Annotated in this window: 52 protein-coding genes (2 of these 52 running past the window's edge); 13 read left to right on the top strand and 39 right to left on the bottom strand. The window is 43.0% G+C overall.

Going from position 1 to position 57,671, the window contains the following annotated elements:
* Together thrB and A3KS_RS0101950 are read left to right on the top strand one after the other, a co-directional pair.
* On the top strand, positions 1–437 hold the end of the coding sequence (gene thrB, locus A3KS_RS0101955) for a homoserine kinase (RefSeq protein ID WP_026393466.1). It extends 454 nt beyond the left edge of the window; only the last 437 of its 891 coding nucleotides appear in the window; the start codon falls outside the window, past its left edge; the stop codon is at positions 435–437.
* Positions 438–441: 4 nt separating this feature from the next.
* Positions 442–876 carry an ACT domain-containing protein gene (locus A3KS_RS0101950; RefSeq protein WP_026393465.1) on the top strand — a complete coding sequence of 145 codons (435 nt, stop codon included), beginning with the start codon at positions 442–444 and terminating at the stop codon, positions 874–876.
* 63 nt (positions 877–939) lie between these two features.
* On the opposite strand, the gene A3KS_RS0101945 is transcribed toward A3KS_RS0101950, so the two are convergent.
* Positions 940–2,085 (bottom strand): transglutaminase domain-containing protein, encoded by a 1,146-nt coding sequence (locus A3KS_RS0101945; protein WP_026393464.1) that lies wholly within the window; start codon positions 2,083–2,085, stop codon positions 940–942.
* 175 nt (positions 2,086–2,260) lie between these two features.
* Between A3KS_RS0101945 and A3KS_RS0101940 the strand changes: the two genes are divergently transcribed.
* From A3KS_RS0101940 to trmB, 3 genes are all read left to right on the top strand, one after another.
* Entirely contained in the window at positions 2,261–3,166 is a 906-nt protein-coding gene (locus tag A3KS_RS0101940) for an SPL family radical SAM protein (RefSeq protein WP_026393463.1), read from the top strand.
* 331 nt (positions 3,167–3,497) lie between these two features.
* Positions 3,498–4,976 (top strand): ribosomal protection-like ABC-F family protein, encoded by a 1,479-nt coding sequence (gene abc-f / locus A3KS_RS0101935; RefSeq protein WP_026393462.1) that lies wholly within the window; start codon positions 3,498–3,500, stop codon positions 4,974–4,976.
* A gap of 29 nt (positions 4,977–5,005) precedes the next feature.
* Positions 5,006–5,662, top strand: coding sequence for a tRNA (guanosine(46)-N7)-methyltransferase TrmB (gene trmB, locus A3KS_RS0101930; RefSeq protein ID WP_026393461.1), 657 nt, complete (start codon positions 5,006–5,008; stop codon positions 5,660–5,662).
* 9 nt (positions 5,663–5,671) lie between these two features.
* Here trmB and tsaA read toward each other — a convergent pair whose 3' ends face one another.
* Together tsaA and A3KS_RS0101920 are read right to left on the bottom strand one after the other, a co-directional pair.
* Positions 5,672–6,148 (bottom strand): tRNA (N6-threonylcarbamoyladenosine(37)-N6)-methyltransferase TrmO, encoded by a 477-nt coding sequence (tsaA, locus tag A3KS_RS0101925; RefSeq protein ID WP_026393460.1) that lies wholly within the window; start codon positions 6,146–6,148, stop codon positions 5,672–5,674.
* 264 nt (positions 6,149–6,412) lie between these two features.
* The gene (locus A3KS_RS0101920; protein WP_026393459.1) at positions 6,413–6,721 is read right to left on the bottom strand and encodes a pyridoxamine 5'-phosphate oxidase family protein; all 309 of its coding nucleotides are present in this window, start codon (positions 6,719–6,721) and stop codon (positions 6,413–6,415) included.
* Between the two features lie 137 nt (positions 6,722–6,858).
* Here A3KS_RS0101920 and A3KS_RS0101915 point away from each other — a divergent pair, with 137 nt between their 5' ends.
* Positions 6,859–7,215, top strand: coding sequence for a winged helix-turn-helix transcriptional regulator (locus A3KS_RS0101915; RefSeq protein WP_026393458.1), 357 nt, complete (start codon positions 6,859–6,861; stop codon positions 7,213–7,215).
* A gap of 28 nt (positions 7,216–7,243) precedes the next feature.
* Here A3KS_RS0101915 and A3KS_RS24190 read toward each other — a convergent pair whose 3' ends face one another.
* Genes A3KS_RS24190 through A3KS_RS0101895 form a run of 5 tightly spaced genes read right to left on the bottom strand, consistent with a single transcriptional unit; the run spans position 7,244 to position 10,005 of the window.
* A complete protein-coding gene (locus tag A3KS_RS24190) occupies positions 7,244–7,492 on the bottom strand; it encodes a GyrI-like domain-containing protein (protein WP_341349821.1) in 249 nt (82 codons plus the stop codon).
* A gap of 3 nt (positions 7,493–7,495) precedes the next feature.
* Positions 7,496–8,077 (bottom strand): MerR family transcriptional regulator, encoded by a 582-nt coding sequence (locus A3KS_RS19750; RefSeq protein WP_341349820.1) that lies wholly within the window; start codon positions 8,075–8,077, stop codon positions 7,496–7,498.
* A 38-nt stretch (positions 8,078–8,115) separates the two neighbouring features.
* Positions 8,116–8,451, bottom strand: a complete 336-nt coding sequence (locus tag A3KS_RS0101905; protein ID WP_026393457.1) for a branched-chain amino acid transporter permease — start codon at positions 8,449–8,451, stop codon at positions 8,116–8,118.
* Positions 8,448–9,152 (bottom strand): AzlC family ABC transporter permease, encoded by a 705-nt coding sequence (locus tag A3KS_RS0101900; RefSeq protein ID WP_026393456.1) that lies wholly within the window; start codon positions 9,150–9,152, stop codon positions 8,448–8,450. The genes A3KS_RS0101905 and A3KS_RS0101900 overlap by 4 nt, the downstream gene beginning before the upstream one ends.
* A 10-nt stretch (positions 9,153–9,162) precedes the next feature.
* Positions 9,163–10,005: a Cof-type HAD-IIB family hydrolase gene (locus A3KS_RS0101895; protein ID WP_026393455.1), complete on the bottom strand. Its 843-nt coding sequence runs from the start codon at positions 10,003–10,005 to the stop codon at positions 9,163–9,165.
* 186 nt (positions 10,006–10,191) lie between these two features.
* On the opposite strand from A3KS_RS0101895, the gene A3KS_RS19745 reads away from it, so the two are divergent.
* The 3 genes from A3KS_RS19745 to A3KS_RS0101880 are packed head-to-tail and all read left to right on the top strand — an operon-like array spanning position 10,192 to position 14,869.
* Positions 10,192–10,719, top strand: a complete 528-nt coding sequence (locus A3KS_RS19745) for a MarR family winged helix-turn-helix transcriptional regulator (RefSeq protein WP_051355594.1) — start codon at positions 10,192–10,194, stop codon at positions 10,717–10,719.
* Positions 10,716–12,950 (top strand): ABC transporter ATP-binding protein, encoded by a 2,235-nt coding sequence (locus tag A3KS_RS0101885; protein WP_026393454.1) that lies wholly within the window; start codon positions 10,716–10,718, stop codon positions 12,948–12,950. The genes A3KS_RS19745 and A3KS_RS0101885 overlap by 4 nt, the downstream gene beginning before the upstream one ends.
* On the top strand, positions 12,947–14,869 hold the full coding sequence (locus A3KS_RS0101880) for an ABC transporter ATP-binding protein (RefSeq protein ID WP_026393453.1): 1,923 nt from the start codon (positions 12,947–12,949) through the stop codon (positions 14,867–14,869). Before A3KS_RS0101885 ends, A3KS_RS0101880 begins: the two co-directional genes overlap by 4 nt.
* A gap of 96 nt (positions 14,870–14,965) precedes the next feature.
* Here A3KS_RS0101880 and A3KS_RS22240 read toward each other — a convergent pair whose 3' ends face one another.
* The 6 genes from A3KS_RS22240 to A3KS_RS0101850 all read right to left on the bottom strand — a co-directional run bounded on the left by A3KS_RS22240 (position 14,966) and on the right by A3KS_RS0101850 (position 21,644).
* Entirely contained in the window at positions 14,966–16,654 is a 1,689-nt protein-coding gene (locus A3KS_RS22240) for an HD domain-containing phosphohydrolase (protein ID WP_169727684.1), read from the bottom strand.
* A 235-nt stretch (positions 16,655–16,889) separates the two neighbouring features.
* On the bottom strand, positions 16,890–18,203 hold the full coding sequence (locus A3KS_RS0101870) for a HAMP domain-containing sensor histidine kinase (RefSeq protein WP_051355592.1): 1,314 nt from the start codon (positions 18,201–18,203) through the stop codon (positions 16,890–16,892).
* An 18-nt stretch (positions 18,204–18,221) separates the two neighbouring features.
* Positions 18,222–18,893, bottom strand: a complete 672-nt coding sequence (locus A3KS_RS0101865) for a response regulator transcription factor (protein ID WP_026393451.1) — start codon at positions 18,891–18,893, stop codon at positions 18,222–18,224.
* Between the two features lie 21 nt (positions 18,894–18,914).
* A complete protein-coding gene (locus A3KS_RS0101860; protein WP_026393450.1) occupies positions 18,915–20,087 on the bottom strand; it encodes an ABC transporter permease in 1,173 nt (390 codons plus the stop codon).
* On the bottom strand, positions 20,080–20,769 hold the full coding sequence (locus A3KS_RS0101855) for an ABC transporter ATP-binding protein (protein WP_026393449.1): 690 nt from the start codon (positions 20,767–20,769) through the stop codon (positions 20,080–20,082). Before A3KS_RS0101855 ends, A3KS_RS0101860 begins: the two co-directional genes overlap by 8 nt.
* Positions 20,769–21,644 (bottom strand): efflux RND transporter periplasmic adaptor subunit, encoded by an 876-nt coding sequence (locus A3KS_RS0101850; RefSeq protein WP_026393448.1) that lies wholly within the window; start codon positions 21,642–21,644, stop codon positions 20,769–20,771. The genes A3KS_RS0101855 and A3KS_RS0101850 overlap by 1 nt, the downstream gene beginning before the upstream one ends.
* Before the next feature lie 159 nt (positions 21,645–21,803).
* On the opposite strand from A3KS_RS0101850, the gene A3KS_RS0101845 reads away from it, so the two are divergent.
* Both A3KS_RS0101845 and A3KS_RS0101840 read left to right on the top strand, forming a co-directional pair.
* The gene (locus A3KS_RS0101845; RefSeq protein WP_026393447.1) at positions 21,804–22,016 is read left to right on the top strand and encodes a hypothetical protein; all 213 of its coding nucleotides are present in this window, start codon (positions 21,804–21,806) and stop codon (positions 22,014–22,016) included.
* Between the two features lie 290 nt (positions 22,017–22,306).
* Positions 22,307–23,545: a glycosyltransferase family 2 protein gene (locus A3KS_RS0101840; RefSeq protein WP_035354904.1), complete on the top strand. Its 1,239-nt coding sequence runs from the start codon at positions 22,307–22,309 to the stop codon at positions 23,543–23,545.
* A 61-nt stretch (positions 23,546–23,606) separates the two neighbouring features.
* Here A3KS_RS0101840 and A3KS_RS0101835 read toward each other — a convergent pair whose 3' ends face one another.
* The 6 genes from A3KS_RS0101835 to A3KS_RS0101810 all read right to left on the bottom strand — a co-directional run bounded on the left by A3KS_RS0101835 (position 23,607) and on the right by A3KS_RS0101810 (position 29,642).
* Complete coding sequence (locus A3KS_RS0101835) at positions 23,607–24,773, bottom strand: hypothetical protein (RefSeq protein WP_026393445.1); 1,167 nt, start codon at positions 24,771–24,773, stop codon at positions 23,607–23,609.
* Positions 24,774–24,924: 151 nt separating this feature from the next.
* On the bottom strand, positions 24,925–25,653 hold the full coding sequence (locus A3KS_RS0101830; RefSeq protein ID WP_026393444.1) for an amino acid ABC transporter ATP-binding protein: 729 nt from the start codon (positions 25,651–25,653) through the stop codon (positions 24,925–24,927).
* On the bottom strand, positions 25,634–26,299 hold the full coding sequence (locus A3KS_RS0101825; RefSeq protein ID WP_026393443.1) for an amino acid ABC transporter permease: 666 nt from the start codon (positions 26,297–26,299) through the stop codon (positions 25,634–25,636). Before A3KS_RS0101825 ends, A3KS_RS0101830 begins: the two co-directional genes overlap by 20 nt.
* 163 nt (positions 26,300–26,462) lie before the next feature.
* On the bottom strand, positions 26,463–27,236 hold the full coding sequence (locus A3KS_RS0101820) for a transporter substrate-binding domain-containing protein (RefSeq protein ID WP_026393442.1): 774 nt from the start codon (positions 27,234–27,236) through the stop codon (positions 26,463–26,465).
* Positions 27,237–27,490: 254 nt separating this feature from the next.
* The gene (locus A3KS_RS0101815) at positions 27,491–29,068 is read right to left on the bottom strand and encodes an APC family permease (protein ID WP_026393441.1); all 1,578 of its coding nucleotides are present in this window, start codon (positions 29,066–29,068) and stop codon (positions 27,491–27,493) included.
* A 4-nt stretch (positions 29,069–29,072) separates the two neighbouring features.
* A complete protein-coding gene (locus A3KS_RS0101810) occupies positions 29,073–29,642 on the bottom strand; it encodes a hypothetical protein (protein WP_026393440.1) in 570 nt (189 codons plus the stop codon).
* A 283-nt stretch (positions 29,643–29,925) separates the two neighbouring features.
* Here A3KS_RS0101810 and A3KS_RS19735 point away from each other — a divergent pair, with 283 nt between their 5' ends.
* On the top strand, positions 29,926–31,185 hold the full coding sequence (locus A3KS_RS19735; protein WP_051355591.1) for an LCP family protein: 1,260 nt from the start codon (positions 29,926–29,928) through the stop codon (positions 31,183–31,185).
* Positions 31,186–31,288: 103 nt separating this feature from the next.
* On the opposite strand, the gene A3KS_RS0101800 is transcribed toward A3KS_RS19735, so the two are convergent.
* The 19 genes from A3KS_RS0101800 to rfbD all read right to left on the bottom strand — a co-directional run bounded on the left by A3KS_RS0101800 (position 31,289) and on the right by rfbD (position 56,052).
* Positions 31,289–32,668: a DUF3329 domain-containing protein gene (locus A3KS_RS0101800; protein WP_026393439.1), complete on the bottom strand. Its 1,380-nt coding sequence runs from the start codon at positions 32,666–32,668 to the stop codon at positions 31,289–31,291.
* A gap of 79 nt (positions 32,669–32,747) precedes the next feature.
* The gene (locus A3KS_RS0101795) at positions 32,748–33,098 is read right to left on the bottom strand and encodes an EamA family transporter (RefSeq protein WP_026393438.1); all 351 of its coding nucleotides are present in this window, start codon (positions 33,096–33,098) and stop codon (positions 32,748–32,750) included.
* Complete coding sequence (locus A3KS_RS0101790) at positions 33,088–33,426, bottom strand: EamA family transporter (protein WP_035354901.1); 339 nt, start codon at positions 33,424–33,426, stop codon at positions 33,088–33,090. Before A3KS_RS0101790 ends, A3KS_RS0101795 begins: the two co-directional genes overlap by 11 nt.
* On the bottom strand, positions 33,423–35,159 hold the full coding sequence (locus tag A3KS_RS0101785) for a hypothetical protein (RefSeq protein WP_026393436.1): 1,737 nt from the start codon (positions 35,157–35,159) through the stop codon (positions 33,423–33,425). The genes A3KS_RS0101790 and A3KS_RS0101785 overlap by 4 nt, the downstream gene beginning before the upstream one ends.
* An 83-nt stretch (positions 35,160–35,242) precedes the next feature.
* Positions 35,243–36,403 carry a glycosyltransferase family 2 protein gene (locus tag A3KS_RS0101780; protein ID WP_026393435.1) on the bottom strand — a complete coding sequence of 387 codons (1,161 nt, stop codon included), beginning with the start codon at positions 36,401–36,403 and terminating at the stop codon, positions 35,243–35,245.
* 85 nt (positions 36,404–36,488) lie between these two features.
* The gene (locus A3KS_RS0101775) at positions 36,489–37,433 is read right to left on the bottom strand and encodes a glycosyltransferase family 2 protein (RefSeq protein WP_026393434.1); all 945 of its coding nucleotides are present in this window, start codon (positions 37,431–37,433) and stop codon (positions 36,489–36,491) included.
* Positions 37,434–37,443: 10 nt separating this feature from the next.
* The gene (locus A3KS_RS0101770; protein WP_423219223.1) at positions 37,444–39,375 is read right to left on the bottom strand and encodes a DUF7657 domain-containing protein; all 1,932 of its coding nucleotides are present in this window, start codon (positions 39,373–39,375) and stop codon (positions 37,444–37,446) included.
* 236 nt (positions 39,376–39,611) lie between these two features.
* A complete protein-coding gene (locus A3KS_RS0101765) occupies positions 39,612–41,009 on the bottom strand; it encodes an undecaprenyl-phosphate glucose phosphotransferase (protein WP_026393432.1) in 1,398 nt (465 codons plus the stop codon).
* Between the two features lie 30 nt (positions 41,010–41,039).
* Positions 41,040–41,906, bottom strand: a complete 867-nt coding sequence (locus A3KS_RS19730) for a glycosyltransferase family 2 protein (protein ID WP_035354898.1) — start codon at positions 41,904–41,906, stop codon at positions 41,040–41,042.
* Between the two features lie 93 nt (positions 41,907–41,999).
* A complete protein-coding gene (locus tag A3KS_RS0101755) occupies positions 42,000–42,983 on the bottom strand; it encodes a glycosyltransferase family 2 protein (RefSeq protein WP_026393431.1) in 984 nt (327 codons plus the stop codon).
* 111 nt (positions 42,984–43,094) lie between these two features.
* Positions 43,095–45,101, bottom strand: a complete 2,007-nt coding sequence (locus A3KS_RS0101750; protein ID WP_026393430.1) for a GBS Bsp-like repeat-containing protein — start codon at positions 45,099–45,101, stop codon at positions 43,095–43,097.
* Positions 45,102–45,218: 117 nt separating this feature from the next.
* Entirely contained in the window at positions 45,219–48,044 is a 2,826-nt protein-coding gene (locus A3KS_RS0101745; protein WP_026393429.1) for a GBS Bsp-like repeat-containing protein, read from the bottom strand.
* Positions 48,045–48,161: 117 nt separating this feature from the next.
* Positions 48,162–50,411, bottom strand: coding sequence for a glycosyltransferase family 2 protein (locus A3KS_RS0101740; protein ID WP_156913181.1), 2,250 nt, complete (start codon positions 50,409–50,411; stop codon positions 48,162–48,164).
* Positions 50,396–51,592, bottom strand: coding sequence for an ABC transporter ATP-binding protein (locus A3KS_RS0101735; RefSeq protein WP_026393427.1), 1,197 nt, complete (start codon positions 51,590–51,592; stop codon positions 50,396–50,398). Before A3KS_RS0101735 ends, A3KS_RS0101740 begins: the two co-directional genes overlap by 16 nt.
* 32 nt (positions 51,593–51,624) lie before the next feature.
* Positions 51,625–52,434: an ABC transporter permease gene (locus A3KS_RS0101730; RefSeq protein WP_156913180.1), complete on the bottom strand. Its 810-nt coding sequence runs from the start codon at positions 52,432–52,434 to the stop codon at positions 51,625–51,627.
* Positions 52,435–52,510: 76 nt separating this feature from the next.
* Positions 52,511–53,614, bottom strand: a complete 1,104-nt coding sequence (gene rfbB / locus A3KS_RS0101725; RefSeq protein WP_026393425.1) for a dTDP-glucose 4,6-dehydratase — start codon at positions 53,612–53,614, stop codon at positions 52,511–52,513.
* Positions 53,615–53,644: 30 nt separating this feature from the next.
* Positions 53,645–54,211 (bottom strand): dTDP-4-dehydrorhamnose 3,5-epimerase, encoded by a 567-nt coding sequence (gene rfbC / locus A3KS_RS0101720; RefSeq protein WP_026393424.1) that lies wholly within the window; start codon positions 54,209–54,211, stop codon positions 53,645–53,647.
* Positions 54,212–54,219: 8 nt separating this feature from the next.
* Positions 54,220–55,089: a glucose-1-phosphate thymidylyltransferase RfbA gene (gene rfbA, locus A3KS_RS0101715; RefSeq protein ID WP_026393423.1), complete on the bottom strand. Its 870-nt coding sequence runs from the start codon at positions 55,087–55,089 to the stop codon at positions 54,220–54,222.
* A 105-nt stretch (positions 55,090–55,194) separates the two neighbouring features.
* A complete protein-coding gene (gene rfbD, locus A3KS_RS0101710; RefSeq protein WP_026393422.1) occupies positions 55,195–56,052 on the bottom strand; it encodes a dTDP-4-dehydrorhamnose reductase in 858 nt (285 codons plus the stop codon).
* A gap of 281 nt (positions 56,053–56,333) precedes the next feature.
* On the opposite strand from rfbD, the gene A3KS_RS22235 reads away from it, so the two are divergent.
* Positions 56,334–57,671: the 5' portion of an LCP family protein gene (locus A3KS_RS22235; protein WP_051355590.1), read on the top strand. 174 nt of this gene lie beyond the right edge of the window; 1,338 of the gene's 1,512 nt are visible here — the first part of the coding sequence; the start codon lies at positions 56,334–56,336; its stop codon lies beyond the right edge, outside the window.

Raw genomic sequence — 57,671 nt, 5'->3', positions numbered from 1 at the left:
GCCAGGTTCATCCCGGTTATGAGTTCTACGCCCTGGTGCCGGACTTTCCCTTATCGACATCCGATGCCCGCCAGGTTTTGCCTAAAAAAATCAGCTTCAGCGATGCCACCCATAATCTGCCCCGGGCCACCATGACCTATCTGGCCCTGGCCAACGGTTCTGAGGACATTTTAAAGCTGTGCATGAAGGACCGCCTGCACCAGCCCTATCGTAAAAAACTGATTGCCCACTATGATGTCATTACCAAAAAAGCCCGGGAAATGGGCTGCCTTAACACCTGTATCAGCGGTGCCGGGCCGACGATTCTGGCTATAAATTCAGTGTCTAACCATGGTTTCGAGCCGGATATGCAGGCCTATTTAGCAGAAAAAGCACCTGGCTGGCAGATCATTCCCCTGGCACCTGATCATACTGGTGTTCAGATTTTGGGAGGTTAAGCCGATGATTAAAGATTATCTGATTGTTAATAAAAAAATACTGCCCGATTATTATTCCAAGGTGGTGGAAGCCCGGATCTTAATGGAGTCCTCTCAGTGTAAATCAGTGAGTGACGCCGTCAAAAAGGTGGGTATCAGCCGCAGCACCTATTATAAGTATAAGGACTATATTTTTACCCCTTCAGAAAACTATGGCCGGAAGTTCACCCTTTCATTTAAGCTGGATGACCAGCCCGGAATCCTTTCCAATATTTTGAATATTCTCCGGGATCACCAGACTAGCATTATCACTATTCATCAGGATATCCCCATCAACCAGGCCGCAATTGTGATTGTGACCCTGGACGGAAAAGATCTGGTCTTAACTATCGATGAATTGATGGCGATGCTAGAAGCCCTGGATGGCGTTCACGGCGTTCACCTGATTGCGATGGAATAAACAAAAGCCCCATTCTGAAAAATCAGAATGGGGCTTTTGATAACTTTGAATTTTGTTCCCATTTTAATAAAGCTCGATCGTATTCGACAAACTGTCCTCACTGGAAAACCAGTAGTAGGACCCCAGAATTTCATCCATCAGGTCTTCGGCGACGCTGATAGTATTGGCATCGATAATCGCATAATGAAAATATTTTTCTCCCGAATTCAGCGCTGTTTCCAGATCACCCACAAAGCGATTCGCCTCACTTTGTTTGTTCAGATCATAGAGTTTGTTTTCTTTGACAAAATAATTGGCCGCTGTGGCGGTGAATTCCGGATATTCAATCAAGCTCTGATCCGGTTGATGTGATTTCAAAAGTTCCGCTGTGGTGACACAAAAATAGTCATAGAAGATGCTCTTTTCCGGCTCGCTGTTATCTTCGATGTTAAATTCTCCCCAGGTCGCATCCAGATAATAATACTCCCCGTCAACCCGGACAATATTCCAGGCATGGGCACCCTGGCCGATGGCCTCACCCGCTACATAGGAACACTCAATTCCGGTTCGTTTCAGCAGATATTGAATGGCTTTTGAATATCCAGCACAGACCGAGCCTTTTTTCCCAAAGACACTGTAAATGTTCTGATCATCCTCGAGATCTTCCTGATAAACGGTGTTTTTAATTACATATTCATAGGCATATCTGACTTTGTCATAATCGCTCATGCCATTTTTCAGACCCCCACTATATTCCTGAAAGGCTGCCTCAATTTCGGCCTGTCGGCGCTCTTTTTCGGCTTCGTCGTAAGGATACTCGACCATTACCTTGCTGACTTTCTGATCGCCTTCGTCAAAATAATAAGAAAATTCGCCGGCCCAGAATATTTCCGGATAGTCGTAATCAATGGCCGCCAGGACCCGCTCAATTTCTTCCGTGTTGACCCCATTTACCTTTACTTCGGTATCAAAATCCGTCAGCATTCCAACCACTCTGGCATAGGCCTGCTTTTCATTATCCTCGAGAAAAGAATAACCATCAAAGGCCTGCTGTTGACTTGCCGCGATTTCTTCATTCTGCTGGGCTTCGGTATCATCGAAAAACGACTGGATATCCATACTCCCGACCAGATCTTCCAATGCCAGATATGCCCCGGCTGCTACCAGTAAAATAATGAGCATCGAAATAATGATGACAGCGACTACTTTTCTTCCCTTATGATTGCTCACGTCTGTTGCCCCCTTGTGTGGTCTCTTTTATTTATTACCCTTTATTTTAAACATCTGTATTTTTTTCAGAGATTTAATGCCAAACAGTAAATAATTTTACCACAAATTCTTATGGACACCCTAAACTTTTATGACATATACTTAATAAGGATAAAGAAATCTTAAGGAGGCCGATATGTCAACGTATCACGAGATCACCTGCTCAACTGCCCTGCATGAATTAAAGCGAAAAATCCCTTATGGCTGGGATTTAAATATTTACCGCGGTTGCAGCCATGGCTGCCGGTACTGCTATGCCATGGGAACCCATGGTTTTACCGGTCTTGCTGATTTCTCGACTAATATCTCGGTCAAGACCAATGTCGTTGAAGTTCTGGAAAAACAGCTAGCTTCATCAACCTGGAAACGGGAAATCGTCAATATTGGTGGTGTCACCGACAGCTATCAACCGGCGGAAGCCCAGTATCAGCTGATGCCGGAAATATTAAAGCTGCTGATCAAATATAAGACGCCGGCGATTATCTCAACCAAATCGGACCTGGTGCTCCGGGATTATGACCTGATTGATGAGTTGTCCCGGATTACCTACATCAATGTGGCGGCCACGGTCACGACTTTAGATGAAACGATTCGAAAAAAAATCGAGCCCGGCGCGGTATCGGGCCGGGCCCGCTTTGCGATGCTTAAACAGTTCAGAAAAACCAATGCCTCCGTCGGTCACCATCTGATGCCGATTATTCCCACCCTCACCGATGATTCCGAAACCCTGACTGCCTTATTTGAAGCCGGCCAGGATGCCGGTATCGATTATGTGCTGCCCGGCGCCCTTTACCTGCGCGGGGCCACCAAACCAGCATTTTTCGACTTCATTAAAACCAGCTATCCCGAAAAATATGACACCCTGTGGAACCTGTACAAAAAAGGCGGTGCTCCCAAAGAATATAAGGACGAGCTCTACGGCAGACTCAATCCCCTGCGCCAGTCCTTTGGCCTGTCCAACAGCTACAGCAAGCCGATTAAGGCGAAACTAAAAGTCTATCCCCCGTCAGAAGAACAGGTTTCGTTTTTAACACCTTCATAAGATTCTACATTAAATACTAATTACACGGTTTGGGATTGAATTCTTTTGAAAAAAATGTTAGACTGTAATCAAAATACGAAAAGGAGTAAAGAGGATGCGTAATTTATCTTGCTAACCAACAATTGGAAAGTGTTTTCAAAGCCCGAGGTTAAACCTCTTGTTTTGGTGCGCTTAAGCAAGAAAATTACAAGAAAAGCACTGCCTCTTTAGCATCATTAACTCCTTTTATATGGATTTTTTGGGCTGTCCATCATTGAGCCGCAGGATAATTTTCTTGCGGTTTTTTAGTGTCCAAGTCGCTCTCATCAGGCTTGGCAACGGAGGTACAATGATGTCACAAATTTCCATATCACACCTAAGCTTTAATTACGAAAGCAGTTACGAAAACATTTTTGAAGATGTTTCTTTTACCATTGACAGCAACTGGAAACTGGGCTTTATCGGCCGAAATGGCCGCGGCAAAACAACCTTTCTAAAACTTCTGATGGGTCTTTATGACTATGCCGGGGTGATCGCTGCATCGGTCGATTTTGAGTATTTCCCCTTTGCGATTCAGGATCCTTCCCAACTAACTCAGACCATTGTCGATGCGATTTATGATGATTATCCGCTGTGGGAATTGCAACGGGAACTGTCACTGCTGAACCTGGATCCGGAATTGCTGGAGCGGCCCTTTGAAACCCTGAGCCGGGGCGAGCAAACCAAGGTATTACTGGCGGTCTTGTTTTTAAAACCGAATCAATTTTTGTTAATCGATGAGCCCACCAATCATCTGGATCTGGAAGGCCGTCAAATCGTCAGTGCGTATTTGAATAAAAAGCAGGGTTTTATTCTGGTTTCCCACGACCGCACCTTTCTGGATAACTGCGTGGATCACGTCTTGTCGATTAATAAAATGAACATTGATATCCAGAAAGGCAACTATTCCACCTGGCTCTTTAACAAACAGCGGCAGGATCAGTTTGAACTCAATCAGAATAAGAAACTCAAACAAGAAATTGGACAATTAAAAACCGCCGCCAAGCGCACTGAAAATTGGTCTAATGCCGTTGAGAAGTCAAAAAACGGCCAACGGGTTTCGGGTCTTCGTCCCGACCGCGGCCACATCGGCCATCAGTCGGCCAAAATGATGAAACGATCGAAGTCGCTGGAAAAACGCCAGCAAATAAGTGTTGAGTCAAAAGAAAAACTGCTGAAGAACATTGACTGGGCAGATGCGCTCCAGATCCGACCCCGATCTTATCAAAAAAACCGGCTGATTTCAGCCAATAATCTGTCCCTTTACTATGGTGATCAACCGATTCTTGAAAATTTAAATTTCGAGATCAACCAGGGCGACCGGATTGCCATTGTCGGTCCGAACGGCTCGGGAAAATCCAGTCTGCTTAAACTGCTACTGGGCGAACCGATCCGCTACTCCGGCAGTCTGGAGCTGGGCAGCCAGTTGCAGCTTTCGCAAATTCCGCAGGACACCGACTTGCTGACCGGGGATCTCCGTGATTTTTCCCACGGTGAAAGGATTGACGAAAGTCGGTTTAAAACCATTTTGCGAAAGCTGGGATTCAACCGGGAGCAATTTGAAAAAAGTCTGGGCAGCTTCAGTGAGGGACAGAAAAAGAAGGTCTATTTAGCCCGCAGCCTTTGTCAATCAGCCCATTTATACTTGTGGGATGAACCGCTGAATTATATCGACGTGCTCTCCCGGATACAGATTGAAGAACTTTTGTTACAGACCCCGCCAACCATGATTTTTGTCGAGCATGACCGGTCCTTTATTGACCATGTGGCGACAAAAATTATAGAACTCTAAAAACAACGATTTATCAAAGGAGCAACACCATGCATATACGACCAAAACCCTGGGCCCGTCCGGAACTGGAGGCCTGCGGATTTTTTCAGGCCTATCCCCCGGATCATCGCGGGCAATGGCAACCGTTATTTAAAAAAAAGCAGCCCCTTCATATTGAATTGGGCTGCGGTAAAGGAACCTTTATTGCGGCGTTGGGCAGCCGCCATCCAGAGATCAACTATCTGGCCATTGACCTGATTGACGCGGTGCTGGGTTTGACCAAACGCAATATTGAATCGGCCTATACTAACAAGAACCGAGCCATTGACAATGTCCAGATCATGTCCTGGGATATTGAACGCATTGATATGATTCTCGCTCCGGATGATGGTGTCGAACGGATATACATTAATTTCTGTAATCCCTGGCCCCGGCGCCGTTACCAGAAAAAACGCCTGACTCATAGCAAACAGCTGGAAAAATATAAAAAACTCTTATCAGAAAACGGCGAAATCTATTTTAAGACCGACAATGATGACCTATTTGGCGACTCCATCAACTATTTTGAAGCAGCAGGATTTGCCGTCACAACCCTGATCCCCGATCTTCACGCCGCCGACTACCCGGGCAATATTGAAACCGAGCACGAAAAAATGTATGCCGAACAGGGGATTAAGATTAAATTTTTAATTGCCACAATCGGTTAGTCTTAACTTTTAGAAATTAAACTCATCTTCCCAATTAAAATTTCCGGACCCTTCAACACTTTTAGGCCAATGATCGCACCAGCTCGGCACCTTGGGATTTTCTACCCGATCCAAACTGGGGGTATAGGGTTTGATATCCAGCACCGGGGTACCATCATTGGCATCAATGTATGGAATTCGGATGATTCCCTTCTGATAGTTAATCTCCAGCACAGAAACCGGGGTTAAGGCAATGGGATTGGGTCGAAGCGGTGATCGGGTGGCAAATACCCCCATCACCTCCGGGGACTGCTTATAGGGTTGGTGTCCAGAGAGAACCTTCCTGGCCTCTTCGTTGTCAAACTCACTAAACCACCAGAATACATTGATGTGCGAAAATCCAGCCAGTCCTTCCAGCCCTTCACGATAGGCTTCTTCCAGTTCAATAAAGACGTTCCCACCCTGAACATGAATTGTGCCAATTGATTTTACGTAACCTTGTTCCATTCGCTTACCTCCATAGTTATATTATCAATTTTTTATATTTTTATCATAGACCCTGACACCATGTGAGAGTCAATAAAAATCATAACTATAAAAAAATCATAATTATAATTGGAAGAAAGCACCTCTGCAAAACTAAATCAAAATCTTTTTCATCCTGAAAATCGCATTAACATATTGGTGCCCAATTAAAAACCACTGATTACAAAGACTATCAAGGTCTCACATAATCAGCGGTTTTTTTTATAACGGTCTTATCCTCATTATTTAAATAAGGGATTCTGCCTTTGTTGCCGTAAATACAAATTTCCCGTCAATAACTTTTGCGTTGCCGGTAAAACGACAACCTTTGGCTCCACCCTCAAATTTTTGAGCTGCCAACAACATCGCACAGTCGTTTTTCTTAATATTTTCCTGTGTAACCTTCATTGCATAGACTCCGACCGAAACATTGTCCCCTTCAACTGTGCCACCACCAACAATAATTGGATGTGGGCTGCCATCGGGACACATTGTTACAATTGTCAGGAACGCCGAGTTTTCGATAACACTTTTCATTTCCTCATTAATTACCATTTTAATTCCTCCAAAGTTTAGTATAGCAATTGACTCCGTAATTACTACCTGATACAATTATAGTACCAACATAAATACCTGTAAACTACGCAAAAAAATATGATCAAATACGAAAATAGAAAGTAGATAAGAAAAAAATGACTACCTCTGAAAACACAACTTCCTTATGTTCCGGGAATGTCTGCCCGTGCCAAGAAAAATGCCCACTTTCAGCTGCCCTTGAAATCATTGGCGGCAAATGGAAGATTCCCATCCTATGTTCACTGTATAACGACGGGCCGACACGTTATAATGCGTTAAGAAAAAAAATTAAGGGCGTAACCAACACCATGCTCGCTTCCTCATTGAAGGAACTCGAAGCGGATGGTCTCATCCTCCGCACGCAATACAACGAAATGCCCTTAAGAGTCGAGTATGAATTAACCAAAAACACGAATCGTCTTATTCCAATTCTGGGAAGTCTTTCTGCATGGGGCAAGGAAATAAAAAACTGATTAATACTCTAAAAACTATCCCCATGTTTCAATTTACTTTTTCCAGTTCAATCTGAATTTCAGTCAGATAGTGAGCCGGGTTTTCCTCATTCCAGGGCCCCCGATGGCAGATCTGCCGGTCTTTTCCTTTCATTCTATATCTGACATGTTCAGTCAGCCAATAGGCCAAGGCGCGAAAAGTCCCAGAGATATTTTCGTAGGGGCCATAAACCATCGTGCAGGCCATCATCGCCACCGCCTCTGTCCTTCGAAAACACAGCGGTTCAGCCACCGCCACAGCCTATGTAACCACCACACAGACCTCCACATCCACATCGGCTTCCTTAAATTCATTGTCGTGATAAACAGCAAAACACTGGTCAGTTACTGCTAGTTCAATTTTACTTTTGTTTGATAATTCTATACGTTCAGTCAATTCTTGCCAAAGCTTATCCTCACAAAAATAATTTGGTATCACCCGTCGCAATGAAATAACCGGGTATGAAGGAATCTGCTTAATGGTAAAGTTGTAGCGAATACCGATTTCATCTTTTTTAATACTGTCCAAAGCTGTTTCGATTTTGATTAGCTTTTCCTGTTCTTGTTCGAGCGATCGCTGTACTTCGATTTGTTTGTTTTTTAATTGATCGGCCATAAAATCGCCGCTCCAATTTTCCAGCGCACCTTTGATCTCCGCAACGGTATAGCCGATATCTCTTAAGAAGATAATCTTTTGCAGCCGCGGAATTTGCTCCACCGAATAAAGACGATAACCGCTAAAAGGATCTGTCTGAGCCGGTTTGAGTAAATCATTTTCATCATAATAGCGAAGCATCCGAATCGATACCTGGGTTAATTTAGAAAACTCACCGATTTTAAACATCACGACCTCTTTTCATCTGTCTCCTCTTTTATTTCCGACTAGATAAATACCATTTGGATCAGTACCATATATAGCAGTGTTCCCCCGCCAATACTCAACAGGTTGTTGCGCTTCCAGATGTGGAGCAAGGCCACAATTCCCACCGAAATAAACTCCGGGAAACCATGCGGCGGTACCATAAAGCTAACTCCTTTTAAGCAATAAACCACCAGAATGGCAATGACTGCCGGTGGCAGCAGGTCGCCCAGGTTTTTAACCAGAGCCGGAACTTCCTTGCCACCGCCAAAAAGGGCAAAGGGTAGAAAGCGGGTCAGAAAGGTACAGGCGGCAACCACTAGGATCACTAAAAAAGGTGTTAAAAAATCCGAACTCATTGACACACCTCCTGATTTTCCCCTTGTTTAATGCTGTTCTTAAAAACCAGCAGCAAACATACCGAAGCGATCAGGGCTGGTAAGATAAAAGCACCGGCGCCAAAGATGACCAGTGACGCCACCCCGCAAACCATTCCCACCAGAGCCGGCAAATGGGATTGATAGCTATACCACTGCTCAATGAAAATAACCACAAACAGGGCGGTCATGGCAAAATCGATGCCAGTGGTATCAAAACCGATGAAGCTGCCAATGACAGCACCCAGGGTACAGCCGATAATCCAGTAGCTTTGATCCAGCGCCGCCACGGCAAGAAACACCTGCTTCTGATTGAGTTCTTTGGGGATATTCATCCCGCACAGCAACGAATAGGTCTCATCGGTTAGTGAAAAAATCATATACCAGCCCCATTTCCCCATCGCCTTAAATTTCTCAATAAAGGATAAGCCATAAAAAATATGACGGCTCTGGACCGACAGAGTTAGGACAATCATCGATAACAAACCCATGCCGCCACCCAGCATACTAATCAGCACAAATTGCATCGAACCGGCATATATAATCAGACTGATGAAAAATGCCCAGATAAAATTGTAGCCCGCTTTTTCCAGCAGAATACCAAAGGCCATGCCCATGAAAACATAGCCGAAAAGAACCGGTAGAGTTTGAATAAATGCATATTTTAAAGTTTCTCTTTTCATACCAACCTGCTTACGCTTCTCTATTATCAAGAACAAACTCATAAATGGCTTCAGCCACGCCATCCTCTTCATTGCTAGCAACAATGTGGGTGGCAAGTTCTTTAATTGAATCCCGCGCATTTCCCATGGCTATTTTTAATGGTCCCTGAACCTCAAACATTTCCTTATCGTTGTCGCTATCTCCGATCACCATCACCGTTTCCAGATCAATCCCTAAATATTCACACAGTTTGATTAAACCAAAGCCTTTATCCACCCCAGCCGGGATACACTCCACACAATAGTCCATCGGCCGAACCACTTCTACTCCAAAAATCATAGCTACTTTTTCCATTAGTTCATCAAGCAAAGCATAATTCTTTGAGGATAGGACAAATTTACTAATACCCAGTTTTTTTTGAGCGATATAGGCATGCACATCCGTTACCACAATCTGCTTTTCCTTGAACTCGTCCACATGGGCTTTTGCCCACCCTGATCGATCCATCCATGAAAAAGACTTCTCTGTACAAACACAGCCTTGGATGGTATACGCCTGAGCAAATATTTCGTCGTAGGGTTCAATAATTTTTAGAAACGCTTGTATTTTATCATTATCTAACTCAACTCTATGAATGATCGTTTCATTTTTATAATCCTTAATCATACCGCCACTACCTGAAATGAGATAATCCGTTGCTCCAATAGTCCGAGCGAAAAAGAAGGCTTCACTGTCAATACGCCCTGTGGCCACCACCGGAATAATTCCCAAATTAATTGCTTTTCTAAATGCCTGAATATTCTTATCAGAAATCGTGTTACGATTGTTTAACAGGGTCCCATCCAAATCAGTTACGATCATTTTTATTGACATCGTCTTAAAATTACTCCATTTCCTTTATTTTTCTTAATTTAAGCATTTATTATAACATATTTTTTTAGCTAAACCTTTTCAATTTGAATTTTTTCTTGCAACTTCATATTTTTGAGTTATACTAACAATACTTAATTAGATTAAATATTATTCTACTTAAACATTAACCTATGAAAGGAGCTATCATTGAATATCAACGGACACGAACTATTTAAGGCTTTTCATCGTATTAAAAAATCAAGCATGGGACGCATTCATAAATGCCTGATGAAAGATCTTAAACCTCATGAATTTTTTATGTTAAAAACCCTTAAAAAAATGTACGAACAAGAACAGCAAGAAGCCCAGACAAACAATCTCCCGCTGGCTCCCGGCGTGAAAATTTCTCAGCTGAGCCGGGAAACCGCCATTTCCATGCCCGGCGTTTCTCAAACGATCTCAACTTTGGAAAAGCATGGTTATGTCGAACGGATTGCATCCAGTAAGGATCGCCGCCTGGTTTACGTTAACCTCACCGAGGCCGGTCGACATCTGGAAACCGATGTATCTAAGTCCTGCTTCCAAATCTATGATGAAGCGGCCACCCTGCTGGGTGAAGAAGATGCCCAGGCACTGGTACGCTTATTGGACAAATTAGCGTTCGCCTTTGATCAGATTGATCGAAACCACTGCGACCCGGAACAACCAGAAAAAACAGAAAGGAAAACCACATGATCAAGCTCTCACGTTATTTAAAACCCTATCTCGGGGTCCTCTTCATCACCCTGGTACTGCTATTTGTCCAGGCCATTTCTGACCTGAACCTGCCCAACTACATGTCTGACATTGTCAATGTCGGAATCCAGCAGAACGGGATCGAACACGCCACTCCCGAAGCCATCAGCGAAGACGGCTATGCCCTGATGACGACCTTTATGAACCCCGCCGATCAACAAACCGTAGCCGATAACTATCTGCTGATGAGTCCGGATGACACCACCAATCCCGACTATCAAGCCACCCTGGAAAAATTCCCGGCGCTGGAAACCGAGCCGATTCATGTCCTGACCGATGCCAGTACCGAAACCTTTGATACCCTGGATCCGATCTTCGGCGCCGCCACCTGGACCTTTATCAATTACATGCGTTCACTGGATACCGGTGCCAGCGATACCAGCACTACCGAAAGCATGACTGACCTCGATTTTAGCCAGGTTTATGCGATCCTGCCAATGCTGACGCAGCTGCCGCCGACCACCTTTGACGAGGCCCGGGAGCAGGCCGTCCAGACCCCGGAATCGATGCAGGTTCAGACAGCCGTCCAATTCACCAAACAATTCTATAATGAACTGGGAGTTGACGTTGGTGCGATTCAAAATCTTTACATTTTAAAAATTGGCGCGATGATGCTGCTGCTTTCGTTAATCGCTATTTTAGCGGCCATCGGCGTTGGCTTTTTTTCGGCCCGAATTGCCGCCGGGGTTTCGCAAAGTCTGCGCCGGGATGTTTTTCGCAAAGTGCAATGCTTCTCCAATACCGAGTTTGATAAGTTTTCAACCGCTTCACTGATTACCCGTAACACCAATGATATTACCCAAATCCAGACAATACTGATTATGGGAATTCGGATTCTGATTTATTCTCCGATTCTGGCCATTGGTGGGATTATTATGGCGCTCCGACGGACGACCTCGATGGGTTGGATTATCCTCGTCGCAGTGATCGCGGTGATGCTGATTATTGGTGTCGTTTTTGCTGTTGCCATGCCCCGCTTCAAGCTGATCCAAAAACTGGTTGATAAACTGAACCTGGTTACCCGGGAAAGCCTGACCGGTCTGATGGTCGTCCGGGCTTTCGGCAATCAGAACTTTGAAGAAAATCGTTTTGATCAGGTCAACCAGGACACCACCGCCAACAACCTCTTTGTTAACCGGGTCATGGTCTTTATGATGCCAACCATGATGTTTATCATGAATGGGATGACCCTGCTGGTTGTTTGGGTCGGAGCCCAGCAAATTGCCGCTTCGGCCATGCAGGTTGGTGATATGATGGCCTTTATGCAATATGCCATGCAGATTATTTTCTCCTTCCTGATGATGTCGATGATGTTTATCATGATTCCCCGGGCCGCTGTTTCCGGTGATCGGATTCAGGAAGTGCTGGCAGTCAAACCCAGCATTGTCGATCCCGCCGCACCAAAAAAACTGCCGATGAACGCCCAGACCACCCTAACTTTCGACCATGTCTCCTTCCGTTACGAAGGGGCTGAGGAGGATGTCCTTCATGATATCAACTTCGTGGCTAAGCCCGGCGAAACGACCGCTTTCATCGGTTCCACCGGTTCGGGTAAGTCAACCCTGATTAATCTGATTCCGCGGTTTTTCGATGTCACCTCCGGTGCCGTTAAAATCGATGGCATCGACATCCGCGAGGTCACCCAACACGATCTGCGGGAAAAAATTGGTTATATTCCCCAAAAGGGAGTCCTGTTTTCCGGCACTGTCGCTTCCAATCTTAAATATGGCGATCCCCTGGCCAATGAAGCTGACCTGGCCATTGCCGCCCAGGTCGCCCAGGCCAATGACTTTATCGAAAGCAGTCCGGACGGCTTTGAGCGGGAAATCGCCCAAGGCGGCAGCAATGTTTCCGGCGGCCAGAAACAACGGCTGTCGATTGCCCGGGCCCTGGTGCGAAAACCGGATATCTACATTTTTGATGACAGCTTTTCGGCTTTGGATTACAAAACCGATGTGGCGCTGCGACGGGCTTTAAAAGAATACACCGGTAACAGTACGGTGCTCATCGTCGCCCAGCGGATCAACACGATTATGCATGCTGAACAGATCATCGTTCTGGATCACGGCCGGGTGGTTGGTAAAGGAACCCATCATGAATTGTTAAAAAGCTGTGCCACCTACCAGGAAATTGCATCCTCACAATTATCAGAGGAGGAACTGAACATATGAGCGAAAAAAATAATATCAAAACACCAAAACGCGGCAATATGGGCGGCGGCGGAATGGGCCGGGGCCCCGGCGGCATGATGCCTGGCGAAAAACCCAAAGATTTTAAGGGCAGCCTTAAAAAACTGGCCCGTTATCTATCGGCCTATAAAATCAGTCTCTTTTTTGTGCTGATCTTTGCGGTTGCCTCCACCGTCTTTATGATTGTTGGTCCCAAAATCCTCGGAAATGCCACTACGGCATTATTTGAAGGGGTTATGAATATGATTGCCGATAATGGCAAAGGCATCGATTTTGACTATATTGGTCAGATCCTGCTCCTGCTCCTTGGCCTCTACGTCATCGCCGCACTGTTTTCTTATATTCAGGGCTATATTATGACCGGTATTTCGATGAAGGTAACCTATCAACTACGACGAAATATTTTTGCCAAAATTAATCGTCTACCCTTTAAATATTTTGACAAAACCAGCTATGGCGAGGTTCTTTCCTTTTTGACCAATGATATTGAAACAGTCAATCAGACCCTGAACCAGAGTGTTACTCAGATCATTACCTCGGTGGCCACCCTGGTCGGGATACTGATTATGATGTTCTCAATCAGTTGGCAAATGACGATTGTGGCGCTGTTAATTGTCCCCATCTCATTTGTGATTGTGGTGAATATTGTGAAAAAGTCCCAGCCCCATTTCAGCGAACAACAAACCTATCTGGGCCATATTAACGGTCATGTGGAAGAAATGTATAGCGGTCACAACGTGGTTAAAGCCTTTAATGGCGAAGCCTCTTCTTTTGAAACCTTTGACCACTATAACACCACCCTTTACAGCTCAGCCTGGAAATCACAATTCCTGTCCGGACTGATGATGCCAATGATGAACTTTATTGGCAACCTTGGCTATGTGGCGGTTTGTATTCTCGGAGGTTATCTGGCCGTCAATGGTCGCTTAAGCGTTGGGGATATTCAGGCCTTTATCCAATATGTCCGCCAGTTTACCCAGCCGATTACGCAGATTGCCAATATCTCCAATATCCTGCAGCAGACCACGGCCGCCGCTGAACGGGTCTTTACCTTTCTCGATGAAGAGGAAGAAGTGGAAGAAAGCGCCACCGCTTTTGATCTCACCAAGATTTCCGGCAGTGTTGATTTTGACCACGTGAACTTTGGTTATCATCCTGACAAAACGGTTATTAAAGATTTTTCCGCCCACATCAAAGAAGGGCAGAAAATTGCCATTGTTGGTCCCACTGGAGCCGGCAAAACGACCATCGTCAAGCTGTTGATGCGTTTTTATGACGTGGAATCCGGGGCGATCCTGGTGGATGGTCATAATATCAAAGATTTCAGCCGCGGCGATCTGCGCAGCCTCTTTGGGATGGTGCTCCAGGACACCTGGCTTTACAATGCCAGCATCCGCGACAATATCAAATATGGCCGTCTCGATGCCACTGATGCCGAGGTGGAAGCAGCGGCTATTGCCGCCCAGGTGGACTATTTTGTCCACACCCTGCCAGATGGCTACAACATGTTCTTAAATGAAGAAGCCAGTAATGTCTCCCAGGGACAAAAACAGCTGCTGACGATTGCCCGAGCCATTTTGGCTGATCCTAAAATCCTGATTCTCGATGAAGCTACCAGCTCGGTGGATACCCGTACCGAGGTGCTGATCCAGAAAGCCATGGACAACCTGATGGAAGGGCGTACCAGCTTTGTCATCGCCCACCGCTTATCCACCATTAAAAATGCCGACCTGATTCTGGTTATGAATGAAGGCGACATCGTTGAACAGGGCAATCATTTCGATCTGCTGGCGGCGAATGGTTTCTATGCTAAACTTTACAACTCACAGTTTGAGAAAGCGGAGGAACTGGAAAATGAATTGGCCCAGGACCTGCAAAAAGATGCATCCCTGTTAAACTAATTAATAACACTCGTTAATACTAGTTAGCTATCCCTAATAAAAGGGAGCTTTCCAGATCATCGCTGATGATCCGGAAAGCTCCCTTTTTTAAATTCCTTAATTATCCTGTTGGTTTGCGACGGCTTCAATTTCTTCCCGAATCGACAAAAAGGCATCAACCAGGATCGGGTCAAAATGAAGGCCCCGTTCTTTTTTGATAATTTCAAAAGCGGCATCATAGTCGTAAATGTCTTTGTAAGGTCGTGCCGAAGTCAGGGCATCAAAGACATCAGCGATCGCCATAATCCGCGCACTCAGGGGAATCTCCTCACCGGATAGGGCTTCCGGATAACCGCCGCCAATCCATCGTTCGTGATGATACATGGCCACCTCGCAGACCATATTATAATAATCCACATCCTGAATCCTGGCCAGGGCTTTTTTTAAAATGTTCTGACCGTGCTCAGCATGCTTTTTCATCAACACCCATTCCTCTTCGGTCAGTTTTCCCGGCTTGTTCAAGATGCTGTCGGAAACCATGATTTTTCCCACATCGTGAAGCGGCGCGGCCGTATAAAGTAACCGGATAAACCGCTCATTAACGAACTCCGGATAGTCGCCATTTTGGAGCAGTACGGCAGCGATTTTCTCGGCATAGAGACTGGTGCGTCGGACATGTTCGCCGGTGATGGTATCCCGAATTTCGATAATATTGGCAAAGCTGATGATGATCTGTTCCTGGATCTCTTCAATTCGGGCTGTTTTCAGAGCCACTTCTTTTTCCAGGTCCTGTTGATAATTGAGTACCAGTTCCTTACGTTTTTCCGCTTCGGTGACATCCAGATACCAGATCACATAACCTCTGATCTGGTTATTCCGGCGGATCGTCTTGACATGAGGTTCATAAACCCGGCTTTCAAGATAGAACAAGCTGGCATCCTCTTCTTTCAGAGTCTGATCCAGCGCCGGCGATATGACCGCCAGCTCTGTGTCCTTCTTTGCTCTGGCAAACTCCGGAAACAGGACAATGGCCTGTTCATTAACTTCTTTGTAGAGATAATTGTGGTCGACCACGATAATCGCATCATCCATGGAATCGATGATTAACTGTTTGGCGGTATCGTTAATGTCATAGATCTTCAGCCGATAGATCAGCACAATCAATAAGAGTTCCGAAATCAAAATGCCGATGGAGGCCAGGTCAATTTGGGTTGGCAGATATAATTTGCCAATATGAATCAGAGCTGGAATTAAAGGCACCGCCAATAACAAAAAAGGTTCCCACTTTTCCTTGTCTTTCCGTTTGCTACTCTGATAAATCACCATCACAATCAGACCCAGAGCCACGGCGGCTTCCAGTGCCATATAGACGGTATGTAGAATTCCGTATTCTTTGATCAGTACGGGGACACCGGTTTCATAAGCAAAGGTATAGCTTTGATAAAACCAGTGATGCTGGTCCATCGTCAGGGTGGCGCCGGTAAGCAAGATGCAGAGCAGCGCAAAAATAGGGAAAAACAGTTTTGGCGCTTTTATTTTATAATAGCGGACGAAAAACAAGACCATTAAAAAATAGAGGCTGCATCCCCCGAGGTACATCAGTTTATAAGCCATAATAGCAGCTTCGGCCGAATTGGACTGAATGCCAAACCAGTATCCCAATGATATTAAAAAAGCAAAAAAAGAAATTAGCAGCATCAGTTTTTGCTCATCGGAAGGTTTTTGAAGAGCCACACCAATGATGCAGGTGATTGAAATAATCAGCCCGATCGAATATAAAACAGTAAGCGAATCATACATTGTCATATCAGCCAACATCCTTTTGTTTTGATATAAATTATAAAAATCAGTTTCATGATATATTATTTTGGCATCAACTTCAATATAATTAATTATAAATTCCAGCGACAATCTAATTTTGTCGTTGGTTTTATCAGCGCCTGCGGCGTAACAAGCCAAACACCCGTCTTGATAAAGCAAGTTTTAGCAGCAAAGCTGACTGAACTTTTTATCCCTGACGGGTGCTTGACGTATTTACATTTTATTGGGGTAGTCTGACAAAAAAGGTACTGCCCTTTTCCAGCGCACTTTCCACAGCAATGGTTCCGCCGTGAAGGCCAACGATGCGCTGAGAAATGGTAAGTCCCAACCCGGTACCGGGGGTACTGCGGGATTGATCGGCCTTGTAGAAACGATCAAATATTTTTTCCTGATCTTCCCTACTAATGCCCTTTCCGGTATCGGCTATTGTTATTGTAATTTCTTTGGCCGTTTGATGGAGATCAATCCTGATTTCGCCAGCGACCGGGCTATGGTGAATCGCATTGGTCAACAGATTGATAATAACCTGGGCCATCAGTTCCTGATCACCCTGGTAGGTAATTTCATCCAACTGGATATCCAGATCGATATTTTTAGCTTCCCACTTTTCCTGCAGCAGCAACACCACTCGCCGGATTGATTCATCCAGCGCAAAGGCTTCTTTCTTCAACCCCAAAACGCCATTTTCCAATTCCGACAGTTTTAAGACATTGGCCGACAGCTTCCACAGCCGGTCGCTTTCATCGACAATAATATCGATATATTCCTGCCGTTGGGTTTCGGATATATCAGGATCTTTCAAGAGCTTTCCAAAACCTTTAATGGAGGCGATCGGGGTTTTAAATTCATGGGAAACATTGCTGACAAAATCCCGATGGATATAGTCGTTTCGGGATAGCGCTGTGGTCATGATATTAAAATTTTGAGCCAACACCGCCAGCTCATCCTTTCCCCGTACCTTCAGCCGGATATCAAAATCACCGTCGGCGACTTTTTTGGTGGCTTCGGAAACGGCTTTTATCGGTTTGGCAATCATCGCTACGGCAATGACAATCAGCACTGATCCGATTAGCAGGGTTACCAGCATGGTCGTGCGTTGAAGGTTCATAAAGCCGGCAATTTGATTTTTTTCCAGATTTGGCATGGTAACGACATAACCATCGGTCAACTTGCCCAGCGCCATCGGAAAATCGTGACCTTGGTGGGAAATCAGGTAAACAATCTCGCCCCGTTCAAGTTTTTCACGTTCCTCTTCAGACAACGCCGCCCCCGCTTCATCCAGACTGGCAACAATCCGGGACACCACAATTCCCTGGGCATATAAATCAGTGATTGCTTCATCACTCAACTGCTCCTGATTCAGAGTCTGAACCGCCTGAGCCTGGTTAACCAACTCCACCCGGATTTGATCGAGAATATTGCCCAACTGGGACCAATAAATCACCCCAAAGGTTAAGGTGGATGAGAAGAAAAGCGCTCCTAAAAAGGTCACCAGAAATTTTGTGTAAATTGAATGAAAAATTCTATTTTTCATATGACTCCTTATCCCGGACTATAAAACCCGGACTTTATAGCCCAAGCCTTTGACGGTGATGATTTCGAAATCACGATTGTTTTCCAGTTTTTCCCGTAACCGTTTGATATGGACATCCACGGTACGGTGATCACTTTCACTTTCATAGCCCCATATCTCATCCATAATTTGCGCCCGGGTAAAAATCCGGTTGGGTGCCGATAACAGTTTAAACAGCAGCAGAAACTCTTTTTTGGGCAGGGTAGTCGTTTCATCACCAATGCTTAAGGTCAAGGCTTCATAATCCAGAACCGTTTTTCCTACCACCAGTCGCTGTTCATTGGCTATTTTGGCCCGCCGCAATAAAGCAAAAACCCGCAGCAGTATTTCATCCATGTCCACCGGCTTGACCATATAATCATCGGTGCCGGCTTTAAAACCGGTTTTTTTATCATCGATGCTTTCTCTGGCGGTGATCATCAGGATGGGGAGCTCTAAGCCCCCATCCCGTAGGGTTTTGGTTAATACATGGCCATCCATATAGGGCATCATCACATCGGTGATTAACAGATCAATATGATTTTTCCCCAGCTCGTCCAGCGCCATGACGCCGTCGCTTGCTTCAAAGACCGAATAGCCTTCTTTCTCCAGGGTATCCCGAAATAGCCGGCGAATGTGATTGTCATCCTCGCAAATTAAAATACTGAACATTTCTTTCTCCTATTTTCTTCCCTAAATACTTCGCAGGGCATCAATCGGGTTGAGCCGGGAAGCCTTGCGGGCCGGCATAAAACCAAAAACCACACCGATGGCGGCGGAAAAGCCGATCGCCAATAAAACGGTGGAGGCCGTCAGAGCAAAACTGGTTCCGATCAGATTGGCGACCACCCAGGCCAGGCTGACTCCCAGGATAAAGCCAATGATGCCACCAATCAGACAGAGTACCACTGACTCAATCAAAAACTGGAGTTGAATCTGTTTCGGCTCGGCTCCCAGGGCCTTGCGCAAACCGATCTCACTGGTCCGTTCGGTGACCGAAACCAGCATCATGTTCATGATGCCAATGCCCCCGACTACCAGTGAGATCGAGGCGATCCCCGCCAGCATCATCGACAGAATGCTGGTCATCTCTTCAATGGTCTCGAGGATACTCTGCATGTTGACGATCGAGTAACCATCTTCGTCACCATTAAAGGCTTTTGTTAAGACCCCTTCAATTTGCCGGGTGGTGGTATCGGCCAGCGCCTCATCAGCAATATAGACGGTCATGCTGTTAATATATTTGGCCCCGACCACGCCCATGGCGGTGGTATAGGGGATGATTACCGAGCTGTTGGTATCGGCAGAAGCAAAACTATCCGATTCCTGTAAGATCCCAATGACATGATAGGCAATGCCGCCAATTTTAATTTCCTGGCCAATGGGATTTTTGCCGATATAGAGTTCATTGGCAATGTCATTTCCAATCAGCGCCACCCGGCTTTTATTTTCGGTATCAATGGTATTAATGATGCGTCCCGATGAGATGACATCTTCGGTGTTTTCAAAGTACACATCATTTTTTCCCTGAAGGGTAATCTCATCCATGGTATTGCCGTCAAAGGCCACTGTGGTTTGACCGGAAATGGTTGGGGCAATCCCAGAGATGTTTGACAGTTCAGCGATCTTGTTGACATCGCCCTGGGTCAGCCCCTGTTTCAATGGTGTTCCCTGAACCTGGACGGTCACTGTATTAGCCCCCATCGAAGCTACCTGATCGGTGACGGTGCTGGTGGCTCCCGAAACAATGGTGATCAGCGCAATCACCGATCCCACTCCGATAATGATGCCCAGCATCGTGAGAAAGGATCGCATCTTATTACTGACGATATTTTCTAATGCCATTTTAATACTTTCCTTAAGCATTGTACACCCCCTCACTGAGATTCCCATCGACAATCCGGACAATGCGGCTGCCGTTTTTAGCCACATCAGCATCATGGGTGATCATCACGATGGTTTTTCCTTCCTGATAAAGTTCTTTAAAGAGCGCCATAATCTGATGACCGGTCTGTTGATCCAGGGCTCCGGTGGGTTCATCGGCCAGCAGAATGGTTGGCTCGGTGACCAGCGCTCTGGCAATGGCCACCCGCTGCTGCTGACCGCCCGATAACTGATTGGGGCGGTTGTTCATTTTATCGGCCAGCCCCACCCGTTCCAGAATATGAGCACTGCGGGCCTGCCGTTCTTTCTCGGGCACCCCGGCATAAATAAGTGGCAGCTCCACATTTTTCTGGGCTGATAACCGTGGCAACAGTTGAAACTGCTGAAAGATAAAACCGATTTCGCGGTTACGGATATGGGAAAGATCCACCTCAGGCAGATCGCGAATCAATTCTCCAGACAGATAATAGGTCCCACTGGTGGGGACATCCAGACAGCCGATAATGTTCATTAAGGTCGATTTTCCTGAACCGGACGGTCCCAGCACCGAAAGAAAATCGCCACGATTGATATCCAGATCTATGCCTTTTAAAACCATCTGCTCCTCTTCACCCATGATATAAGTCTTGACGAGCTTTTTCATTTCCAGTATTTTTTCAGGCATTAGAGTTCACCACCGGTTTCCGGTCGCTGAAAGGTTGAGGTCTCAGGGGTTGTCATCATGGGAATAAAAACCACCTCATTTTCGGCAAGACCTTCTATTATTTGGATATTGATGCCGTCGGTTATTCCGGTAGTTACCGGACGTTGCTCAGCATTTTCCGACTCGCCTTTGATCAGGACATAGCTTTCGTTGTCAGCGCCAAATTGAATCGCATCCACCGGAACCGTCACTGCCTTTTCAACTTGTTCCTTAACGATGACCACTTCCGCATTCATCCCAATGCGAATCTGTGCATCGCCCTGAAAATCAACGATGGCGGTAAAATAAGCCACCCCATTTTCGTTCTTTGCTTCCCGACTGATTTCGCTGACCGATCCCTGAACACTACGCCCAATACTGTCGATATTGATGGTGACCGGCGCTCCCACTGCTAAGCTGGCCAATTGATATTCGTCCACCTTGATACTGACCTGAAGATTAGCAAAATCGACAATCTCCATAATTTTCCCGCCAGCCGCCACGGTTTCATCTTCATCGTAATAAATCTCGGCTACTTCCCCGGCGACGGTTGAGGTGACAAGATCCCCCGAAACCGATTCATAAAGATCTGTCTCTTCAGCAATTAGTTCTCCTTCACTGACGTAGAGCTCACTTATTTCCAGAGCACTGGCGGCCATGACATCTTCCCGGGACTGACTCTCAATTACCCCTGAAAAACGGTTGTCATTGACAATATTACCTACTAAAGCAGGTGTCGCGGTAAACTGATCTTTCGCCGAATTTGCTAAAACCTGATATCCCACAAATCCTCCCACAATCAACAACACTCCAACCACACTGCCAATTATAAACTTGTTTGTTTTTCCTTTTTTCAAGTCGATCCTCCAACCATTGATTTTATTTCATGGCTCTATTTTAAGCATTCAATATGAATCAAAAATGAACCCTTTAGTTTTTTAAGTTTTTTGATTATTGTTGTTTTTCGCAGTTTTAGGGTATCTATAGTTCAACAAAGAAAAAAGGAGGATGTGACAATGTTAGAAGATAAATTAGATATGATGGCAGAAAATGAAGTAACAGATAGCGTCGGAAAAAAACCATTTTATTATTCCAAATGGTGGCTGGTTGTTTGGAGTCTCCTGATTTGGCCAATCGGATTGATTATGCTGTGGGGATATTTTGCCAATATGCATAAAACCGAAATGCCCCGGACCCGCCTGATTAAAGATAATTTAGAGGATTTATAAATACGCAAAAGCAATACAAACCTTTGAATAACCTTAAAAAAACAATGGTCTCGTTTTCAGGAAACAACCCCAATCCTTGATAAATACTCTGTTTCGTGTTAAAATGAAGGAACTTAAATGCGACGAACATAAACTCACACAACCACCATGAATGACAATTCCTGGTGGTTGTGTCATGAAGAAAAAGCATTTATACTATATCCGGTAGTTATTGGAACCGAACAACACAATTTGTTTCCGGCTTTGATAATCACCGATATAACTTAATATGAAGGAGAAATTAAATAGAGATGGTTTCACAAATTTTTACTCTGTTATTTATTTTAGGCATCCCGTTTTTTATTTATGGTATCTATTACTTAGGTATCGGAGTATTTGGGTATACCAAACACAATAAATATGTACTCTCCCCTCCCAAAAACCGCATTGCTGTGGTGGTTGCCGCCCGAAATGAAGCGGCGGTTATTGGTAATCTGATCGAAAGTCTTCATCAACAGGATTATCCGGAAGAACTGATGGATGTCTATGTTATTCCCAATAATTGCACTGACAATACCAAAGAAGTAGCCCTTGAGCACGGTGCCAAGATTATGACCTGTACGGCCGAAGTTAAATCCAAAGGTGCCGCCCTTTCGCAATTCTTTGATTATATTTTCGCCGAAAATGATGTCTATGATGCCTTCTGCGTTTTTGATGCCGATAATCTGGTCGATAAACATTTTATTACCTCAATGAATAACGTTCTTGAATCGGGCGAAAAAATTGCCCAGGGTTACCGGGACAGTAAAAACCCCGATGATTCCTGGATTTCCGGCTGCCAATCAGTATTTTACTGGACTTTGAATCGTTTTATGAACCTGGCTCGCCATAAGCTGGGCTGGTCTGCTACTTTAAACGGAACCGGATTTATGATGCATGCCGATGTCATCAAAAAAGAAGGATTCAAAACTTTCAGCCTGACTGAAGATATCGAATTCACTACCCAATGCATCATCAAGGGTTACCGGGTCGCCTGGGTTCCCGAGGCGGTTACCTATGACGAGCACCCGATTACCTTTGATCAATCCTGGTCGCAGCGTAAACGTTGGTCGACTGGTACCATTCAGTGTTTTAATCAGTACTCGCAACAGCTCATCGACGCCGTGGTCAAGGATAAAAATCGTTGTGCCATGGATATGCTGATGTTTCTGGTTTCCCCCTTTATGCAAGTACTGACCTGCATTTATACCATTTGTTCCTTTATCATTTTGGGGATGCTATTTATCACCACCAGTGTCTGGTCCAACGCATTGAGCTTTGCCATTCTCTTTTCCATTGGCGGGGTCCTCTTCAGCGTGGTCTTTACCGCTATGGTGTTATGGCTGGAAGGCAAAAAAATCCGTCAGATTAACAATATTTCGGTTTTCTCTTTTTGGTTTTATCTGGCCTCCTGGATTCCCATTAATGTGTTGTGTTTTATCAAACCGATTGAAATCTGGGAACCCATCGAACATACCAAAAGTATCAAGATCTCTCAATTAGTTGAATAAGCAAAAGGATGATCCGCGGATCATCCTTTTTTTCTATCCTGAATTATTGTTATGGCATGAATTACTTTTCAATTTCACCACTCACTGCCCTTTGTTCCGCATCTGCCCTTTCGCTGACTTCGTTTAATAAGCCTGCCTGCCGGTCTTCCTGAGCTTCAATCGCTTCATCAATTTCTTCTGCTAAAACCGATTCGTCCAACTCAGTTTGGATTTCCGTTTCCACTTTGATCCGTTGCTCTTTTCGGGCAGTCAATATCAATAGTATCAAGGTCCCCAACAGGCCCAGCAAACTAATCCAATACCCGGCTTCCAACTGGAGCGCAAATGACATGACCAGAAAATTGGCCTGGCCGTTAATATAATTGGCAATAAATGTTCCGACGTCGCCAAATGTTCCAGTTAAGATGGCTCGCATAACATCCATAATGCCATTATTTACCTGACTTGCCAGGCTGACAAGCTGCTCATTAATGCTATTATTGGCAACTGCAGTAACGATACCAACTGCTATAAACAGAGCCACTAATAATCCCGAAATACAAATAACCAGCTTGATACTGGCCCGTTTATATAAAATGAGCACCACTAAACCAATTAAAACCAGAAATAGGATTAGTACCCCACCATTGGCGGTGGCTTTATAACCATCGATGGTCGCCATTGCAGCATTGACCTGATCCATCGACTGCCGGGCCTGGATGGTCACATCATTAACCTTCCCGGCAATATTTCTGGCGCTTTGAATCATCGTCCATAGATCACCAAGAATGGCATTGATATTTGCCCCATTACTAAACCGGGTGGCGACAATTTCCTGAACCTTGGGATCGACCAGATAATCCAGCGCCGGGCTTGATAAAGCGTCATTCACACTGCTGACGTAGCCCTGATCCGGCAGCGGATTTCGTAGTATTTCCAGCACCGACTGATCCAATATTTTGACGTTATCCAGTGGCACCCCATAGATTTCAAATTCGTCAATCGGTTCCTGCCAGACAAAATCACTTAAGGTAAAATTGATCATATCATATTCAGGACTAATCACTGCCACGGGATTGTTCATGATCCCCGCTACCGAGACATCGGCCTTGGCACTCATAAATGGCAAAAAAAAGCCAATCAGCGCAAGGAGGGTACACAGCAGCGCCCCGGTCCTCTGTTTGTTTTCCATTACCCTTGTTTTAACCCAGTCAAACCAATTAATTAACCGTTCTTTAATCATCACCATCGCTATTTAATCCCCTCTCTGAAACTCTATACTCAATTATACCCTCAAAGTGAAATCATTACCACCGGCCCAAAAAAAACCACCTCTCACGAGATGGTTTGCATTGATTATTTAGTATCCTGGTAATCTGAATCTAATAAAACAATCGCACTTACAAGACCTTATTCAGGAAATTGATGGTTCGCTGGTTTTTGGGATTACCAAAGATTTCACTGGGAGGACCTTCTTCGACGATAAAACCTTCATCAATAAAAATTACCCGATCGGCAACTTCTCTGGCAAATCCCATTTCATGGGTAACGACGATCATGGTCATGCCATCTTTGGCCAGTTGCTTCATTACATTTAAAACTTCCCCCACCATTTCGGGGTCCAGGGCTGAAGTCGGCTCATCAAAAAGCATGACATCCGGGTTCATCGCCAGTGCCCGGGCAATGGCTACCCGTTGCTGTTGCCCTCCCGATAGCTGTTCTGGATAGACATTGGCTTTTTCTTCCAGATCAACACTTCTTAACAGTTTCAGTGCTGTTTCTTCGGCTTCTTCTTTGGTTTTGAGCTTAAGCGCCACTGGTGCGAAGGAGATATTTTTCAACACCGTCATATGCGGAAAAAGATTAAACTGTTGAAAAACCATCCCAATATCCTGTCGATATTTATTGATATTACCATCGGCCCTGGTAATGTCATTGCCATCAACCTCGATGGTACCACTACTGGCATCTTCGAGAGCATTAATACACCTCAGCAAGGTACTTTTCCCTGAGCCAGAAGCGCCAATAATACAGATCACTTCCCGTTCTTTAACTTCCAGGTTAATATCCTTCAGGACTTCTAAATCACCAAAATTCTTTTTGAGATTTTTAATTTTTACTTTTCCCATAAGACATTTTCCTTTCAATACGTTTTGAAATCTTCGATAAGATCATAATAATGATAAAGTACATCACTGCTACGATCGCCCATACCTCGAAGGACTGGTAATTATTGGCAATAATCAGCCGTCCGGTTTGGGTCAATTCGGTCACGCCAATAACCGAAAGTAGTGACGTATCCTTGAGGGTAATAATACATTGATTGATCAACGCTGGAGTCATGGTTCGGATCGCCTGGGGTAAAATGACACTCCGCATCGCCATCCCATAAGGCAAACCCAAACTCCTGGCCGCTTCCATCTGACCTCTGCTGATGGATTCGATCCCACCTCGAACAATCTCCGCCAGATAACCACCGGCATTCAAGCTTAGAGTAATTACGCCGGAAACAACCGGATCTGATTGGATGCCCAAGGCCGCCGGAATCCCGAAATAGATAAAAAACGCCTGAACCAATAATGGGGTACCCCGGACGATATCCACATAAACAAGCGCAATTGCTCTTAAGCCTTTTCTCTTTGATACCGACAAAAGTCCGAAAACCATGCCTAAAATACCTGCTAAAATAAGGGAAATGATTGTAATTTCAACCGTTAAGGCCAATCCTGCCAGCAGGCGGGGCCAATACTGTACAATTAATGCTGGTATACTCACGTCAACCTCCTTCTATGGTTCCGGTTGTCCAACAGTCTTTACTCACTCAGAAACAATCACGCAAGTAAACACTTTTAGATAACTTAGAGAAATCATCTGCCAGTAGCAAAGCTGCTGACAGATGATTTCAAAATTAATAACGTGTTAAATTTTTTCTAACAGATTATTTTTTGATATATGTATCCAGTATTTCCTGATATTTTCCATTGGCTTTCAGGTTGGCTAAACCGGTGTTGAACATTTCAATCAACTCAGGATTTTGACCCAGTTTTACTGCGAAGCCGTAAGAGCTGCCTTTTTCCATCTCTGTAACCATTTTAAGTGGCACACCGCTGGCGATTGCATCACCAACTACGGGATAGTCTTCAAACAGAGCCACTGAATTTCCGGCTTTTACATCTTCATACATGTTGGCTGAATCCGGGAAGGAAACAGTTGTAAAACCATATTGATCTTTAATTGACTCGGCAAAGGTTGCTCCTTCAGTTCCTGTTTTGACAGCAACTTTTTGTCCTTTTAGATCGGCATAGGTCTTGATGGTATTGTTTGACGATGAAACGGCCATAACGACACCGGAATCAAAGTATGGGTCAGAAAAGTCGAAGGTTTTTTTACGTTCGTCGGTAATACTCATTCCCGCAATCATACCATCAGACTGACCAGTTGATACTTCACCTAAGGCAGCATCAAAGCCAACCGCTTTCAACTCATATTCGAAACCCTGATCTGCGGCGATGGCGGCTAAAAGATCAATATCAATCCCAACACGCTCACCTTTTTCATTTTCATACTCGAATGGTTTGAATGTTGTATCTGTAGCGATTACATATTTCTTTGTATCACTGCTAGTTTTTGTTGTTCCACCGGAACAAGCTGCAAGTGATAAAACCATAACGGCTACCATTACCAAAACACCGAGCTTTGCGATTCTTTTCATTTCTTTTCCTCCTAATAATAATAAGTTTTGATGTATCTTTAGCCAATACACCCACTTTTATACAGGTAGCAGTATATCATTTTTGTTAAAAATTCGCAATAAAAAAAACCATCGATTATAACAAAAGGATGGTTAATGTTTCCCCAATTATTGCTCGGGATAGGATATGGCGATTTGATTTCCAGTGTGCGCCAGACTCGTACAAGTCCAGCGCTTACATCTGTTCTATTTTTTTAAGTAGAATTAATCCCAATCTATTCTTCCGGATTCTCGGTTAAATATTTCCGGATCGATTCGTAGTCACCTTCAGCAACGATAAACTCGGCATCCAGATTCTCCAGCACCACTTCTTCTGGGCGAATCTCCACTTCTTTTTCCACCGGGTTCCGGTTTCGGGCTTCAACTAATAGTAAATCTTTTTGATCCAATGCGATCTTGCGCTGATTTAGTCCCGCTTCAATCACATCCAAATCATTGATTCGTTTATTGATCAGTTTAGAAAGGCGAATCAGATCATCCAGAACCTCATCCACAACGAATTGTTTATCGATGATCATTTTGAGTTTTTCCCGAATCAAATTCCCGGCCGCAACAATTTTTTCATCGCCAGCAATGGGTTGATAGTTTTCCACTTCCTTCTGGAATTCACTGATTGCCCCTTGCAGATATTGGGTTTCCTTCATGGATTTTTCAATTTCATGAAATAGATAGCCCAGCCGACGCTCAATTGAGAGAAAACCGTCTTCATTATCACCCATTTCGGATTCATTTGTTCCGGAAGTGTTTAAGTTCAAGGTCTCCATTTTGGGTAAATCCGATTTTTTTTCTTTGATCGTTGGCAATTCACCAAAAAGATCCGTGCTGTTCTGCAGTAAAATCGGATTTGTCGCTTCCGATATCTGTGATGGAAGTATCATGGTTTCTGCAATTATCTGCTTATTCATTAACGGCGTTGATTCAAGCACCGCTTCTTTTTTCGGTGCTGATTCCATGGCAGGTAAGCTCGCTGGCATTCTTACTGGCGATGGGGTAAATTCCTGCTTTGCCGGTTTCATCGCTGACTCCACTTGCGTTGCGGTTTGCTCCAACGGTGCTTTATTTTCTTTTTTTAAATTTTCCTTGATTTCATTAAGAAAGTCACTGGTTTGATAACGCTTTTCTTCTTCAACAACCCTCGGTTCATCAGCTCTGGGCGATTCAACATAGCGTTGCTGTCCTTTTTTTTCGTTTTCCAGCAGACTGGTAAAAATGCTGTCATACTCGGATTCTTCTTCATCATCTCGCGACAGCCAGGTTTTTTTCTCGCTTTTCACTTTTTTTCCTGAATTTTTATCCACTTTTATCGGTTCGTTTTTCTGTTCATTTTTCAGGTCTTTTTTTGATGCTTTTTTATTTTTCTGTTTAGGTGTTCGCTCTTCTTTTACTGATTTCTGATCATTCGAATAATTATCATCTTTACCTATGAGAACCCACCAGAGCAGGTGACAGAGGGTGATGATCAGGAAGTCTGAAATGGCTAAACCAATAAACAATGTCAGCGGTACATCGGGGATCAGAAAAAAGCACATCGCAAAAATGATGCCGTTGCCGAGAATTGTAATCCCGCCGCCGATAAAGGGAATATTCTTCCGCAGCATGTTCCTGTTTAAATCATACAAGGCTAAGATGATAACCTTAATCCCCACAAAAAAACCCATCAGAATAATATAGGCATTTGCGTTGGCAAGTGTCATTATTACCTGATATCCCAATAAAAAAGCATAACCGGAAATCGCTAATCCAACGATATCAAAAATCAACAGACCCCAGCATTTACCAAAACTTAATTTCATCAAATCACTCCTTGCTGTCATTTTCGGGGGCGGTTCTGCGGTTTTCGCGCGAACTTCCGCCGTCGATTGAAACCTGGCCAAAGGTTGAATTCAAGCCGTCCAAACCTTCTGCGCTCCGATATAGCGCTTCAATTTCCTGAAGCTTCTGATACTCGCGATTCAGGGTTTCTTCTTTTCGATTCACTTCTTCATGACGTTTTTTCAGAATAGCAAGGGCTGTCCCCAATGAATCCAGCATATCCTGAACCATTTTTTCCCTTTTTTCGATATTAGCCAGTTGGTTATTGAGCTCCTCAGCCTGATAATTAGGAATCTCACCCTCGTTTTTTAAAAATCGGGTTTCTTCCTCTTTCAAATCTTCAAACACACGCTCGAAATTCCCCGGATCAGATCGTGGTGACTTTTCCTGCTGAAAATTTTTATCGGGCTGTGCTGGACCACCCTGGACTGTTCTGAGGATCAGCGATTTTAATTCTTCATCCTTCTTCAAAATCAGTTTTTCTAAATTTTCAATGCGTGATTCAACATATTCAAAGTACTCATTTTTTTCATTGAGTTCCTGTTCATTTGCCATAATAACCCCACTCCTATATTCGCTATCAGTCTTTGCCTTCTATTATAACAAAGTTTTCCTAAAATGTATAACAAGATTTACCGGTCACTAATTTTTTCTATTTATATTATTTTTACAAATATTTACAAATATGATATAATACCCTACTAGAAGTCTAAAAATAGAGTAATTCGGACTCATTTCCAAATTAAAGACGTGAAAAAATCTTTACAAATCGCGTCTCTGCTGTAAATCTGCAGATTTATATTTGCCAGATAGAATGATTTCCAAATGAGGTAAAAATTTGAATAATCGAAAAAAAAGCGTGATTGAAAATAGACGGAATCCATCTTCACCGAAGTTATCTAATAAAAACTTAAGACAAGACACCCGCCCCTTAAAGACCATTAAATCAGAAACCAAAGCGAAACCGAATTCGCGACAGCAAAAGACAAAGCCGATAATCCTTCCCGATCCGATGCCGAAGAAGAAAAAAAACAAGGGCTTTATGAAAAAATTCCTGCGCACCATCTTGCTGATTATAATTTTTCTAATCGCCACTGCTTTTGCTGTTAATGCATTTTTCTTAGGTAATGTCACCAGCGATCTAAAAGGAAATTTGAGCAAGTATGGAATTAGCGACGAAGCGGCCAGCTTTGCCAAACAGCATAAGATTGTCAATGTTGCTGTTTTTGGAGTCGATGGGCGGGATGATGTTGATGGCGATCGGACCGATACCATCATGGTTGCCACCGCTGATTACGAACATAGCAAGGTCAAGGTTGCCTCACTGATGCGCGACACCTACGTTTATATCGACCAAAAATACGGCTATGACAAACTTAACGCCGCCTATGCCTATGGTGGCCCGGATTTGGCGCTTCAAACCATCAATCAGAATTTTGACACCACCATCACCGATTACGTCACGATTGATTTCAGCGCGATGGTTTCGATGGTCAATGCCGTTGGTGGCGTCACCATCGATATTGAAACAGATGAAGAATTAGACTGGGTCAATGAATACCTGATGGACGTTAATGAAAAAGTCGAGACCGGTTCCCCTTTTCTGGAAGATACCGGTTCTCAGGTCGTTGATGGCTCCCAGGCCCTGGCTTACTGCCGTGTTCGTTATGTAGGGGATGGCGATTTTGATCGAACCCTGCGGCAGCGGGTTGTTTTTGAACAAGTATTATCAAAAGCCCTTGATCTCGATGTCAAAGAGCAATATAATCTGGTAATGGCCACATTGCCTTATGTGGAAACTTCCCTGAGTACCATGGAAATGTTAAAATATGGTGCAAACTTGGCATTGATGCCCTCAAAAGACATCGAACAAAGTCGCTTCCCCACCGACGATCTGATTTCGCTTGATATGCTGGATGGCGTTTCTTACGTTATCCCTAACACCCTGGCCGAAAATATTGAAGCATTCTATCAATTCATCTACGAAACCCCCTATACCCCTTCGGATGCGGCAATGGAGATCAGCGACGAAATAAAAGACGCGGTAAATGGAACATCAGACGATTCCGATTCGTATATAGAAGAAGCCTCTAACTAAAACGATTTAAGCCACCCTCAGCATTTTGCAGTGGGTGGCTTTTTTATCTTTTGATTATAACAATTTCGAAATAACTCAAGTTTAGTGTTCAATCGTTTCAGAATTACGGTTGCCGCACAATATTCGGAACTCCAAAATAATCGGCCAAGGCTCGGTTTACCCAATGGTTGGGATCCAGTTGGACATCCTTTAATCCGGACATGCCATTATGGCTCGATAAGGGCACAATTTCCGGCACCTCGACGAATTCTTCGTTATGTTCCTGAATGATTTGGACTCTGGCAAGATACTGTCTGTTGACTGTGATGGCATCCACGCCGACATAACCCCAAGACATAACATAAAACACCATAACCGCACAACCGGGAATTAAAACAAACTTCTTGATCCGCTCAGGCGTCAGTTTGAGTTGCCCCAATGCATAAACCACCGCAATAATTAAAAATGCCGCCAACCCAAACATCGCCCGGGGCGGAAATTTCGGCGGTAATAGCATCACCAGCATTGCCGCAGTTGCGGCCACGGTAAAGATTCCAAAATTCGTCCAGGCGCTTCGGTCTTTTTCATTTCTTAATAGAACAAATGCGATGGCCGCCAAGATCACCAGTGGCATCAGGGCATAGAGGTTGTAAGCAAAATATGAAAGCCGGGTGATAATTGGGTTTGATCCGACCATCATGGTTACCTCAGCTACCGCTGATTCGTTCTCTACCCGCAGGTTGTTCCCCGGGGCAAAGATCATGCACAAAAACCCACAGGTTGAGAAAAACAAACCCGTATATGCAAATGCCGGAATGCGAATTTTGCGTTTAAAATAAACCGCACCGAACATGATCATAATTAAGATCATCGCCCCAGCCGTATTTTCATTGGTAATACCACTGATGAAAAATAAAGGAATCATCATCATGGCAAACCAGATACTGCTTAATCGTTTCGTCTGTCTTTCTTCATACAAGCGAAATGGGATAAGGGCCAATAAAATGATGGTTCCACACCATAAATAGTTACAGGAGCCGGTTAACCACATCACTGTCTGCCCAAACATCGGGGTGAAAAACCAGACTAAAACCGTTGTCAGTAATAACAATTCAAATCGGATTCTTCGGCCAGCGGCCAGAAAATAAACTGCCAGGCAAAAGATTATATAACAAAAACTATTGGCAATATTAAAAACATCTTTTCCCCAAAACATAAAGAGCTGCGTTAACGTTTCTGCCACTACCCGGCCGCCCCAAGTTGTATAGTAAGAAATCTGCGAATTAACGATATCACCTAGATTCATTACGGGCATTGATGTGCCAAAGATAAAGGTATACACAAAATCATCGGCAATCAGGGGCGTTTTGATATTTAAAAATACCATATACATAAAGGTAACTGCCACGATCGCCCCAAAAAGAATCCGATTCGTTTTGGGGGATTCCATTAAATTTTGAATCGTTCGATTTCCATAATCTTTACCGAAACGGTCATTATTCATCTTAATCTCACACAACCTTCCAAAAATTTGACTTTCTCTATTCAATCAAGTTCCCAGCTTGTTGCCATAGGATCTTATCTTAAATAAATGCATAAACAAGAATTCCACCGACAATCAATACATTCCCAATAATTTTCCGCCGACTTAGTTTTTCTTTTAAAATAAGCATCCCCAGAATCCCAACATAAATGTATCCCGTCGATTCTAAAACCGGCCCCAGAGTCAGCGGGACCCCTCGATAAGCAAAGGTCGTTAATAACGATGATCCAAAAAAGAAAAAATAAGCCCCGATAACATAGGGATTCAGATACTCTCTGATTCGACTTTCATAATGAATCATGGCGCTTTTTTTTAGAATAACTTGTGAAAGGGATGCCACTAAGACCGAAAACAAATACAGCACATAATAAACCCATTCATTATTTATCATCACTTACCACCAAATATATTCCTGAAACAATAATCACTGAACCCAACAACATTCCCCAACGCAATGCTTCTCCAAAAAACAGATAACCCCATACAATTCCCCACAAAATAGTAATGGCTTTATTTGCAAAAGCCACGGTTAGAGGAAATCGCTTTAAGATCTGCTGCCAGAGCAGGGCATAAACAAACAGTATAAATAAAAATAATCCATAATAAAGAATAAATCCCAGGGAAAGAAATTCTTCTTTGCTGGCCATCTTCGAGAAAACCGATCCGATTGAATATAATAATAAACTTGCATGTAAAAATAAGTAGTTTTTTAGTTTCATTGTTCCCTCAATCTCAGTTCTTTTTCTGTTTTTGTTTTTTTGTATCTCACCTTAACAAATATCTCCGTTATCTTATAGAGCGCGACGACATTAAAGGCGATAATCAGCGGATAGGCACCTGCCAGATACCAATATGAAATGGCCACGTAAGCAGAAATATCTGTATAGGCAACGCCGCCAGCCAACACACATGCACTGAACAGCAAGGCTGATAAAACCAACCAGCAATCCATTAGTTCGTATTTGTTTCGCAACTTTTTTATGAGTATAAAAGCAGATATCAGACCATAGGCTAAAAGGGCCGCAATAAATGCAATGGCCCCAATAATCCGATAAATTCCGGTCACCCCATTTAACAACGCAATCCTGATTTGGTCGCTTAATGAAATCGGTTCACCATTAATGCGTGCTTGATCATTTGTAATTTCTTCAAAAAGTAAAACCCCACTCTTCCCGTCATCAATGCTGTCAGTGATACTGGTTTTAATGGCCTCAAAGCTAACTACGTAGTTGACGGTTTTTAAAAAAGCAATTGGCAATTCTTGGTTGAATTCATCCCGCCAGGGAGACATCAGCGCTGAGGGCATGGTCGGCCGACGTTCCAGCTCGCCGCTCGCGAAACCTGCTTCCAGTTCCTGTGCGACATTTTTGTAAAAGTCATCAGCTTTAACCGCATTTTCGTAATAGCCGGCATTGGCAACCGCTTCTCTCAAAGCCCAGAAGAAAAAGCCATCTTCCACCTGTCTTACCTTTGCATCTTTTTCATACCATGACCATCGATCCAGACTAGCTTCCAGTTCTATTTTGATATTATTAAGCGTCGGTGAAACCTCATAGATTTTTGTCATTGTGCTTCTGGGAACAGATGCTCGCGTCACCTCTTCACTTGGCTGAACCGAATAAATAATTTTTATGGCCTTTGTAAAATTGCTGTTGTTCAACTCATTAGTCGTATAAATCCCATAATAGGCGTAGTTAATACTGGAAATAATGATGGTAGATAATATTAGTATTACCACCGGCACGACCGTGATTATGCTCTTTTTGACTCTTTCCTTTAAAGGTCGTTCCTTCCTTGCAATGATGACTATTCCGGTAATGACGATTACTCCTAATACCAACGGAATAATCCAGATCCCATCTTCCCGGGTATTCCAAAGCGAAGCTAAACCAAGTCCCCCACAAATAGCCCATAGCAGTTGAATCCAGGTTTTTTCAAAACGATTCAGGTAAACAGCAAACATACTTCCGCTGATAATTAATGCCTGGGGAGCCGTCAAACTATTTCGGTAAACCCGGAGGAAGGTTTCATCTGCGAATGAGATCGGATTAAATAGAAGCGCCAAAAAAATAATAAAGAGTGGCAATTCTGTCGGAAATAGTTTTTTTATCCCAAAAACAAAGATCATGCAACCGATCGAGTAAATTCCAGGAATTGACAGCGAATAAGGAATACCAAATAAATGATTAACTGCCAGAAAGAAGGGAAAGAAAAGGCCTTTAACCAGCGTCTTTTCTGAATACTCACCTAACCACTCTCCGTTAATCAACGAGTCCGCCATATTGATCATTAAGCGGTCATCATGACCTGCTCCTGCATGAGCAAATAGTGGTATGCCAATTACTAGTAATTGTTTGATTACAATAAAACTGATCATGAAAATTACTAACCGGTTTTTATTAAAAAATCTCTGCAACCGATTTTTCTCTACTTCAGATACTGTCGATGCCATCTTCTCACCCTCTCTATCGCTTTCTAATGGCTCAAGCAAAACAACAGACAACCTAAATTTTTCTCTAGCTTGCCTGCGATACTCTATTTTTTTCTTTCGATTTCCAAAATCCCCAAAAAGAAGCTGGCAAAAATCAATTCGATTCCAATGGCAATCAATGTTGTTGCCGGAATCGTTATTTTCATAATTGATTCTGGCTGCAGATTGCCAAAAGAATTGTTACCCCAAATTATAAAAGCAAAAATGGTAGCCACAATCCCTAATAAGGTTAAAATAATACCAATCACAACACCCTTTTCAACCGTAAATTTTTCAAAAATACTGACGGTTTTGGGACTATTGGGAATAAACCCTGAACTTAATGCGTATGCTTTGGTAAACATTGAAAATAAGCTGATATTAACCCCCACCAACACACACGCTGATCCATACATCATCGTGTTGATACCAAAGTTGACATTTCCGATTTTTGTTGGTCCTACACCGATAACAACCATCATAATCAGACCGATAACTGACAAAATCAGACCGGGATACAAAAACGTCCAATCGGGACTGTACATCATCAGGAATTTAAGATGTCGCCAACCATCCCGCCAGCTTCTCAAGTGGGGGGGCCGGGTACGGCCATCGGGTGATAAGGTTGTTGGCACTTCGATCATTTTCAGCTTATGCAAGGTTGCCTGAACAACCATTTCACTGGCATATTCCATTCCCGTTGTTTGCAGTTGAAGACTCTGAATCGCGGCTCGGTTGTAACCCCTAAGGCCACAGTGAAAGTCTTTGATATCACTGGGATAGAAAATCCGCCCGATAAATGATAATACCGGATTCCCCAGATATTTATGCAGTGGCGGCATTGCCCCCTTTTCTATTCCACCCTTAAACCGATTTCCCATTACTAATTCGTATCCTTCTCTGAGTTTCTCCAGAAAAGGCATCAGATTCAAAAAATTATAACTATCATCCGCATCTCCCATGATGACATATCTGCCTCTGGCATTTTCGCTGCCACCTCTCAGAGCGCTACCATATCCCTTTTGTTGGATATTAACAACCCGGGCCCCATTTCTTATTGCTATCTCCTGAGATCCATCCGTACTGCCATTATCGGCAATCAGCACCTCTCCATCGACATTGTTGTCTGTTAAGAACGACATTGCCTTCTTAATACAGATTTCCAATGTTTCGGCTTCATTCAGACAAGGCATTAATATCGTTAACTCGATTTCTCTTTCTTCCAATCACTTTTCCTCTTTATATCTAATATTTTTATGTCCCCTTATGATCATATCCTGGTGTCATGATATTTTTGACATGATGCTATTATCAGGATTCTTTGCTCCAGATCTCGTTCAGCAGGTTCAGATGTCTTTCAAAGTTATGGCGGTGTTGTTTCTTTAATACTTGCAAGATGACCCCGCTGAAAAAACTGATGATAGCAATAATCCATAAGGCTGTGATGACAATCAAGGTTGGATATTTAGCTACCATACCCGTTTCAAAATAGTTCATTAAAATGGGGGTAAAAAAGATCCCACTGATAATCAACAATGCTAATGAAATCATTGAAAAAAACAAATAGGGTTTTGTATCCCTGAACAGGGTTCCGATGGTCATTAAAACCTTGTAGCCATCTGAATAAGTATTCAGTTTGGACTCACTACCTTCCGGTCGGTCCCGATAATCGATGGGCACCTCAACAATTTTAAAATTATTATCCAGGGCGAAAATTGTCATTTCCGTTTCAATTTCAAAACCCTTTGATGTTACCGGAAATGATTTGATGAATTCTCTGGTGAATCCCCGGGCGCCAGTCATAATGTCTTTCACTTCTGCTTTGAACAACACATTAATTAATTTTCGTACCAGCACATTTCCGATATTATGAAATGGGCGTTTGTTTTCCGTAAAATAGGTCGATGACAACCGATCACCAATGGCCATATCCGCGCGTTTTTCATAAATCTGTCGTTCCAACTCCAATGCAAATTCAGCGGGATAGGTATCATCGCCATCCGTCATAATATAACAGTCTGCGTCGATGTCACGAAACATCGATCTGACCACATTCCCTTTTCCCTGCCGATATTCGTACCGAACAATCGCTCCGGCTTTTCGGGCAATTTCATCGGTTCCGTCACTGGAATTGTTGTCATAAACATAAATATCAGCATGGGGCATCACGACCTGATGATCCTTAATTACCTTTTCGATTGTTTTTGATTCGTTATAGCAGGGGATTAATATTGCTGTCTTTTTTCCCTTTTCCATCACTACTCCTTTAATTATAATTTACTGTATATATTTTAAATCCATTTTCATCTGCCAATTCAATTAAACTCACTTCCTCATTTGAAAGCGTCGATAAATCCCGTTTTGAAAAAACATAAGATACTTCCAATTTTTCTAAATCCGCAATATTTAAATTGACTTCAAATAGATCTGGCGACTTTAAGGCAAAGTTTGTTTCACTATTCGTATTGGTCAGATTCATACTGATATGGGCATAACGGTTATAAATATCTTCTTCTGATCCATCGGGATCCAATAAATGCCATCTTTCCAGGACGGGATAAACATTCGTCGAGTTGATTGTTGGTGCTCCAGCCATCAGTGGTAAGTTAATAATCGGGAAACCGATTTCCGCTCCTGAGTCGACAATCCACAATCCATTATCAGCCGAATTTATCTGTTGAATTTTTTTGATTAAATTCTGTTGATAAACCGCATCCAATCCACTAACAACTGGATTAACAAATAATCCTGCTACAAACACAATAGCGAGTGAAATTACTAACAGTGCCTTTCGGGCCCAATCCTTGTTTCCACTTAAGATAACATAAAAAGATCCAAACAAAAGAAACAAAATAAGAATATTCATCTTTAAATCGAGATAGCCTTCATATAGTTCCCGCGATAATAGTGTGATCACTACACTCATAAGCAAGGCGGCACCAACTTTTATCCATTTTGAAAATCCACCTTCGAATAATACGAGGGCTTTGATCAACAATAGTATATTTAAGAATCCAACTGCCAGAAAAGCCCGGACCGGTTTTGAGTAACTTAATAGTGTGGCTTTTGCCAGCCATTCCGGCCACGAAAACAAGCACCATAATATCAACGCTGTATTTGCTAAAAGCATCAAGATTAAGAAGATATCTGCTTTTTTTTGTTTAAACAGTACCCAGCCAGTCAGAATTATTCCCATCGGGAAGAAATCAAAATAAACTGCCAATTCACAAAAATTTGCATATGTCAATTCCCGGGAAAAAGCGAAAAAGAGATTCCCTGGATATAAAAACAATCGCGAAAATTGGTTCCCCCCCGTCTCTGCACTGCCTCCCGGATATACGGTATTCATCACTGAACTGATTGTCCCCCCAGATTTAGCTAAAATATAAATCATGCCAATGCTCAAAAATAAAATTAAGCCCAAGCCTATACCAACATCTTTTTTATTCCAATGAAAGTGTTTTCGATTTTCCAGAACAACACCAATGAACAACACCAGAAATACATATGCCAACGGTACTTGCCAGGCTGGATAAAAGGTTAAAATGTATCCACCGGCACAAATTAACACCACCAGGGCATAAAGAGATCGCTTATAATAATTCTGATTATTCATATAGAGTGTGATCATGATTAAAGCCAATTGACCAAAAACCAGCATTTCAACTAGACCGTTGATGGCAAACCACCACTGAACAACTGGGGACCAGGTGATCAACAGGGCATAAATCAATGACAGTAATTTACTCTTTTGGGTGAGGATCATTCCAAACTCAAAGGAAACCAGAAACAACGCAATGACTCGACTGATCCAAAAAAATGACAAGCCTTTCGCTGGTGACAGTAATAGATAACCCCAATGAAAGGGTCGAAAAAATATCGCAACATCTCTCACGGGTTGGCCATAAATAATAAAGGTATCGGTTAACGTCCCTCGGATAGTTTCGCTGAAATAGGGAAATAAACCGGAATTATTATAATACTGTGACAACAGCATTGGCGTATTGACCGCCCATTCATCGCTGCGAATGCCTCTCGATATGCCAATTAATGGTTCGTAAATATTGGTAAGGTTACTTAAATAATTCTGCCAATACAAGATTGATGAACCATGAATTTCAAAAAAAACAAGCAAAATCAGCAATATTCCAGAAATCCAGAAACGATATTTATATACTATGCCAGTTAGTTTCTCCATCCCATAAACATTCACCAAAATGCTCAAGCCAATGCCCAAACCCATAAAGAAGAACAGCCTGAGATAATGAACCGCATGTATGATCTGGCTGAGTCCTGTCCGCGATTGAAAAAATTCAATCGCGATCATGTTTTCGATCATTAAAAAATATAATTCGCAAAAACCGGCTAACATCAGTGACAGAATGATTAAAACAAAAATCTTTATCTTCCTATTTGTCAATATTCCGTTCAAATTTAATACCCACTCTCAAACACCGCTTTAAATGTCATAAAAAAGACTTTGACATCAAACCACAGGGTCCATTTTTCGATATATTCAATATCACACTCGATCCGTTTATGAATCGAGGTATCACCCCGCCACCCCTGCACCTGAGCCCAGCCGGTGATCCCCGGCCGGACATGATGTTTAATCATATACTTCGGAATCTCGTGCTGAAACTGGGTGACGTAATGGGGCCGCTCAGGCCGGGGGCCAACGATACTCATATCCCCTTTTAGAACATTGAAAAACTGTGGTAATTCATCAATACTGGTTTTTCTGATGAACGCCCCAAATTTCGTTTTTCGCGGATCGTTTTCAGTTGTCCATCCGATTTCGCCAGGAATCGCGGCGTCGCAACGCATCGATCTGAATTTGTAGATCCAGAATTCTTTTCGGCCCATTCCCACCCGGATCTGTTTATAGATAATCGGTCCGGGTGAGGTCATTTTAACCAGAATTGCTGTCACCAACATGATTGGAGAAACCAAAATCATAATCAGAATCGAAAGAATAATGTCAATAAATCGCTTAATCCATTTATTTAACGGCTGATCCAGTGGAATATAGCGGGTATTAATCAGAGGAATACCATCCAGTTCATCAAAATAAGCGGTTGTTCCCTGGATCAAGTGGAAATAATCTGGGATAATCTGGGTTTTAATCCCCTGATATTCACAAATATCAATGACTTCGTCGATCCGCTTATAACTGGTGTTAGGCAATGCAATAATCACCTCATCGACTTGATATTCTTCGAGGATTTCATTCATTTCCCGAGTTTTGCCAAGAATCGGGATTCCATCCTTATCGCTTTTATGATAATAGTCATCGACATACCCGGTGACCTTATAACCCAGCTGCCGATCACCGGCAACTTTTGCGGCAAAGGTCTGACCGATACTGCCAGCGCCCACAATAATAATGTACTTAATATTAAAGCCCCGTTCCCGGGCCATACGGAGAATCTTGCGAATCGAGCCTCGCTCCAGAATCATCATCATGGTCGAAGTGATAAAGAAAATCCCCAACATATATCGGGAAAAGTGGATACTTTTCATGGTAAACAAGGCTGACATTAAAATCGTAATACCAATGATATTAGCAAAAACTATTTCTCGGCATTCTTTAAAAAAGCGCTGTTTGCGATAGGGTTGGTAGAGCCCGAAAAAAACAAAAAGGATCAGATAGAGCGGGATAATGATGGCCAATAAGTCGATATAAGCCCTTAAGTTCATCGTTCGCACACCATCGTCAAAAAATGGTGAGACAAACCGGATATACCAGGCAAATAAAAGCGAAGCAGTCACAACACACATATCGAACAATACCAATATAAAATTAAAAAAACGCTGATTGCTTTTAATCATTCTTGATCCCCCTTTCCCCTTTCCCCTTTTCTATTTCCTGCGATTATTCTTCGCCAATGCTATTTTTTTCATGATCGTCGTTCCTGTGATCACACACCACCGGGTCAGACCATTATACTTATCCCGATAATGCTTATTGTAAAAAATTGCCATGGAATCATAAAATGCCGCTATAACCCTGGGGTTTCGTTTTCCAATCCCGCTGGCTTTTTTATGATGGAAGATTCGAATTTCCGGGTAATACATAATCTGATACCCAGCCTGTTTGATTCGATAACACCAATCGACGTCTTCCCCGTACATAAAAAAATCCTCATCCAGCATCCCTACCTGATTGATGACTACCCGTGGCACCAGCATAAAAGCGCCCATAATACAATCGATGGAACATATTTTATTTTCATCCACATAGGTCAGATTATAGGCACCAAAACGAGTGCTTTCAGGAAAAGCGGTATCCAGGTTAAGACTGTGATAAAGCCCATTTAATGGTGTCGGAAAGCTTCGTTTGCAGGCTGGATCCAACTTGCCTGAAGGCAACAGTACCTTACAGCCGAGAGCCCCAATATGTTTATGATCTTTAATAAATGCCACGGCACCCTTTAATGTGTTCAGATCAACAATGGTATCAGAATTCAGTAAGAGGATATAGTCCCCCTGCGATATTTCCATACCAATATTATTTGCCTTTGAGAAACCCAGGTTTGCGGTATTTTTTATAATTGTGATCGTTGGAAATTGCTTTTCAATGGCTTCAATGCTGCCATCTTCTGAAGCATTATCCACCAGGATGATTTCATAGTTCAACCCTTTGGTATTACTTTTTATGATTGAATCAATACAATTTGATGTCAATTCTTCTGTTTTATAATTAACAATGATAATCGATAAATCCATTTTCAGCCTTTCTTAAGCCTTTTTGTCTTTCAAAAGACATTATATTTTACCATACACCCTTTAAATATGGAAGGGTCGAAATGGAAAGTGTTTTTACTTCCCCATTTTATTTTCAATAAATCGAAATACGTTCACTATCAATTGTACTTCAATAAAAAAATAGTGTCCCAGATTTTTTAATTGAAAGGGGACCTTGGTTATTTTTCTATGATTTTTCAAGCCTTCCTTAATTCCCGCAGCATAGTCTCGGCCAAAACCTCTTTTTACAAACAGTCCGTATTTAACCAAAAAACCCAATAATAAAAACGGGCTATTGACAAGCAACTGAATAAGTGGCATATTTTTGTAGGCCACATAAATATTGTTTCGTGCCGAAATCTGCACTTTGAACGGACTGTACTTTTGTCCTTCTGCAGTCGTTGCACTGCCGATATGGTAACAGATAGCTTTTGGTTCGTATCGGTTTTTATAACCGTTTATTAAAGCTCGATACGAAATATCCACATCCTCCATATAGGCAAAGAAGGCTTCATCAAACAGGCCAATCTCAGCTAAAACAGATCGGCGATAAATCCCGGCCCCGGCACAGGTACTGAAAATTGCTGTCGGCTTATTATGAGCATTCACCGATTGGCCATCACCCCGTTTATAACCCCAGCCCAAAATATTATAAAAATCGCCGGTGTCATCCAGCTTATCCCGCTCGTAGTAACGGATCATTTTAGAGCTCACAGAAAACACCTGCGGATTGTCATCAATATGTAAATATAAATATTTCACAAAATCCGCTTCAGCTACTACATCGTTATTTAAGAGTAAACAATATTTTCCCTGACTCGCCAGGATTCCCTGATTAACAGACTTGTCGAACCCCGAATTAATCGGATTTTCCAACAGTGTTACATTTTTATACGCTTTTATAATATTGACACTGGAATCTGTCGAGCAATCGTCCACGACAATAATTTCCATCTGTCCGAACTCACTAAAACTTTGAACCAACATACTATCCAGGCAATTTGCGATGAAATTTTCGCCATTGTAGTTTGGTATAATAACTGAAACGTCACACTTCATAAAACCTTCCTTTATCCCTATAAATAGTCCGTTTCATTATAACACATGATCTTCCTTTACTAAACAAAAAGAGACCGGGCCTTTTCCCTGGTCTCTTTTCCGATTAACACCTCAATTTGCATTACTGAAAGGGTTGTGAAAATCAATCCAAATTTCCGGATTAACACAGGCATCGTCAGCATTGGCAATGGCTCCAAAATGCAGGTGGGGGCCATAGGCATTGTCGATATAAATTCTTTGAGCATTATAACCAGATCCACCAACTGATCCAACTTTTTGACCCTTACTTACCGGCTGTCCTACACCCACATTAATCTCCTGCAAGTGACCATAAAAGAAGGAAACACTTTCACCATATCGATCCGTAGTCCGTATTCTGACATAGCGACCATAGCCCATAAAATAGCCTGCCTTTTCTACAACACCATTGCCAACCGCATAGCAGGGGGCATAATAGGGAGCCGGGATATCAATCCCTTCGTGGATATCGCCCCATCGTGGCCCAAACCAATCTGTGGGATCACTGGCATTTGGTTTGTAATTTTTATCCAGCGGGTAATTGAAAAAACCATAAATAGTAGCGGTATTCTGCAAAATCTTTCTGCTGGAGTCCTTTACAAAAACCATTTTCCCGCTTTTATCGACAAGGTAGGCATGCGAAATAAACTCATCAACAATAATATTATAATTTTGCAAATTAATGGTGGCTTCCCAGGTATGATTGCCAATATAGGTTGCCTGCTCCCATCGCAGATCATCCTGGCCATTTGACCGGCTCCAGGTGGGAAACATAATGCCAGTCACTCCATTTTCATTAGCCACATTCTTGATCCGCATCTTAAACGTATTGTTAAGTACCGCCTTATCATACTCAATGATTGGGCTAATACTGGGCTTAGTAAATTCTGAATTTGCAAATGCAATACTTTCTCCCCCAATACCCCGAAGGTAAGCATGAATAATATAGGATCCTGTTTCAAAACCATGATTTTCAATGTCGACATAAGCGTAAAATTCGCCGCCGGGTCCCAGTTCGCCCTTATACCATTTCAATTCATCTTGTCCATTTCGGTTTGACCACACTGCAAACACTACATCCTTAATGCCTGTCCTATCCGAGCAATTTTGAGTGCTGATTGAAAACTTTGATATATCACTATCTTGCCGAACTTTAATCGCCATTGGTTCTTGCAGAAACGGATTGCTAATCACCTGTTCGATATCTCCGCTATACGTTTGCTGCCCCTCTTTATTTTTTACATAAGCATGGGTAATAAATGTATCATAACTCCGTTTGTAGTTGATGATTGAAATGGTGGCCTCCCAGGTGTCATTTCCCACATAGGTTCCCGATTCCCACCTCAAGTCATCCTGTCCATCGATCTGACTCCAGGTGGGAAAACTGATCCCTGTAACACCTTGAGGATTGCTCGCTCCAGTTATTCGGACTTTGTATTCATTGTTTACTACTTCTCCAACGGTGATTGTTGGGTTGGGTGTTCCTAAACTGAATGTATTAGTAAGATTTTTAGCCAACTCCCCCTTTAATCCATAGATATAGCTGTGAATATGATAGTCACCTGTTTCAAATCCATGGTCTTTAATGTCCACTGCAAAACTGTACTCCCCATTGCTATTGAGCTTTCCCTCATACCAATGGATATCATCCTGACCATTTCGCTCCGACCATGTGGGAAACATAACCTTGCCAATTCCGGTTTTACCTGCGCACCCAACTGTACTGATCATAAATTGTGTTTTGTTTTCTACTCCAGGCTCAATCCTTATGACTACGTTGTTAATGTCCAACGCCATTACTACGATGTCTGTCGATTCCTCAGTTGACTCATCTTGATCAGTTGTTAAATTATCCTCTTGGTTTGTTTTTACATCTGAAATATTACCATCTGAGCTCTCTTCGGTCACTTCCCGATTTTCTTTTAACAGCTCCGGTTCGGGGTCAGACAATACCGCAGTTGCTTCTAATATCATTGTTTCTTTACCAGAAACTTCTATTGCTTCCTGCGCTGTAATCTGACCAGATGAAAAAAACAAAATGATTGTCCAACAAATGATCACTTGTTTTTTCCAACTTTTCTTACCCGTCCTTTTTATCATTTTTTCCCCTTTAATAATCCTTGAATTTATCACTACCCTATCATTGAACCATTGCCGCCGTCAAGACTTAGATATAAAAAAACAGAGCCGAATTACTTCAGCTCTGCCTCTTTACAACTAAAACTTTTTCATAATTGTCTTAACCTTGCCGGCATAAGTTGTGTCGGCTGCCCAGGTTCCTGCCAGTTCTTCAACCGAAACCGCTCTTAACCGTAACGAGTCATTCCACCTTGGATCAACTCTGGTTTGATTTAGTGCCGCACTGCTGGCGTAACACTTTAAATGCTGCACATGTCCGCGGATTCCGATTTGAAGACCAACATTGTTGTATCCATAAACTGCTGCAAAATCATAACCAGGTACACCTCCAGTGGCTCCCAAACCAGCAAAATTAAATTGTGCTGGTTTAACGTCTCCACCAAACTGAAGATTTCCTGTTTCCAGCATTGCCTGCGCAAAGGCTACCTCGGCGCGAACGCCTTCGGCATTACACTCGCTGATATAAAGATTGACAAAGGTCTCCAGATTTACTCCCAAATCGTTGTAAATCTGAGGATAGACACTTCCTGTACCCTTATAGTAAGCCACCAATTGAGCCGCCGTTACAGTTGTGGCACCCATAATCGGGGTTTCCACATAGCGCACACTGACTGAGGTATTTCCCAGGAATACTGAGCGCCCGTCGGTTTCCACACCATAAGCATGAATGGAATAGGTGCCACTATCGCCCTTATGGTTTTTGGCATCAATCATCGTCTGATAACTACCATCACTTTGCTTGGTTGCCGTGTACCATTTTATATCGTCCTGGCCATTCTCATCGCTCCAGGTTGGAATCAGAATATTTTTGATTCCATTTGGCGCTGTGATGCCGCTGACCGTTGTTGTAATGATATTCTCATTTACAACTGCTTTAACTGTTGTTGCCGTCATCGGTTTTGTTGCCGTTATATTTACTGATGTATTCCCCAATAACGTCATTATTCCGCTAGTTTCTGTTCCATAAACATGAATACGATATGTTCCGCCATCATATTTGTGATCTTTAATATCGATGGTAACGCTATAGCTTCCATCGCTCTGTTTTTCCGCGAGATACCAGACCAGATCATCCTGACCATCGGTATCACTCCAGATCGGTACCGAAATTGATTTGATTCCGCCAGGGGCATTAATTCCTTTGATGGTTGCCGTAATCTTATTGCCCGATACACTACCGGTTACACTGGTGGCTGTCATGGGTTCAATCACGACATTCGCTTTTGCCGCACCGACAAAGGTCATTTTTCCATTACTGTCCTTTCCATAAGCATGGATAATATAGTTTCCGCTGTTATAGTTGTGATCTTTGATATCAATGCTCAACTTATAGCTGCCATCACTTTGTTTAGTTGCCGAATACCATTTTATATCATCCTGACCACCCGTTTCGCTCCAGACAGGGATCAACATTTCTGTGATTCCATTTGGCGCCGTGATACCTTTGACCGTTGTTGTAATTTTTCCACTCAATACCGCTGCTGTTACACTGGTCGCTGTCATTGTATCAACCTTAACCGTTGTCGTGGTACTTCCCAGAAATGTCATTACACCGCTGTTGTCCTTGCCATATGCATGAATGTTATAGGTACCGCCATCATATTTGTGATCTTTAATGTCCGCCGTTACCTTGTAGCTTCCATCGCTTTGTTTAGTGGCACTATACCATTTCAAATCATCCTGGCCGCCTGTTTCACTCCAGATCGGGATGGACAATTCCGCAATCCCGTTGGGTGCCTTGAGGCCTTTTAACGTTGCGGTAATTGTGTTACCCGATACCCCACCGGTTATACTGGTAGCAGTCATTTTTTCCTGTACGGATGCTTCAACAGTTGCTGTGCTCTCGCCTAGCTTGGTGTATTTACCATAAGAATCCACCCCATAACAATGCAATTGATAATCGCCACTGGTATAACCATGATCCTTAACGTCGATGGTAACACTGTAATTGCCATCACTTTGTTTGGTTGCGGTATACCACTTCAGATCATCCTGACCACAGTCATCACTCCATGTTGGGATATAAATAACCTGTAAACCATTGGGTGCCGAAACGCCTTTAACCGTTGCCGTGATCTTATCCCCACTAACGGTGGCAATAAATCCAGTTGCTGTCATCGGTGATGTTGCTGCTCCAAAAAGCTCACTGACACTTGCTAAAACCTGATCGGCCATTTTCTGCTGATTAGTGCCATCTGCCAACTTCAGTGATTCCGCATTATTGGATACAAATCCAGCTTCAATGAGTACTGACGGCATGCTTGTTTTTCGTGTATAGGCGTCATCCCGCTCAACAATCTTGTTTCGGCTGGGAACATAAGTCAAATTCTTGCTGAAATTTGCATTCATAAAATTTGCCAATTCCTTCGATTTTAACGCAATCGTTGGGGGCGTTGCATCCAAATCGGCAGTCGATCCATCAGACCAAAGCCCGGTTTTTTGATAGATCCCATTATTATCAACCGTTGGATGATAGCTACTCCAGTAAAATTCATAGCCGCTGGCAGTTGCTGCCCCTGAATTATGATGAACACTGATAAATAAATCCGCACCCAAATTATTGGCGGCACTGCATACTGCTGTTGAATTATTTACTGTCGTTGCCAGCAACGTCGGTAACCCCGGATTTCCCGGAATTTGATGGCTTAACATTGCATTATAACCATTATTTCTCAAAGTTGTTACAATTTTAATTGCCAGGGCATTGTTAAGATCCACTTCTGTAATGCCCGTTGTTTTATTAACGGCTCCGGTATCGGCGCCTGACTGATGTCCCGGATTAATCACGATCGTGGTGCTGGCGGCATTAACCGTCGGACTGAAATATGAAAAGAAAGTAAATAGCGTAAGGATCACGATTACCCCCAAAGCAATCTGCTTTCTTCTGTTTTTAATACACTCCATTATTTTCCTCCTTTCTCAAGAATTTTAACCCGATGTCATTACACTTATAGTTGTCACGATAATATCACAAATATTTTACAACGTCAATTTTTTCGTTACATCTTATGGGTATTTAAGTTAAATCTCGTTCTCTTCATCTTCCTTGGTTTTGCCCTTTACATAGCCCACAATATCCACACAAATTGCGTAATTTCCATCAACTCGCGTTAGGTTTCGGTTATAGTAGGGATCATTTTTGATGTATTTCAGCCAATGATCCTTCATGTATTTGATTTCACTGTTGAAACGCTTATATTTGGAATAGGTATCTTCGGCGCCCCGGGATTTTGATTCATAGTGATAGAGTTCCACATTATGAAGCCAGACATTAAATTTTCCCGCTTCATAAAGCTTAAGACAAAAATCCACATCATTAAAGGCGACTGTCAGTTTTTCTTCAAATCCATTAACCCGATCAAAATCTTCCCGTTTCACCATCATACAGGCGGCTGTCACCGAAGTGTAGTTATTGGTGGTGACCAATTTGCCAAAATAACCATAATCGCCCCGGGGATAACCCACATGTCCATGTCCGGCAACGCCGCCCATCCCCAGCAAAACACCAGCGTGTTGAATGGTATTATCCGGATAATAAAGTTTTGCTCCAACTGCACCAACATGTTCCTGCTGGGCGTAGCTGACCATCCGTTTCATCCAGCCTTTAGTGATAACCGTGATATCATTATTCAGGAACAGTAGATACTCGCCTTTTGATTCCTTAACCGCCAGGTTATTTATTTTCGAAAAATTAAAGGGGATATCGATCCGGACCACCTTAAACTGATCCGGGTATTTTTTTGCGTAGTATTCAAAAAGTTTGAAGGTTTCTTCTTTTTCGCTACCATTATCGGCAACAATAATTTCGAAATTTTCGTAAATAGTTTTCTCATAAATCGAGTCAATACAGGCTTTTAGATCTGCGGCATTATCCCGGGTTGGGATAATCACCGAGACTAAACCATTATTTACAATTTCATACTCAATATTATAAACCCCAGGAAAGGCACCATGGCTAACCGTACCTTTAATCCCCCGTCTGTCCAGGGCATCTTCCAGGGACTTAAGGCCCGCTTCAAAGGCATAACCTTTTGAATCCGGATTGACGGCGGTGGAATTGCTGATCATCCGCCAGTGATACAAAATCTTCTGGATGTGGAAGATGTTCGCTGTTTTTTCAGTGAAGCGAAGCACCAGATCATAGTCCTGAGCACCTTCATAGCCTTTTCTGAAACCGCCGATTTCGTCCATAATCGCTTTGCGGTAAACCCCAAAATGACAGATATAATTGGTTGCCAGCAATATATCCGGAGCCCAGTCGGTTTTAAAAAATGGTTGGCTGCGTTTATTGTCTTCACTTAACTTGTCTTCATCACTATAAATCAAATCCGCTTCCGGGTGTTCGTTTAATAATTTGACCACTTCATATAGGGCAAAATCTGCCAGGGTATCATCATTATCCAACAGTCCCACAAATTCGCCGGTGGCAATAGCCAGGGCCGAGTTTGAAGCCTCAGAAATATGGCCGTTTTCTTCCCGATAAACCACCTTGATCCGGGAATCCAGCATTTTGAATTCTTCCAGCAACGGCTTAATATGGGGGTCAGTAGAGCAATCATCAGCGATACACAATTCCCAATTTTGATAATATTGATTGCGAACCGAATCGATGCAGGCTCTGAGCCATTGTTCTTCTACATTATACACCGGCATAACAATCGATACCTTAGGATTATAAGAAAAACTTTTTATTTCTTCGATGACCGTTTTGACATCTATATCTTCATGGACGTCAATCCAGAAATCATAGTTTTCCTGATTTTTATATTTGAGTTCGAATTTTATTTTGCGGATGGTATTCTTCAATCCATTGCGCCCAAGATAGCCCACGGTTCGGGTCGTAATGCCAACCAGTCGTTTGGCATTAAACAGATTGGGCTGTTTCAGATAATCATAGTTCTTTTTTAAATTGATCGGAACAATTCGAATGTTGTTTTCATCCTTTAATTTCAGTTTCAGCTTTTCGCCATAGGTTTTTTCATCAAACTCAATAATAAAGCCAATTTTGGCGTCATCCGGCAGAGTATACTTATTGTTAACGTCAATTCTAAAATCCCGTTTAAATTGAACTCCCGCCGCTTCTCTTCCCAGTAAGTATAATTCGACCGGTTCTTTGGTTTTTGTATTAAAGGCCCAACCCTGGACCGTGGCGCATTGACTCGCTTCATCCTTGACAATTTTGTCGATGAAATATTTAATCTCTTCCTGTTCAACAACTGATTTCTTTTCCATACCAATAACCTTTCTTACTAATCCTAAATTATTTCCCATTGATGTTCCATATGAACCAGACCCTCAGTGAAATAATCGGCCACAACCGAGATCACAAAGGCTGCTGTTTCGTAGTCCAGATTGACAATGCTTTTATTTGCAAAAAGTCCGATATCCACTTCGTATTTTCCACCCAGCAAAGGCAGCTTGGGGACCACATAACGGACATGGTGGATACCTTTTGTTTTGGGAATCTTGACCCCATCCAAATGGGTGTTCGGCCCAAAGATATACTGACGGTCGATGGTATAAAAGGCCACCCCTACCAATGCTTCGCTGGAAAGATCATCGTACAGTTCATACTCAATATCGACGCTGAAATCATCAAAAGTATTTAAGGTTTCAGTATTGCAGCTCATGGCGATGATTTTCCCCAGATGGGCATCAATTTCCATTTTGGGGGCCTCAGGATTTCCTTCTTCAAGGGCTTTCTGTTCCATCGATTCTTTAAGCATTTCGCTTTCATACATATCGATAACGTGAGTAACCTCACCAAACATCCGCATTTCGCCATGGTCAATCCAGACACCCTTTGTGCAAAAGCGCTTGATTTGTTCCAGCGTGTGCGAAACAAAGAGGACCGTTTTACCCGACGCTTTGAATTCTTCCATCTTATTGATACATTTTATCTGGAATTTTGCATCGCCAACGGCCAGAACCTCATCAACAATGAGTATTTCCGGGTCCACATTAATGGCGGTGGCAAAGGCCAGCCGGGCGAACATCCCGCTGGAATAAGTTTTGACTGGCTGATAAATATATTCGCCAATCTGGGCAAAATTGACGATATCATCCAATCGTTCGTCCATTTCTTCCTTGCTATAGCCCATGATCAATCCATTGGCATAAATATTTTCGATTCCGGTGTATTCCGGGTTAAAGCCGGTTCCCAGTTCCAGCAGCGCCGATACCTTCCCATCAACATAAACATCGCCTTTGCTCTGGGTAAGGACCCCAGAAATAATTTTCAATAAAGTCGACTTCCCTGATCCATTCTTACCCACAATCCCGATGGATTCGCCTTTTTTTATTTCCAGATTAATGTTATTGAGGGCATAAAACTTATGATGGTATTCTTTTTTTCGGATCAGACTCATAGACTCTTTCAAGCGATCCATGGGCCGTTGATAAAGCTGATAGATTTTTGTAACGTCTTCTATTTTTATTGCCACTTCTGACATAATTTCCTCCACTGATCTGTGATCAACCTTTTTTATAAAACATCAGCAAAATGCGGTCTTAGTCTTCGATAGACTGCGATTCCAATTAGTAGCAGTACAAACGAAAATCCCCAGAAGTATGCTGTCATAACCGGGTGTTCCCAAAACCAGCCGGTTCCAAAAAAGCTTTCCCGATATCCCTGGACGATATAATAAAGAGGATTCAGCTTTAAAATCCACAGCAGATTTGCCGGAAAGATATTAATATCCCAAAGGATCGGCGTTCCCCAGAAGAGCACCTGCATCCCGACATTGATAAATTGCAGAATATCCGTAAAAAACGGTTGAAGGGAAGCGGTTACCCAGGTTAAACCGGTTAAAAAGACAATCAGACAGATCAGATAGTAAAGAATCTGAATAAAATGCAGAGTGATTGGCTGACTGTATAACAACATCATCACCACTGCAAAAGCAATAAAAAAGATATGCGTATACAACGAGGATATGATTTTTACCGTTGGTAGTATTTTAATATTAAAGGTTACTTTTTTTACCAGGTAACTGTATTCCCGAAAACAATTGGTTCCATTGACAAGGCATTCCGAGAAGAAAAACCAGACGATGATGCCGGTGATCAAAAATAAAATAAAAGGCATCCCGCCAGCAGGAGCAGACTTCAGACCCACATCAAAAACAAACCAGTACACCGCAATGGTGACTGTCGGCTGAATAAATGCCCACATAATACCCAAAAACGAACCAGCATACCGGGACTTAAAATCATTGATCGAAAATTTCTGGATCAGTTTCCGATTTGCATACAAATCTCTGATATAATCCATTAAATCTTTAAACAAGTACAAACTGACACCTCATTCTTATTCTTAAATGAAAAAGCACAAAAACTGTGCTTTTTCTTTTACATCTATTCGACTTTTTCTACTTTTTTTCGTACATATTCTGATAGTACTGCTGATAATCACCGGATTTAACCTGCTCCAGCCATTCCTGATTGTTTAAATACCATTCAATGGTTTCGGCAATCCCCTGTTCGAAGGTATAAGCTGGTTCCCAACCCAATTCGGTGGTTATTTTGGTATTATCGATGGCGTATCGGCGGTCATGCCCGAGACGATCTTCAACATAGGTAATCAGATCTTTGCTGATCTTTGAGCCGTCATTATCAATCATATATTTGCCGGAGCGCAGCATTTCGCCGACATCCTCAATAATTAAATTGACAATTTCAAGATTGGCTTTTTCATTATTTCCGCCAATATTATAGACTTCACCGGCTACCCCTTTTTCAAGAATAGTATCAATGCCGCTGCAATGATCGTTGACATGCAGCCAGTCTCTGATCTGCATCCCATCACCATAAACCGGCAAACTTTTTAACGCCACCACATTCGAGATCATTAGTGGAATCAGTTTTTCCGGGAAATGATAGGGTCCATAATTATTGGAGCAACGGCTGATTGTCACTGGCAGTTTAAAGGTTTGTCCATAAGAACGGACCACCAGGTCGGCGCTGGCCTTGGATGCCGAGTAAGGACTGTTGGGAGCGATCGGAGTCGCTTCGGTAAACAGTCCGGTTTTTCCCAGGGCACCATAAACCTCATCCGTTGATACCTGATGATAGCGAACCCCGGCCCGGTAGGTCGGATAGCCACTGTCATCTTTTCCGGTTTGCCAGTGATTTTTCGCCTCATCCAACAGAACCAGGGTTCCCATTACATTAGTTTGCACAAAAATTTCCGGATCTTCAATACTGCGATCGACGTGAGATTCGGCGGCAAAATTCACTACTGTATCGAAATTGTATTGATCAAAAAGGTTTTTGACAAACGGACGGTCGACAATATCCCCTTTGGCAAACACATAATTGGGGTTATCTTCAATATCCGCTAAATTCTCCAGATTCCCGGCATAGGTTAACACATCTAAATTAACGATTTTATAATCCGGGTGCTGATTTAGCATATATTTTACAAAGTTAGAGCCAATAAATCCGGCACCACCGGTGACTAATATTGTTTTCATGATTACTCCTTCTATCTATATAAATACGATCTATTCAAATCTTAAGGACTCGCTGATCTCGCTTAAAAAAGGTAGCTGTCCGTCTTTTTCTGAAAGCAGCACTTCATCGATTGTTTCAAGCGGCCATTCGATCCCAACTTCCGGATCATTCCAGCGAATTCCGCCATCGTATTCCGGGGCGTATAAATTGGTGCACTTATAGTTAAACACGGCTTCGTCTGAAACGACTAAAAAGCCATGAGCAAAACCTTCCGGAATATAAAACATGGTCTTGTTTTCTTCGGTTAACAGCACCCCGGCCCATTGTCCATAGGTCGGCGAGCCGTTCCGCAGATCCACGGCAACATCATAAACCTCGCCCTTGGTTGCCCGAACCAATTTCCCCTGGGAAAACTTGGTCTGGAAATGAAGCCCCCGTAAAACACCCTTACAGGATTTGGACTCATTATCCTGTACAAACCGCATCGTTAAACCGGCTTTGTGGAATTCTTCCTCGTTGTAGGTTTCCATGAAATAACCACGGTGATCGCCAAAAACGGATGGTTCAATAATCACCAAGCCGTCAATTTTCGTTTTGATTACATTTATCTTCGCCATTATTCCACCTATTTACCTTTAGCACATTGGATCAGATATTGACCGTAGGCTGTTTTCTTTAATGGTTCCGCCAGTTTTAAAAGCTGCTCTTGATCGATGAACTCCCGCAAATAAGCAATTTCTTCAATGCAAGCGACATAAAGACCCTGTCTTTTCTGGATCGTTTCCACAAAATTGGAGGCTTCAATCAAACTATCGTGAGTTCCGGTATCAAGCCAGGCCATTCCCCGTCCAAACAATTCTACTTTTAAATTACCTTGTTCTAAATAGGTTTCATTAACAGTGGTAATTTCCAGTTCGCCTCGCTCCGAAGGTTTAATATTTTTGGCTATTTCCACCACTGAATTATCATAAAAATAAAGTCCTGGTACCGCAAAATTAGATTTTGGCACTTCTGGTTTTTCTTCGATTGAAAGAACCGTGCCGTCTTTGGCAAATTCAACCACCCCATATCGCTCCGGATCAGTAACCGGGTATCCGAAAATGACCGCCCCACTTTGCAGTTCAGCAGCTTTTCTGATGGTGTCAGTAAAACCATGACCATAGAAAATATTATCGCCTAATACCAGGGCCACATTGTCATCGCCAATGAATTTCTCGCCAATAATAAAAGCCTCTGCCAGACCATTAGGGGCGTCCTGTACTTCATAGACAAAATTCAACCCCAATTCTTCCCCGGAACCAAAAAGTCGTTCGAACATGGGGAGATCGTGGGGTGTGGAAATAATTAAAATATCTTTTATCCCAGCCAGCATCAGGGTTGCCAGTGGATAATAAATCATCGGTTTATCATAAATGGGCAGTAATTGTTTGGATACCGCCCGGGTAATCGGATAAAGTCGGGTGCCGGAACCTCCGGCTAATATAATACCTTTCATAATTGCCTCTTCTCTTTTAAATTGTACGCGCATTCCCGGCGTGCCATCAGCTTTGATGCCGGCTTACAGCAACCGCTAATGGCACGCTTTCGAATTCCGCCTTGTTTATTCTAAATTCTCCAGATACTCTGCCAGAGAAGCCTGCCAGGGTCTGAAATGGTTCATCTTCAAATCATTTAAAGCTTTGTTTTCAAGTACCGAATACTTGGGGCGTGGTGCCGGTCTGACAAATTGCTCTGAGGTCACCGGTTCCACTGGGATATTAATTCCTGATAATCTAAAAATTTCGACGGCAAAATCATACCAGCTGCATTGTCCTTCACAGGTACCATGATAAAGTCCGTAATGATCGGTGTGGATCAAATCAATAATCGCTGCCGCCAGATCGACGGTGCTGGTTGGCGAACCGACCTGATCATTTACCACCGTCAGTTGGGGATGTTTTGAGGCCAGCTCCAGCATCGTTTTAACAAAGTTATTGCCGTCCCCATACAACCAGGCGGTCCGGACAATAAAATACTTGGGTGTTGTTTCTGAAACGGCTTTTTCCCCCGCCGCTTTACTTTCACCATAAACTGTTTTGGGGTCGATGGGATCCGTTTCCAGATAAGGCCGCAGCGTCCCGTTCATTGTAATGCCGGCACCATCAAAAACATAATCGGTAGAAACCTGAACTAAAACAATATCCTGATCGCGGGCGATTTCAGCTAAATATTTTGGCCCTACGGCATTAATGGCCATGGCCAACTCTTTTTGTGTTTCGCATCCATCTACATTGGTCAGTGCTCCGCAATTGATGATCACGGTTGGTTGCTCTTTGGCAATAATCGTCGTCATTTTGTCTTTATCGGTAATGTCAAATTCAGGAATGTCATATCCAACATGGTCAATCTTTTTTTTCTCGAGCTGCCGGGTTAATTCCCGCCCCAGCTGACCGTTTGAACCGGTTAATAAAACTTTCATATCTCACCTTGTTTCATCATTCTTGTCGTGTTTATATTTTCTGGTTTTTCGCTGTTTTTAAGCTGTCAAGCCATAAAAATTCATTGTCATTATACTTTATATCCCCATAAAAGTCTATTTTTTTCTAGATTCTTTCAGGTTTTTAAGATAATTCAAAACACAAAAAGACATCTTTTTTCCTTTATTATTTGATCAATTGCGATAATTCAATGTTTTTTTAAGCATATTTATGTTATTATTGGTTGATATGATCTTAGCTCGTTAAATCGAAAGGAACCTTCATGAAAAAGAAAGTAATTTTAGTCATCCTATTTCTGATCGTCTCACTAATAGGCACCGGACTAGTATACGGATTTAATACCATCAGTCAAATAAATGAAATGGTCGCTGAACCAAAAATGGATGAGGCCGACTTAAAGGTCAACAACGACCTAGATATTGATACCATCAATATTGCTGTTTTTGGAGTTGACGGACGCAGCGACATTGAAGGTGATCGTACCGATACCATTATGATTGTTTCAATGGACTTCAGAAACGGCAACATTAAGGTTACCTCGGTGATGCGTGACTTACTGGTGCAGATCCCCGAAACCAAAGACACCTATGAAAGTCTTGATAAAATAAATGCCGCCTACGCCTATGGCGGACCAGAGCTTGCCGTAAAAACCCTGAACGAGAATTTCGATTTGAATATCAAAGATTATGTGATCGTTAATTTTGATGCGATGGTTGATACCGTTGACGCCCTGGGCGGAGTTGAAGTCAATGTTCAGAACGAAGATGTACTGGAATGGACCAATAAGTACATCGATGACGTCAATGATAAAGTTGGTAAAGCAGATCCCTATCTGGAAACAACCGGGGTGCAAACCATCACTGGCGTTCAGGCGCTGGCCTATGCCAGAAACCGCTTTAGTGATGATGACTTTTATCGAACCGAACGGCAGCGAGAAGTTGTCGGTCAAATTGCCGACAAAGCCTTCAACATCGATATGGCCACCGGCATCAGTCTGTTAAGCAAGGTTTATCCCTATATTAAAACAACCCTTTCAATCAGCGAGCTGACGACCTATGCCAAGGCGTTTTTAGAATCCCCGGACAAGCAATTTCTGGAGTTCCGACTACCCACCGATACTCATGTAACTACAGCCATGATCAATAGCGTTTCTTATGTGGTGCCGAACAGTCTTGCTGATAATGTCATTGCCCTCCATGCTTTTATCTATGGTTCTGTCCAGACAACAACCACGACGGATACAACCACTGCCAGCGGCAGTTCTTCCGCCACAACGGACAACAGCAGTGCCGACAGTACCTCAGCCAGCACTGGGAATCGCACCAACGTCAGCAGTCCAACCACCAGCTCAAACACCAGTATTTCCTCGGGCACCAACTCGGGTTCAAGCACCTATACTGCTTACGTTCCATCAGCTCGAGTGAAGGAAATCAGTGATGCTATCGCCTACTATGCCGGCACCGGTTCATCCTCATCCTATACTGAATCCAGTCCCAGTGACAGTAGCAGCGACTATTCCGAACCCAGTAATCCCGGTTCTACCTATTCAACTACGGAATCCTCAGGATCAGGTTCATCCGGTAGCTCTGGTACCTCGGGA

It is taken from the genome of Acetobacterium malicum subsp. dehalogenans DSM 11527 (genome assembly GCF_000472665.1).
Classification (GTDB): domain Bacteria; phylum Bacillota; class Clostridia; order Eubacteriales; family Eubacteriaceae; genus Acetobacterium; species Acetobacterium malicum.
This window is presented reverse-complemented; position numbering and strand designations above follow the sequence as displayed.

Excerpts from the sequence above, each read along its gene's own strand:
- A3KS_RS0101950 (WP_026393465.1), top strand. The coding sequence starts at position 442 with ATGATTAAAGATTATCTGATTGTTAATAAAAAAATACTGCCCGATTAT.
- A3KS_RS0101940 (WP_026393463.1), top strand. The coding sequence starts at position 2,261 with ATGTCAACGTATCACGAGATCACCTGCTCAACTGCCCTGCATGAATTA.
- abc-f (WP_026393462.1), top strand. The coding sequence starts at position 3,498 with ATGTCACAAATTTCCATATCACACCTAAGCTTTAATTACGAAAGCAGT.
- trmB (WP_026393461.1), top strand. The coding sequence starts at position 5,006 with ATGCATATACGACCAAAACCCTGGGCCCGTCCGGAACTGGAGGCCTGC.
- tsaA (WP_026393460.1), bottom strand. The coding sequence starts at position 6,148 with ATGGAACAAGGTTACGTAAAATCAATTGGCACAATTCATGTTCAGGGT.
- A3KS_RS0101920 (WP_026393459.1), bottom strand. The coding sequence starts at position 6,721 with ATGGTAATTAATGAGGAAATGAAAAGTGTTATCGAAAACTCGGCGTTC.
- A3KS_RS0101915 (WP_026393458.1), top strand. The coding sequence starts at position 6,859 with ATGACTACCTCTGAAAACACAACTTCCTTATGTTCCGGGAATGTCTGC.
- A3KS_RS19750 (WP_341349820.1), bottom strand. The coding sequence starts at position 8,077 with ATGTTTAAAATCGGTGAGTTTTCTAAATTAACCCAGGTATCGATTCGG.
- A3KS_RS0101905 (WP_026393457.1), bottom strand. The coding sequence starts at position 8,451 with ATGAGTTCGGATTTTTTAACACCTTTTTTAGTGATCCTAGTGGTTGCC.
- A3KS_RS0101900 (WP_026393456.1), bottom strand. The coding sequence starts at position 9,152 with ATGAAAAGAGAAACTTTAAAATATGCATTTATTCAAACTCTACCGGTT.
- A3KS_RS0101895 (WP_026393455.1), bottom strand. The coding sequence starts at position 10,005 with ATGTCAATAAAAATGATCGTAACTGATTTGGATGGGACCCTGTTAAAC.
- A3KS_RS0101885 (WP_026393454.1), top strand. The coding sequence starts at position 10,716 with ATGATCAAGCTCTCACGTTATTTAAAACCCTATCTCGGGGTCCTCTTC.
- A3KS_RS0101880 (WP_026393453.1), top strand. The coding sequence starts at position 12,947 with ATGAGCGAAAAAAATAATATCAAAACACCAAAACGCGGCAATATGGGC.
- A3KS_RS22240 (WP_169727684.1), bottom strand. The coding sequence starts at position 16,654 with ATGACAATGTATGATTCGCTTACTGTTTTATATTCGATCGGGCTGATT.
- A3KS_RS0101870 (WP_051355592.1), bottom strand. The coding sequence starts at position 18,203 with ATGAAAAATAGAATTTTTCATTCAATTTACACAAAATTTCTGGTGACC.
- A3KS_RS0101865 (WP_026393451.1), bottom strand. The coding sequence starts at position 18,893 with ATGTTCAGTATTTTAATTTGCGAGGATGACAATCACATTCGCCGGCTA.
- A3KS_RS0101860 (WP_026393450.1), bottom strand. The coding sequence starts at position 20,087 with ATGCTTAAGGAAAGTATTAAAATGGCATTAGAAAATATCGTCAGTAAT.
- A3KS_RS0101855 (WP_026393449.1), bottom strand. The coding sequence starts at position 20,769 with ATGCCTGAAAAAATACTGGAAATGAAAAAGCTCGTCAAGACTTATATC.
- A3KS_RS0101845 (WP_026393447.1), top strand. The coding sequence starts at position 21,804 with ATGTTAGAAGATAAATTAGATATGATGGCAGAAAATGAAGTAACAGAT.
- A3KS_RS0101840 (WP_035354904.1), top strand. The coding sequence starts at position 22,307 with ATGGTTTCACAAATTTTTACTCTGTTATTTATTTTAGGCATCCCGTTT.
- A3KS_RS0101835 (WP_026393445.1), bottom strand. The coding sequence starts at position 24,773 with ATGGTGATGATTAAAGAACGGTTAATTAATTGGTTTGACTGGGTTAAA.
- A3KS_RS0101830 (WP_026393444.1), bottom strand. The coding sequence starts at position 25,653 with ATGGGAAAAGTAAAAATTAAAAATCTCAAAAAGAATTTTGGTGATTTA.
- A3KS_RS0101820 (WP_026393442.1), bottom strand. The coding sequence starts at position 27,236 with ATGAAAAGAATCGCAAAGCTCGGTGTTTTGGTAATGGTAGCCGTTATG.
- A3KS_RS0101815 (WP_026393441.1), bottom strand. The coding sequence starts at position 29,068 with ATGAAATTAAGTTTTGGTAAATGCTGGGGTCTGTTGATTTTTGATATC.
- A3KS_RS0101810 (WP_026393440.1), bottom strand. The coding sequence starts at position 29,642 with ATGGCAAATGAACAGGAACTCAATGAAAAAAATGAGTACTTTGAATAT.
- A3KS_RS0101800 (WP_026393439.1), bottom strand. The coding sequence starts at position 32,668 with ATGAATAATGACCGTTTCGGTAAAGATTATGGAAATCGAACGATTCAA.
- A3KS_RS0101795 (WP_026393438.1), bottom strand. The coding sequence starts at position 33,098 with ATGATAAATAATGAATGGGTTTATTATGTGCTGTATTTGTTTTCGGTC.
- A3KS_RS0101790 (WP_035354901.1), bottom strand. The coding sequence starts at position 33,426 with ATGAAACTAAAAAACTACTTATTTTTACATGCAAGTTTATTATTATAT.
- A3KS_RS0101785 (WP_026393436.1), bottom strand. The coding sequence starts at position 35,159 with ATGGCATCGACAGTATCTGAAGTAGAGAAAAATCGGTTGCAGAGATTT.
- A3KS_RS0101775 (WP_026393434.1), bottom strand. The coding sequence starts at position 37,433 with ATGGAAAAGGGAAAAAAGACAGCAATATTAATCCCCTGCTATAACGAA.
- A3KS_RS0101770 (WP_423219223.1), bottom strand. The coding sequence starts at position 39,375 with ATGGAGAAACTAACTGGCATAGTATATAAATATCGTTTCTGGATTTCT.
- A3KS_RS0101765 (WP_026393432.1), bottom strand. The coding sequence starts at position 41,009 with ATGATTAAAAGCAATCAGCGTTTTTTTAATTTTATATTGGTATTGTTC.
- A3KS_RS19730 (WP_035354898.1), bottom strand. The coding sequence starts at position 41,906 with ATGGATTTATCGATTATCATTGTTAATTATAAAACAGAAGAATTGACA.
- A3KS_RS0101755 (WP_026393431.1), bottom strand. The coding sequence starts at position 42,983 with ATGAAGTGTGACGTTTCAGTTATTATACCAAACTACAATGGCGAAAAT.
- A3KS_RS0101750 (WP_026393430.1), bottom strand. The coding sequence starts at position 45,101 with ATGATAAAAAGGACGGGTAAGAAAAGTTGGAAAAAACAAGTGATCATT.
- A3KS_RS0101745 (WP_026393429.1), bottom strand. The coding sequence starts at position 48,044 with ATGGAGTGTATTAAAAACAGAAGAAAGCAGATTGCTTTGGGGGTAATC.
- A3KS_RS0101740 (WP_156913181.1), bottom strand. The coding sequence starts at position 50,411 with ATGGGAAATAATTTAGGATTAGTAAGAAAGGTTATTGGTATGGAAAAG.
- A3KS_RS0101735 (WP_026393427.1), bottom strand. The coding sequence starts at position 51,592 with ATGTCAGAAGTGGCAATAAAAATAGAAGACGTTACAAAAATCTATCAG.
- rfbB (WP_026393425.1), bottom strand. The coding sequence starts at position 53,614 with ATGAAAACAATATTAGTCACCGGTGGTGCCGGATTTATTGGCTCTAAC.
- rfbC (WP_026393424.1), bottom strand. The coding sequence starts at position 54,211 with ATGGCGAAGATAAATGTAATCAAAACGAAAATTGACGGCTTGGTGATT.
- rfbA (WP_026393423.1), bottom strand. The coding sequence starts at position 55,089 with ATGAAAGGTATTATATTAGCCGGAGGTTCCGGCACCCGACTTTATCCG.
- rfbD (WP_026393422.1), bottom strand. The coding sequence starts at position 56,052 with ATGAAAGTTTTATTAACCGGTTCAAACGGTCAGCTGGGGCGGGAATTA.